The 54992-nt window shown below is 69.9% G+C and carries 61 protein-coding genes (1 of these 61 running past the window's edge); 37 read left to right on the top strand and 24 right to left on the bottom strand.

Translation table 11 applies throughout. The features are described from left to right. Nucleotides 1-121: 121 nt before the first annotated feature. Both nucS and AB0L91_RS34865 read left to right on the top strand, forming a co-directional pair. The gene (nucS, locus tag AB0L91_RS34860; protein WP_357350909.1) at nucleotides 122-865 is read left to right on the top strand and encodes an endonuclease NucS; all 744 of its coding nucleotides are present in this window, start codon (nucleotides 122-124) and stop codon (nucleotides 863-865) included. A gap of 10 nt (nucleotides 866-875) precedes the next feature. Then, complete coding sequence (locus AB0L91_RS34865; RefSeq protein ID WP_355284258.1) at nucleotides 876-1166, top strand: ATP/GTP-binding protein; 291 nt, start codon at nucleotides 876-878, stop codon at nucleotides 1164-1166. Nucleotides 1167-1265: 99 nt separating this feature from the next. Here the strand turns inward: AB0L91_RS34865 and AB0L91_RS34870 are convergent, their stop codons facing one another. Continuing rightward, complete coding sequence (locus AB0L91_RS34870) at nucleotides 1266-2273, bottom strand: hypothetical protein (RefSeq protein WP_355284256.1); 1008 nt, start codon at nucleotides 2271-2273, stop codon at nucleotides 1266-1268. Between the two features lie 86 nt (nucleotides 2274-2359). After that, nucleotides 2360-2821: a methylmalonyl-CoA epimerase gene (gene mce, locus AB0L91_RS34875; protein ID WP_355284254.1), complete on the bottom strand. Its 462-nt coding sequence runs from the start codon at nucleotides 2819-2821 to the stop codon at nucleotides 2360-2362. A 133-nt stretch (nucleotides 2822-2954) separates the two neighbouring features. Between mce and AB0L91_RS34880 the strand changes: the two genes are divergently transcribed. From AB0L91_RS34880 to AB0L91_RS34900, 5 genes are all read left to right on the top strand, one after another. Next, nucleotides 2955-4139 (top strand): acetyl-CoA C-acetyltransferase, encoded by a 1185-nt coding sequence (locus AB0L91_RS34880; RefSeq protein ID WP_365017163.1) that lies wholly within the window; start codon nucleotides 2955-2957, stop codon nucleotides 4137-4139. 94 nt (nucleotides 4140-4233) lie between these two features. After that, complete coding sequence (locus AB0L91_RS34885; RefSeq protein ID WP_357350916.1) at nucleotides 4234-4611, top strand: DUF3817 domain-containing protein; 378 nt, start codon at nucleotides 4234-4236, stop codon at nucleotides 4609-4611. Nucleotides 4612-4672: 61 nt separating this feature from the next. Continuing rightward, a complete protein-coding gene (locus AB0L91_RS34890; RefSeq protein WP_365017245.1) occupies nucleotides 4673-5536 on the top strand; it encodes a tetratricopeptide repeat protein in 864 nt (287 codons plus the stop codon). Between the two features lie 104 nt (nucleotides 5537-5640). Continuing rightward, nucleotides 5641-6726, top strand: coding sequence for a class I SAM-dependent methyltransferase (locus AB0L91_RS34895; RefSeq protein WP_365017165.1), 1086 nt, complete (start codon nucleotides 5641-5643; stop codon nucleotides 6724-6726). A 26-nt stretch (nucleotides 6727-6752) separates the two neighbouring features. Continuing rightward, a complete protein-coding gene (locus AB0L91_RS34900; protein ID WP_365017168.1) occupies nucleotides 6753-7145 on the top strand; it encodes a nitroreductase/quinone reductase family protein in 393 nt (130 codons plus the stop codon). On the opposite strand, the gene glgB is transcribed toward AB0L91_RS34900, so the two are convergent. The 6 genes from glgB to AB0L91_RS34930 form a co-directional block, all read right to left on the bottom strand. After that, on the bottom strand, nucleotides 7142-9298 hold the full coding sequence (glgB, locus tag AB0L91_RS34905; RefSeq protein ID WP_365017170.1) for a 1,4-alpha-glucan branching protein GlgB: 2157 nt from the start codon (nucleotides 9296-9298) through the stop codon (nucleotides 7142-7144). The genes AB0L91_RS34900 and glgB overlap by 4 nt on opposite strands. Next, on the bottom strand, nucleotides 9298-11298 hold the full coding sequence (locus tag AB0L91_RS34910) for an alpha-1,4-glucan--maltose-1-phosphate maltosyltransferase (RefSeq protein ID WP_365017171.1): 2001 nt from the start codon (nucleotides 11296-11298) through the stop codon (nucleotides 9298-9300). Before AB0L91_RS34910 ends, glgB begins: the two co-directional genes overlap by 1 nt. A gap of 82 nt (nucleotides 11299-11380) precedes the next feature. Then, nucleotides 11381-12025, bottom strand: coding sequence for a LysE family translocator (locus tag AB0L91_RS34915; protein ID WP_365017173.1), 645 nt, complete (start codon nucleotides 12023-12025; stop codon nucleotides 11381-11383). Between the two features lie 60 nt (nucleotides 12026-12085). Further along, on the bottom strand, nucleotides 12086-12490 hold the full coding sequence (locus AB0L91_RS34920) for a type II toxin-antitoxin system VapC family toxin (protein WP_365017175.1): 405 nt from the start codon (nucleotides 12488-12490) through the stop codon (nucleotides 12086-12088). Then, nucleotides 12487-12759: a type II toxin-antitoxin system prevent-host-death family antitoxin gene (locus tag AB0L91_RS34925; RefSeq protein WP_365017176.1), complete on the bottom strand. Its 273-nt coding sequence runs from the start codon at nucleotides 12757-12759 to the stop codon at nucleotides 12487-12489. The genes AB0L91_RS34920 and AB0L91_RS34925 overlap by 4 nt, the downstream gene beginning before the upstream one ends. A 112-nt stretch (nucleotides 12760-12871) precedes the next feature. Continuing rightward, entirely contained in the window at nucleotides 12872-13462 is a 591-nt protein-coding gene (locus AB0L91_RS34930) for a TetR/AcrR family transcriptional regulator (protein WP_365017179.1), read from the bottom strand. An 80-nt stretch (nucleotides 13463-13542) separates the two neighbouring features. Between AB0L91_RS34930 and AB0L91_RS34935 the strand changes: the two genes are divergently transcribed. The 4 genes from AB0L91_RS34935 (at nucleotide 13543) to AB0L91_RS34950 (ending at nucleotide 18543) form a co-directional block, all read left to right on the top strand. Beyond that, nucleotides 13543-13965, top strand: a complete 423-nt coding sequence (locus AB0L91_RS34935; RefSeq protein WP_365017181.1) for a VOC family protein — start codon at nucleotides 13543-13545, stop codon at nucleotides 13963-13965. 70 nt (nucleotides 13966-14035) lie between these two features. After that, on the top strand, nucleotides 14036-16606 hold the full coding sequence (glgP, locus tag AB0L91_RS34940) for an alpha-glucan family phosphorylase (RefSeq protein WP_365017182.1): 2571 nt from the start codon (nucleotides 14036-14038) through the stop codon (nucleotides 16604-16606). Between the two features lie 97 nt (nucleotides 16607-16703). After that, nucleotides 16704-18065, top strand: a complete 1362-nt coding sequence (locus tag AB0L91_RS34945) for an NCS2 family permease (RefSeq protein ID WP_355284224.1) — start codon at nucleotides 16704-16706, stop codon at nucleotides 18063-18065. A gap of 64 nt (nucleotides 18066-18129) precedes the next feature. Further along, on the top strand, nucleotides 18130-18543 hold the full coding sequence (locus AB0L91_RS34950; protein WP_365017184.1) for a hypothetical protein: 414 nt from the start codon (nucleotides 18130-18132) through the stop codon (nucleotides 18541-18543). 87 nt (nucleotides 18544-18630) lie between these two features. Here the strand turns inward: AB0L91_RS34950 and AB0L91_RS34955 are convergent, their stop codons facing one another. Then, complete coding sequence (locus tag AB0L91_RS34955) at nucleotides 18631-18870, bottom strand: hypothetical protein (protein ID WP_365017185.1); 240 nt, start codon at nucleotides 18868-18870, stop codon at nucleotides 18631-18633. 317 nt (nucleotides 18871-19187) lie between these two features. Between AB0L91_RS34955 and AB0L91_RS34960 the strand changes: the two genes are divergently transcribed. Continuing rightward, on the top strand, nucleotides 19188-20000 hold the full coding sequence (locus AB0L91_RS34960) for a hypothetical protein (protein ID WP_357350936.1): 813 nt from the start codon (nucleotides 19188-19190) through the stop codon (nucleotides 19998-20000). 3 nt (nucleotides 20001-20003) lie between these two features. Here the strand turns inward: AB0L91_RS34960 and AB0L91_RS34965 are convergent, their stop codons facing one another. The 6 genes from AB0L91_RS34965 to AB0L91_RS34990 all read right to left on the bottom strand — a co-directional run bounded on the left by AB0L91_RS34965 (nucleotide 20004) and on the right by AB0L91_RS34990 (nucleotide 27010). Beyond that, complete coding sequence (locus AB0L91_RS34965) at nucleotides 20004-21341, bottom strand: glycosyltransferase 87 family protein (protein ID WP_365017188.1); 1338 nt, start codon at nucleotides 21339-21341, stop codon at nucleotides 20004-20006. 150 nt (nucleotides 21342-21491) lie between these two features. Continuing rightward, entirely contained in the window at nucleotides 21492-22196 is a 705-nt protein-coding gene (locus AB0L91_RS34970) for a hypothetical protein (RefSeq protein ID WP_365017190.1), read from the bottom strand. A gap of 92 nt (nucleotides 22197-22288) precedes the next feature. Next, nucleotides 22289-24334 carry an ATP-dependent DNA helicase gene (locus AB0L91_RS34975; RefSeq protein WP_357350940.1) on the bottom strand — a complete coding sequence of 682 codons (2046 nt, stop codon included), beginning with the start codon at nucleotides 24332-24334 and terminating at the stop codon, nucleotides 22289-22291. Nucleotides 24335-24390: 56 nt separating this feature from the next. After that, complete coding sequence (locus AB0L91_RS34980; RefSeq protein ID WP_365017193.1) at nucleotides 24391-24927, bottom strand: hypothetical protein; 537 nt, start codon at nucleotides 24925-24927, stop codon at nucleotides 24391-24393. Between the two features lie 86 nt (nucleotides 24928-25013). After that, nucleotides 25014-25580 carry an isochorismatase family protein gene (locus AB0L91_RS34985; protein WP_365017195.1) on the bottom strand — a complete coding sequence of 189 codons (567 nt, stop codon included), beginning with the start codon at nucleotides 25578-25580 and terminating at the stop codon, nucleotides 25014-25016. A gap of 116 nt (nucleotides 25581-25696) precedes the next feature. Further along, nucleotides 25697-27010 carry a nicotinate phosphoribosyltransferase gene (locus AB0L91_RS34990; RefSeq protein WP_365017197.1) on the bottom strand — a complete coding sequence of 438 codons (1314 nt, stop codon included), beginning with the start codon at nucleotides 27008-27010 and terminating at the stop codon, nucleotides 25697-25699. Nucleotides 27011-27071: 61 nt separating this feature from the next. Between AB0L91_RS34990 and clpS the strand changes: the two genes are divergently transcribed. From clpS to rdgB, 10 genes are all read left to right on the top strand, one after another. Next, a complete protein-coding gene (gene clpS, locus AB0L91_RS34995; protein WP_355284197.1) occupies nucleotides 27072-27422 on the top strand; it encodes an ATP-dependent Clp protease adapter ClpS in 351 nt (116 codons plus the stop codon). A 13-nt stretch (nucleotides 27423-27435) separates the two neighbouring features. Next, nucleotides 27436-28005 carry a DUF2017 domain-containing protein gene (locus tag AB0L91_RS35000; RefSeq protein ID WP_365017199.1) on the top strand — a complete coding sequence of 190 codons (570 nt, stop codon included), beginning with the start codon at nucleotides 27436-27438 and terminating at the stop codon, nucleotides 28003-28005. Between the two features lie 23 nt (nucleotides 28006-28028). Further along, nucleotides 28029-29129 (top strand): P1 family peptidase, encoded by a 1101-nt coding sequence (locus AB0L91_RS35005; protein WP_365017200.1) that lies wholly within the window; start codon nucleotides 28029-28031, stop codon nucleotides 29127-29129. Nucleotides 29130-29201: 72 nt separating this feature from the next. Then, entirely contained in the window at nucleotides 29202-29621 is a 420-nt protein-coding gene (locus AB0L91_RS35010) for a M67 family metallopeptidase (protein ID WP_355284262.1), read from the top strand. A 35-nt stretch (nucleotides 29622-29656) separates the two neighbouring features. After that, nucleotides 29657-29935 carry a MoaD/ThiS family protein gene (locus AB0L91_RS35015; RefSeq protein WP_355284190.1) on the top strand — a complete coding sequence of 93 codons (279 nt, stop codon included), beginning with the start codon at nucleotides 29657-29659 and terminating at the stop codon, nucleotides 29933-29935. A 1-nt stretch (nucleotide 29936) separates the two neighbouring features. Beyond that, a complete protein-coding gene (locus tag AB0L91_RS35020) occupies nucleotides 29937-30899 on the top strand; it encodes a cysteine synthase (protein WP_355284187.1) in 963 nt (320 codons plus the stop codon). Between the two features lie 56 nt (nucleotides 30900-30955). Further along, complete coding sequence (locus AB0L91_RS35025; protein ID WP_365017203.1) at nucleotides 30956-31681, top strand: rhomboid family intramembrane serine protease; 726 nt, start codon at nucleotides 30956-30958, stop codon at nucleotides 31679-31681. A 69-nt stretch (nucleotides 31682-31750) separates the two neighbouring features. Further along, nucleotides 31751-32515: a cyclic nucleotide-degrading phosphodiesterase gene (locus AB0L91_RS35030; RefSeq protein ID WP_365017205.1), complete on the top strand. Its 765-nt coding sequence runs from the start codon at nucleotides 31751-31753 to the stop codon at nucleotides 32513-32515. A gap of 71 nt (nucleotides 32516-32586) precedes the next feature. Further along, a complete protein-coding gene (rph, locus tag AB0L91_RS35035) occupies nucleotides 32587-33351 on the top strand; it encodes a ribonuclease PH (RefSeq protein WP_218716805.1) in 765 nt (254 codons plus the stop codon). A 2-nt stretch (nucleotides 33352-33353) separates the two neighbouring features. Beyond that, nucleotides 33354-33959, top strand: a complete 606-nt coding sequence (rdgB, locus tag AB0L91_RS35040) for an RdgB/HAM1 family non-canonical purine NTP pyrophosphatase (protein ID WP_357350955.1) — start codon at nucleotides 33354-33356, stop codon at nucleotides 33957-33959. 64 nt (nucleotides 33960-34023) lie between these two features. Here the strand turns inward: rdgB and AB0L91_RS35045 are convergent, their stop codons facing one another. The 4 genes from AB0L91_RS35045 to AB0L91_RS35060 are packed head-to-tail and all read right to left on the bottom strand — an operon-like array spanning nucleotide 34024 to nucleotide 36707. Next, the gene (locus AB0L91_RS35045) at nucleotides 34024-34392 is read right to left on the bottom strand and encodes a DUF3817 domain-containing protein (protein ID WP_357350957.1); all 369 of its coding nucleotides are present in this window, start codon (nucleotides 34390-34392) and stop codon (nucleotides 34024-34026) included. Further along, entirely contained in the window at nucleotides 34389-34820 is a 432-nt protein-coding gene (locus tag AB0L91_RS35050; protein ID WP_357350959.1) for a transcriptional regulator, read from the bottom strand. The genes AB0L91_RS35045 and AB0L91_RS35050 overlap by 4 nt, the downstream gene beginning before the upstream one ends. Nucleotides 34821-34871: 51 nt before the next feature. Further along, entirely contained in the window at nucleotides 34872-35747 is an 876-nt protein-coding gene (locus AB0L91_RS35055; protein WP_357350961.1) for an oxidoreductase, read from the bottom strand. A gap of 39 nt (nucleotides 35748-35786) precedes the next feature. After that, nucleotides 35787-36707 carry a sigma-70 family RNA polymerase sigma factor gene (locus AB0L91_RS35060; RefSeq protein WP_365017208.1) on the bottom strand — a complete coding sequence of 307 codons (921 nt, stop codon included), beginning with the start codon at nucleotides 36705-36707 and terminating at the stop codon, nucleotides 35787-35789. 121 nt (nucleotides 36708-36828) lie between these two features. Here AB0L91_RS35060 and AB0L91_RS35065 point away from each other — a divergent pair, with 121 nt between their 5' ends. The 5 genes from AB0L91_RS35065 (at nucleotide 36829) to AB0L91_RS35085 (ending at nucleotide 42215) form a co-directional block, all read left to right on the top strand. After that, nucleotides 36829-37461, top strand: a complete 633-nt coding sequence (locus tag AB0L91_RS35065) for a TetR family transcriptional regulator (RefSeq protein ID WP_365017210.1) — start codon at nucleotides 36829-36831, stop codon at nucleotides 37459-37461. Nucleotides 37462-37528: 67 nt separating this feature from the next. Then, a complete protein-coding gene (locus AB0L91_RS35070) occupies nucleotides 37529-39559 on the top strand; it encodes an MDR family MFS transporter (RefSeq protein ID WP_365017212.1) in 2031 nt (676 codons plus the stop codon). Nucleotides 39560-39640: 81 nt separating this feature from the next. Next, nucleotides 39641-40282 carry a PadR family transcriptional regulator gene (locus tag AB0L91_RS35075; protein WP_357350968.1) on the top strand — a complete coding sequence of 214 codons (642 nt, stop codon included), beginning with the start codon at nucleotides 39641-39643 and terminating at the stop codon, nucleotides 40280-40282. A gap of 161 nt (nucleotides 40283-40443) precedes the next feature. Next, entirely contained in the window at nucleotides 40444-41655 is a 1212-nt protein-coding gene (locus AB0L91_RS35080; protein ID WP_365017214.1) for an NAD(P)/FAD-dependent oxidoreductase, read from the top strand. A gap of 89 nt (nucleotides 41656-41744) precedes the next feature. After that, nucleotides 41745-42215: a DUF2231 domain-containing protein gene (locus AB0L91_RS35085; RefSeq protein ID WP_357350972.1), complete on the top strand. Its 471-nt coding sequence runs from the start codon at nucleotides 41745-41747 to the stop codon at nucleotides 42213-42215. Nucleotides 42216-42240: 25 nt separating this feature from the next. On the opposite strand, the gene AB0L91_RS35090 is transcribed toward AB0L91_RS35085, so the two are convergent. Then, entirely contained in the window at nucleotides 42241-43047 is an 807-nt protein-coding gene (locus AB0L91_RS35090; RefSeq protein WP_365017216.1) for a helix-turn-helix transcriptional regulator, read from the bottom strand. Between the two features lie 132 nt (nucleotides 43048-43179). Here AB0L91_RS35090 and AB0L91_RS35095 point away from each other — a divergent pair, with 132 nt between their 5' ends. Next, complete coding sequence (locus AB0L91_RS35095) at nucleotides 43180-43605, top strand: hypothetical protein (protein ID WP_357350976.1); 426 nt, start codon at nucleotides 43180-43182, stop codon at nucleotides 43603-43605. A gap of 10 nt (nucleotides 43606-43615) precedes the next feature. Here AB0L91_RS35095 and AB0L91_RS35100 read toward each other — a convergent pair whose 3' ends face one another. From AB0L91_RS35100 to AB0L91_RS35110, 3 genes are read right to left on the bottom strand one after another with little or no spacing between them, the layout of a single operon-like run. Beyond that, nucleotides 43616-44341, bottom strand: coding sequence for a phosphatase PAP2 family protein (locus AB0L91_RS35100; protein WP_365017218.1), 726 nt, complete (start codon nucleotides 44339-44341; stop codon nucleotides 43616-43618). Nucleotides 44342-44366: 25 nt separating this feature from the next. Continuing rightward, the gene (locus tag AB0L91_RS35105) at nucleotides 44367-44591 is read right to left on the bottom strand and encodes a hypothetical protein (RefSeq protein ID WP_355284144.1); all 225 of its coding nucleotides are present in this window, start codon (nucleotides 44589-44591) and stop codon (nucleotides 44367-44369) included. 35 nt (nucleotides 44592-44626) lie between these two features. Continuing rightward, nucleotides 44627-45412: an HNH endonuclease family protein gene (locus AB0L91_RS35110; protein ID WP_357350980.1), complete on the bottom strand. Its 786-nt coding sequence runs from the start codon at nucleotides 45410-45412 to the stop codon at nucleotides 44627-44629. A gap of 201 nt (nucleotides 45413-45613) precedes the next feature. Between AB0L91_RS35110 and AB0L91_RS35115 the strand changes: the two genes are divergently transcribed. Both AB0L91_RS35115 and AB0L91_RS35120 read left to right on the top strand, forming a co-directional pair. Next, nucleotides 45614-46537 carry a haloalkane dehalogenase gene (locus AB0L91_RS35115; protein ID WP_365017220.1) on the top strand — a complete coding sequence of 308 codons (924 nt, stop codon included), beginning with the start codon at nucleotides 45614-45616 and terminating at the stop codon, nucleotides 46535-46537. Nucleotides 46538-46554: 17 nt separating this feature from the next. Next, nucleotides 46555-47388 (top strand): RNA polymerase sigma factor, encoded by an 834-nt coding sequence (locus AB0L91_RS35120; RefSeq protein WP_365017222.1) that lies wholly within the window; start codon nucleotides 46555-46557, stop codon nucleotides 47386-47388. A gap of 5 nt (nucleotides 47389-47393) precedes the next feature. Here the strand turns inward: AB0L91_RS35120 and AB0L91_RS35125 are convergent, their stop codons facing one another. Beyond that, nucleotides 47394-48050 carry a PhoU domain-containing protein gene (locus tag AB0L91_RS35125; protein WP_355284133.1) on the bottom strand — a complete coding sequence of 219 codons (657 nt, stop codon included), beginning with the start codon at nucleotides 48048-48050 and terminating at the stop codon, nucleotides 47394-47396. 104 nt (nucleotides 48051-48154) lie between these two features. Between AB0L91_RS35125 and AB0L91_RS35130 the strand changes: the two genes are divergently transcribed. The 7 genes from AB0L91_RS35130 to AB0L91_RS35160 all read left to right on the top strand — a co-directional run. Then, complete coding sequence (locus AB0L91_RS35130) at nucleotides 48155-49246, top strand: ionic transporter y4hA (RefSeq protein ID WP_357350987.1); 1092 nt, start codon at nucleotides 48155-48157, stop codon at nucleotides 49244-49246. A gap of 198 nt (nucleotides 49247-49444) precedes the next feature. Next, nucleotides 49445-50290, top strand: a complete 846-nt coding sequence (locus tag AB0L91_RS35135) for an ABC transporter permease (protein WP_355284127.1) — start codon at nucleotides 49445-49447, stop codon at nucleotides 50288-50290. Then, entirely contained in the window at nucleotides 50290-51156 is an 867-nt protein-coding gene (locus AB0L91_RS35140) for an ABC transporter permease (RefSeq protein WP_355284124.1), read from the top strand. The genes AB0L91_RS35135 and AB0L91_RS35140 overlap by 1 nt, the downstream gene beginning before the upstream one ends. 4 nt (nucleotides 51157-51160) lie before the next feature. Next, complete coding sequence (locus tag AB0L91_RS35145) at nucleotides 51161-52192, top strand: mammalian cell entry protein (protein ID WP_365017226.1); 1032 nt, start codon at nucleotides 51161-51163, stop codon at nucleotides 52190-52192. Beyond that, the gene (locus AB0L91_RS35150) at nucleotides 52192-53196 is read left to right on the top strand and encodes an MlaD family protein (protein WP_365017228.1); all 1005 of its coding nucleotides are present in this window, start codon (nucleotides 52192-52194) and stop codon (nucleotides 53194-53196) included. The genes AB0L91_RS35145 and AB0L91_RS35150 overlap by 1 nt, the downstream gene beginning before the upstream one ends. Continuing rightward, on the top strand, nucleotides 53184-54191 hold the full coding sequence (locus AB0L91_RS35155; protein WP_357350994.1) for an MlaD family protein: 1008 nt from the start codon (nucleotides 53184-53186) through the stop codon (nucleotides 54189-54191). Before AB0L91_RS35150 ends, AB0L91_RS35155 begins: the two co-directional genes overlap by 13 nt. Further along, nucleotides 54191-54992 carry the 5' portion of an MlaD family protein gene (locus AB0L91_RS35160; RefSeq protein ID WP_365017230.1) on the top strand. Its footprint extends 287 nt past the window's final position, so 802 of the gene's 1089 nt are visible here — the first part of the coding sequence; it begins with the start codon at nucleotides 54191-54193; its stop codon lies off the right edge, out of view. The genes AB0L91_RS35155 and AB0L91_RS35160 overlap by 1 nt, the downstream gene beginning before the upstream one ends.

Raw genomic sequence — 54992 nt, forward strand, 5'->3', positions numbered from 1 at the left:
TGGTACTGCACTCGACAGGGTGTGGGAGAGTAGGACACCGCCGGAACATCATTGCGAAAGGCCCTCCAGCATTGCTGGAGGGCCTTTTTGCGTTCCCGGACCCGTCACCTACAGTGCTGTGGTGCGCCTTGTCATTGCTCGTTGCCAGGTCGACTACGTCGGCCGACTGACCGCCCACCTTCCGATGGCTCGCCGGTTGCTGCTGATCAAGGCCGACGGCTCGGTGCTCGTGCACTCCGATGGTGGCTCGTACAAGCCGCTGAACTGGATGAGCCCGCCGTGCTGGCTGGAGGAACGCGATATCGCGACCCTGGTCCCCGCGGAGCTGCCCGACGGCGTGACGCCGCTGCGGGAGGGCAAGACGGCGGTGCCGGACAACATCAAGGCGCTGTGGGTGGTGACCAACAAGGCCGGCGAGGAACTGCGCATCTCCATCGAGGACATCGAGCACGATTCCTCGCACGAACTCGGCGTCGACCCCGGTCTGGTCAAGGACGGCGTGGAAGCGCATCTGCAGGAGCTGCTGGCGGAACACGTGACGAAGCTCGGTGAGGGGTACACCCTCATCCGGCGCGAGTACATGACCGCCATCGGCCCGGTGGATCTGCTGTGCCGCGACGCCGACGGCGCGACGGTGGCCGTGGAGATCAAGCGGCGCGGCGAGATCGACGGCGTCGAACAGCTCACCCGGTACCTGGAACTGCTCAATCGCGATCCGCTGCTGGCGCCGGTCGCCGGCGTGTTCGCGGCGCAGCAGATCAAGCCGCAAGCGCGGACGTTGGCCGAGGACCGGGGAATCCGCTGCCTCACGCTCGATTACGACGAGCTGCGTGGCACGGAGAGCAACGTTTTCCGCCTCTTCTAGGCTGGGAGCCATGCCGCGACGTAAACCACGCTCAGGACGACGTAGCGAGCCGGCGCCGATCGGTGACGTCTACGGGCGCACCGAGGACGGGCCGGGCGAGGAGACCTACATCGTCCGCACCGTTCCCGGTGCCAGGGCGGTCAAGACGTACCGGTGTCCCGGCTGCGACCACGAGATCGCGCCCGGGGTCGCCCATATCGTCGCCTGGGCCGCCGACGGCGGCGAGGACGACCGCAGGCACTGGCATCAGGGCTGCTGGAACGGCAGGCGCACCCGCGGCATCACCCGTCGCTGGTCCTGAGTCCCGAGAGCAACGAAAACCGAAGGCCGCCTCGAACATTCGAGGCGGCCTTCGGTTCTTCGGTTATGAGGGTGGAGCAATGTCGTCGTTGGTCCGACGTCAGTTGCTGATGTCGGCGCTCTCGCGGTCCTCGTCGACGATGTCCTCGTCGGCGTCGGCGACCTCGGGGATGGCCTTGGTCTGGCGGGAGCCCGAGACGGACTTGTTGTTGCCGTTGTTGCCGATCGACTTGCGCTCGGGGGCGCCGTCGAGCAGCTCGCTCTCGCGGTTGACCGCGGCGAGCATGGCGGGCACCGAGTCGAGCTGACCACGGATGCCGAGCAGCTGGGCCAAGACCCGGCCGCGCAGCACGCGCATCTCCTCGGCCAGTTCCTTCGCGTGCGCGATCTTGCGCTCGGAGGTCTGGGTGGCCGAGCTGATGAGACGGTTCGACTCGTCGGTCGCGTCCTTGATCCGCTGGGCGGCCTCGGCGCGGCTGGTGGCCTCGAGCTCCTCCATGGCACGAGTCAGCTTGGTGCGCCGATCGTTCATGGTGGCCTCGAAGTCCTGCTGGGTGGCCTTGCGCTTGGCCTCGGCCTCCTTGCCGAGACGTTCCACATCGGCCTGCGCGGCCTCGATGATCTTGGCGGACTCGGTGCGCGCGTTCGCGAGGGTCTGCTCGAACTCGATCTCGAGCGCCTCGCGCTTCTCCTTGGTCTCCGCGAGCAGCGACTCGTACTTGCCACGCATCTCGGTGGCCTGCTGCTCGGCGATCGACACCATCTCGGCGGCTTCGGCCTGCGCCAGCGCACGGACCTCGGACGCTTCGTCCGAGGCCAGGCGCAGCATGCGCGAGATACGGTCGGACATACCTTCGGCGGTGGTCGGCGGCACGGACAGCCGGTCGACCTCCTTGCGGAGCTCGTCGATCTCGTCCCGCGCGTCTTCCAGCTGGCTGGCGAGATTCCGGGCCTGCGCGGCGGCAGCATCCCGGTCGGTGGCGGTGACGCGGAGCTCGGCGTCGAAGCGGTCGAAGTAGTTGCGCACCTCGTCTTGCGCATAACCCTTGCGCACAACGGTGAAGGGCAGTGCAACGAAGCGATTGCGATCGGACTCAGGTGACGACATGGCACACAAAATACAGCCTCGAGCGAGCCTATGGAGACTCGACCGTGATTGTGATCTCGCCGAGATTTACCGACCGTATCCGCCTACTAGTGCGTAACATTCGGGTTCGGCTCGACGAGCTCCACCAGCACACCGCCAGCATCCTTCGGATGGATGAAATTGATGCGGGAATCGGCGGTGCCGTGACGAGGTGCTTCGTACAGCAAACGCAGTCCACGGTCGCGCAGGAAGGCCGAAACCGCCTCGATGTCGGTGACCCGGTAGGCCAGCTGCTGCAGGCCCGGCCCGCTGCGGTCGATGAACTTGGCGATCGTGGACTCCGGGGTCAGCGGGGCCAGCAACTGCAGGGCGGTCGCCCGGTCGGCCGCGGCGGGGCACGACAGCATCGCCTCGACGACGCCCTGGGCCTCGTTGACCTCGCGGTGGGTCTCGACCATGCCGAGATTGTCGGTGTACCAGGCGACGGCCGCGTCGAGGTCGGGCACGGCGATGCCCACGTGGTCGACGGCGATGACGTAGTCGGCGGGGATGATGTTCTCGTTGCTCACCCCTCGAAGCTAGCGTGTACCTGGGTGCCGGGTGTGCTCCGATACCGGTTACCGTTGAGTGCAACCCTTGACGTGCGCGGCTGACCGCCGTGTGCGTCGCGGCGAGGTTCGACTCAATGAATGCGAGGCTTTCGTGACGACTTCTGTCATCGTGTCCGGTGCGCGTACCCCGGTCGGCAGGCTCCTGGGCGGTCTGAAGGACTTCAAGGCCTCGGATCTGGCCGGTGTGGCGATCAAGGCGGCGCTGGAGAAGGGTGGTGTGGCGCCCGAGCAGGTCGACTACGTCATCCTCGGTCAGGTGCTGCAGGCCGGTGCCGGGCAGCTGCCCGCCCGCCAGGCGGCGATCGCCGCGGGCATCCCGATGGATGTGCCGTCGCTGCTGATCAACAAGGTGTGCCTGTCGGGCATCAACGCGATCGCGCTGGCCGATCAGCTGATCCGCGCCGGGGAGCACGAGATCGTCGTGGCCGGTGGCATGGAGTCGATGAGCCAGACCCCGCACCTGCTGCCCAAGAGCCGCGAGGGCCACAAGTACGGCGACACCACCCTGGTCGACCACATGGCCTACGACGGCCTGCACGACGTGATCACCGATCAGGCGATGGGTCTGCTGACCGAGGAGCGCAACGACCTGGACAAGGTCAGCCGCGAGGAGCAGGACGCGGTGGCCGCGGCCTCGCACCAGCGCGCCGCCGCCGCGTGGAAGAACGGCCTGTTCACCGATGAGGTCGTGCCGGTCGCCGTGCCGCAGCGCAAGGGCGACCCGATCTACGTCAGCGAGGACGAGGGCATCCGCGCCGACACCACCGTCGAGTCGCTGGGCAAGCTGCGTCCGGCCTTCCGCAAGGACGGCACCGTGACCGCGGGCACCGCCTCGCAGATCTCCGACGGCGCGGCCGCGGTGATCGTGATGAGCAAGGCCAAGGCGCAGGAGCTGGGGCTGGAGTGGATCGCCGAGATCGGCGCCGCCGGTCAGGTCGCCGGTCCGGACTCGACCCTGCAGGACCAGCCGGCCAACGCCATCCTCGCCGCGTGCGCGAAGGAGGGCATCACTCCGGCCGAGCTGGATCTGATCGAGATCAACGAGGCGTTCGCGGCCGTCGGCGTGTCCTCGACCAAGAAGCTGGGCTTCGATCCGGAGAAGGTCAACGTCAACGGCGGCGCCATCTCCATCGGCCACCCGCTGGGCATGTCGGGTGCGCGCATCCTGCTGCACCTGGCGCTGGAGCTGAAGCGTCGCGGTGGCGGCGTCGGCGCGGCCGCGCTGTGCGGTGGCGGCGGTCAGGGCGACGCGCTCATCATCCGCGTCCCCGCCTGATTCGTTCCGACACGATGGGCCCTCGCGCTACCGAGCGCGGGGGCCCGTTTGTGTGAGCGGTCCAACTACGTGGTGTCGTAGATCATGCTGCACAATGGCTGGTATGGGTTTCTTCGATCTGCGGTCCACCGCCAGTCGTTTCCGGTTCTTCGCGGTGCTCGAGGCGCTGTCGTGGATCGGTCTGCTGACCGGCATGGCGTTCAAGTACCTGCCCGCGGAGGGCAACGAGATCGGCGTGAAGATCTTCGGGCCGGTGCACGGCGCGATCTTCGTCCTGTTCGTGATCACCGCGCTGCTGGCCGCGCGCGAACTGAACTGGGGCTGGAAGACCACCGTGCTGGCGCTGGCGTCGAGCATTCCGCCGCTGTTCACCGTGGCCTTCGAGATCTGGGCCGTGCGCACCGGTCAGCTGGGCGAACTGAGCGCGGGCGCGACCAAGGGCTCCCCGGCAGCCGCGCCGACGGCTTCGTGACAAACTGGAAAGCGTGACTCGACCCGCTGCCCGTCGTCCTTCGCCCGCCGTCGCCGCCGCCATGTCCGGCGCGGTGGATCTGTCCGCGCTGAAGCAGCCGCCCGCCGCTCCCGGCGGCGCGCCTGCGGCCCCGGGGAACCATACGGTCACCGAGGCGGATTTCGAAGCCAAGGTCATCCGCCGCTCGATGCAGGTGCCCGTCGTGGTCGCGCTGTACTCGCAGCGCAGCCCGGGCAGCGTCGAGCTGGTCCGCACGCTGGAGCGGCTCAACGCCGACGATCGCGGCGGCTGGGACCTGGCCGCGATCGAGGCCGAAGCGAACATGAACATCGTGCAGGCGCTGCGGGTGCAGGGCATCCCCACGGTGATCGCGGTCGCGGGCGGGCAGCCGCTGGCCGATTTCGAGGGCGCCCAGCCCGAGGCGCAGGTGCGCCAGTGGCTCGACGCGGTGATGGACGCGACCGCGGGCAAGCTCGAGGGCGACCCGAACGCCGCGGGCGCGACGCCCGAGGTCGAGGACCCGCGCTTCACCGCCGCCGAGGACGCGCTCGCCGAGGGCGACATCGCCGGCGCCGAGGCGGCCTACGAGGCGATCCTGGTCGAGGAGCCCGGCAACGAGGAGGCCAAGGCCGCGCTGCGTCAGCTGCGCTTCCTGACCAGGGCCCAGCAGCTCGACCCGGCCGTGGTCGCCACCGCCGACGCCGATCCGGCGAACCTCGACGCCGCCCTCGACGCCGCCGACGTGGAACTGCTCGAGCAGCGCCCCGAGGCCGCCTTCGACCGCATCATCGCGGCCATCAAGCGCACCGCGGGCGACGACCGCACCAAGGCGCGCACCCGGCTGCTCGAGCTGTTCGAGCTGTTCGACCCGGCCGAGCCCTTCGTCGTCGCGGCCCGCCGCAAGCTCGCGACCGCGCTGTACTGACCTTCGTCCGCGGGGCCGTCCCGGCTGAACTGCCGGGGCGGCCCCGTCGTATCTCCTGGTAGACCCGCGGCACCGGGCCGCGAGCTGACTCGAGGAGATACGCCATGACCTCACTCGACCACTCGGGCGCGGTAGATCAGGCCGAGGTGGAAGCCTTCGCGGGGAAGATGGTCGCGGTGCTCGATCACGCGAGCACCGCGCTGATGATCAGCATGGGCCACCAGGTCGGCCTGTTCGACACGATGGCCGCCAACCCGGCCGCCACCAGCCCGGAACTCGCCGCGGCCGCGGGGCTGGACGAGCGCTACGTGCGCGAATGGCTCGGCGCGGTCACCACCGCGGGCATCGTGCGCTACGACCCGCCGACGGCCACCTACACGCTCCCGCCCGCGCACGCGGCCAGCCTGACCAGGGCAGCGGGACCGGACAATCTCGCCAGGGTCATGCAGTTCATCGGGCAGCTCGGTGAGGTGGAACCCAAGATCGTCGAGCGGTTCCGGATCGGTGGCGGTCTGTCCTACGACGACTACGCCCGGTTCCACGCGTTGATGGCCGAGGAGAGCGCCGAGGTGTTCGACGCCGCGCTGCTCGACGTCATCCTGCCGATGGCGCCCGGGCTGACCGATCGGCTGCTGATGGGGATCGACGTCGCCGACATCGCCTGCGGCAGCGGGCACGCGGTGAACCTGATGGCGCGGGCCTTCCCGGCCAGCCGGTTCCGCGGCTACGACTTCTCCGCCGACGCGATCGCGGCGGGGCGGGCCGAGGCGGCGGCGATGGGCCTGACCAATGTCGAGTTCGTCGAGCAGGACGTGGCGGCGCTGCACGCGCCCGGGTCCTGCGATCTGATCACCGTCTTCGACGCGATCCACGATCAGGCGCACCCGGCGCGGGTGCTGGCCAACATCGCGACGGCGTTGCGCGCCGACGGGGTGTTCCTGATGGTCGACGTGCACGCGTCGAGCGTGCTCGAGGAGAACCTGGACCTGCCGCTGGGTCCGTTCCTCTACGCGGTGTCGACGATGCACTGCATGTCGGTATCGCTGGGGCAGGGCGGCGACGGGCTCGGCACGGTGTGGGGCGAACAGCGCGCGCTGGCGATGCTCGCCGACGCCGGTTTCACCGAGGTCAGCACCAGCCACGTCGACGGTGATCCGCTCAATACCTACTACCTCGCGAGCAAGGGCTGAGCCGCCGCCGCTGCTACGGTCGGAACATGGGCTCCAAGAACGACATTCAGCACCGGATCGTGACCACGTTCCAGCGGCCGCTCAATGTGGTCGCGCGGCGGCTGCCCGGCCAGCAGCTGCTCGAGACCACCGGCCGGGTGAGCGGGCAGCCACGGACCACCCCGATCGGCGGGCGCCGGGTGGGTGACCAGTTCTGGCTGGTCTCCGAATTCGGCGAGCGCTCGCAGTATGTCCGCAACATCCTGGCCGACAACCGGGTCCGGGTGCGGCTGCGTGGGCACTGGCACAACGGCCTCGCCCACCTGGTGCCCGACGACGACCCGCGCGCCCGGCTGCGCGAGCTGCCGCGCTACAACAGCGCCGCCGTCCGCACGGTCGGGACCGACCTGCTCACGATCCGGATCGAGCTGACCGACTAGCGTTCGGCGGCCAGCCAGACCGCGCTGTTGGCCGCCATGGTGACGGTGGCCGAGGCGGGCCGGCCGTGCCAGGGGGTGTCCTCGGCGTCGACCCCGCCGAGGTTGCCGATGCCGGACCCGCCGTACTCCTGGGCGTCGGTGTTGAGGACTTCGCGCCAGATCCCGGTGTGCGGCAGGCCGATCCGGTAGTTCTCCCTGGTCGACCCGGAGAAGTTGAAGACGCAGGCGACGGCGCTGCCGTCGGCGCCCCAGCGCAGGAACGCGAAGACGTTGGCGGCGCTGTCGTCGGCCTCGATCCAGGAGTGCCCGCCGGGTGTGGTGTCCTGGCTCCACAGCGCCGGGTGCGCGGTGTAGGTGCGGTTGAGATCGCCGACCATCGTCGAGATGCCCTGGTGCAGTGGGTTGTCCAGTTCCTGCCAGTCCAGGCCGCGATCGTTGTCCCACTCGCGGAACTGGCCGAACTCCTGGCCCATGAACAGCAGTTGTTTGCCGGGGTGTGCCCACATGTAGGCCAGCAGGGCGCGCACGCCGCTCGCCTTGGCGAAGTCGTCGCCGGGCATCCTGGTCCACAGGGTGCCCTTGCCGTGCACGACCTCGTCGTGGCTGATCGGCAGCACGTAGTTCTCGCTCCACGCGTAGACCAGGGAGAACGTCATCTCGTTGTGGTGCCAGGACCGGTGGATCGGGTCGCGGCCCAGGTAGCCGAGGGTGTCGTGCATCCAGCCCATGTTCCACTTCATGGTGAAACCGAGGCCGCCGACATCGGTGCCGCGGGTGACGCCGGGCCAGGTGGTCGACTCCTCGGCGACGGTGACGACGCCGGGATACGCGCGATGCACGGTGTCGTTGAGCTCCTGGAGGAAGTCGACGGCTTCCAGGTTCTCCCTGCCGCCGTAGACATTCGGCTCCCAGCCGCCGTCGGGCCGCGAGTAGTCCAGGTAGAGCATGGAGGCCACCGCGTCCACGCGCAGGCCGTCGATGTGGAACTCCTCGATCCAGAACGCGGCGTTGGCGACCAGGAAGTTGCGCACCTCGTTGCGGCCGAAGTCGAAAACGTAGGTGCCCCAGTCGAGTTGCTCGCCCCGGCGTGGGTCGGGGTGCTCGTAGAGCGGGGTGCCGTCGAAGCGGGCCAGCGCCCATTCGTCGCGCGGGAAGTGCGCGGGCACCCAGTCGAGCAGCACGCCGATGCCCGCGTTGTGCAGGTGGTCGACGAAGTAGCGGAAGTCGTCGGGGCTGCCGAAGCGGGAGGTGGGGGCGTAGTAGGAGGTGACCTGGTAGCCCCAGGACCCGCCGAACGGGTGCTCGGCGACCGGCAGCAGTTCGATGTGGGTGAACCCGGTCGCGCGCACGTACTCGGCCAGCTGTTCGGCCAGGGCGCGATAGCCGAGGCCGGGCCGCCACGAGCCGAGGTGCACCTCGTAGACGCTCATGGGGGAGCGGACGGCGTCGGCGGCGGCCCGGCGGTCCAGCCACGCGCTGTCGGTCCACACGTGGTCGGCGCGGCTGACGACCGAGGCGGTCGCGGGCGGGACCTCGGTCGCGAAGGCCAGCGGGTCGGCGTGGTCGACGACGCGGCCGTCGGCGCCGTGCACCCGGTACTTGTAGCGCGTGCCCGGCCCGACACCGGGCACGAACACCTCCCACACCCCGGACGACCCGAGCGCGCGCATCGGCGCGGAGTTACCGCTCCAGTGATCGAAATCGCCGAAGACGGTGACGCCGCGCGCATTCGGCGCCCACACCGCGAACGAGGTGCCGTCGACATCGCCGTCGAGGGTGGTGTAGTGCCGCGGGTGCGCGCCGAGCACCTCCCACAGCCGGGTGTGGCGGCCCTCGCCGATGAGGTGCAGGTCGAACTCGCCGACGGTGGGCAGGAAGCGGTAGCCGTCGGCGGTGATCACCGTCTGGCCGCCGGGGTAGGCGGTGCGCACGCGGTAGTCGTCGACCTGCGGATACGGCAGGACGGCGGCGAACACGCCGTGCCCCAGCGACTTCAGTGGATGTTCGGTGGCGCCGACCAGGACGGTCACCGACTCGGCGTGCGGGCGCAGCACCCGGACCGCGGTGCCGTCCGGTTGCGGGTGCGCGCCGAGGACGGTGTGCGGGTCGGGGTGGGTGCCCGCCGCCAGCAGCATCAGGTCGCGGCGTTTCATCAGAACGTCCGGCGGTAGGCCAGGGGGGCGCGCGCGGCGGCGGGCACGGCGGGCAGCGCGAGGATGTGGGCGGGGGCCCGCGCCGGGTCCAACCGCACGAAGTTGTGCTGACCCCAGTGGTATTCCTCGCCGGTGACCTCGTCGAACACCACCGGATGGTCGTGCCATTCGCGGCCGATCGCGGGCAGGTCCAGCGAGATGTGGCCCTGCTCGGCGCCGTAGGGGTTGAGGTTGACGATCACCAGCACCGCGTCGCCGGAGGCCGGATCGATCTTGGAGTAGGCCAGCAGCGCGTCGTTGTCGATCTCGTGGAAGTGGATGCAGCGCAACTGCTGCAACGCGGGGTGGGCGCGGCGGATCTCGTTCAGCCTGGTCAGCCACGGTTCCAGGGACTCGCCGCGGGCCAGCGCGCCGGTGAAGTCGCGCGGGCGCAGCTCGTACTTCTCCGAGTCCAGGTATTCCTCGCTGCCCGCGCGCACGGCCTCGTGCTCGAACAGCTCGTAGCCGGAGTACACACCCCAGGTGGGGGCGAGGGTCGCGGCGAGGACCGCGCGCAGGGCGAACATGCCGGGACCGCCGTGCTGCAGGCTCTCGTGCAGGATGTCGGGGGTGTTCACGAACAGGTTCGGCCTGGCCTCGTCGGCCTTGGCCGCGAGCTCGGTGCCGAATTCGGCCAGCTCCCACTTGAAGACGCGCCAGGTGAAGTAGGTGTAGGACTGGCTGAATCCGCGTCGCGCCAGACCGTAGAGCCGGGCCGGGCGGGTGAACGCCTCGGACAGGAAGATCACGTCGGGGTCGGTGCGGCGCACCTGCGCGATCAGCCACTCCCAGAAGTCGGCGGGTTTGGTGTGCGGGTTGTCCACGCGGAAGATGGTGACGCCGAGGGCGATCCAGTGCCGGACCACCCGCAGCACCTCGGCGTAGAGGCCGTCGGGGTCGTTGTCGAAGTTGACCGGATAGATGTCCTGGTACTTCTTCGGCGGGTTCTCCGCGAAGGCGATGGTGCCGTCGGGCAGGGTGGTGAACCACTCCGGATGCGCCTGGACCCATGGGTGGTCGGGGGCGCATTGCAGGGCCAGGTCGATCGCGACCTCGAGGCCGAGATCTGTTGCGGTGGCGACGAAGTCGACGAAATCGGCCTCGGTGCCCAGCAGCGGGTTGGTGGCGTCGTGGCCGCCGTCGGCCGAGCCGATCGCCCACGGTGAGCCGACGTCACCCGGCTCGGTGGTGAGCGCGTTGTTGCGGCCCTTGCGGTTGATCTCGCCGACCGGGTGGATCGGCGGCAGGTAGACGACGTCGAAGCCCATGCCCGCGATGCGGGGGAGTTCGCGCGCTGCGGTCGCGAAGGTGCCGTGCACCGGATGGCCGTCGGCGTCGCGGCCACCGGTCGAGCGCGGGAAGAACTCGTACCAGGACCCGACCAGCGCGCGCCTGCGTTCGACCAGCACCGAATGCTGGGCGCCGCGGGTGACCATCTCGCGCAGCGGGGTCGCGCGCAGGATCTCGGCGACCTCCTCGCTGAACGCCGGGGCGACCCTGGCCGGCAGTTGCTCGTCGCCGCGCAGGGCGGTGGCGGCGGCGCGCAACCGCTCGAACTGCTTCTTGGGCACCGCCTGGGCGGCCCGCTCGAACAGGGTGGCGCCGATCTCGAGATCGTTGGCCAGGTCGAGGGCGGTCTGGCCGACCGCGAGTTTGGCCTCCACGGCCGAGCGCCAGGTCGCGATCGGATCGCTCCAGCCCTCGACCCGGAAGGTCCACACGCCGGGGGTGTGCGGGGTGAACAGGCCGTTGAACACGTCGGGCTCGTAATCGGGGGTCATCCGCAGGCGGGTGATCCGCGACGAGCCGGGCGCGCGCACCGCCAGCGTCGCCGCCACGGCGTCGTGCCCCTCGCGCCACACCACGGCGCGGACGGGAAACACCTCGCCGACGGCGGCCTTGGCCGGGCGGCCGCCGGGGATGGACGGGGCGATGTCATCTATGGCAATCCGGCCGGTCACCGCACAAACCTACTGCATTTCCGCCGACCGGGCGCTGAGCGCCGCAACCCGCGGACCAGCCGAGAACGCGGGCCGCCTCCGCTCAGCGAGCGTCCGCGGCCAGGCCTAGGCCGAGGGCGACCAAGATCGCGGCCAGGGTCCGTTCCACCCGTTGGCGGATGGCGGCGCGGCGCAGCCAGGCCCCCGCCCGATCGGCGGCCAGGACGACCGCGACGCACCAGGCGCCGTCCAGGATCACCTGGATGGTGGCCAGGATCAGCAGGGTGGGCAGCACCGGTCCTTCGGTCGGCAGGAACTGCGGCAGGATCGTGATGCCGAAGACCGCTGCCTTGGGGTTGGCGGCGATCGAGAGCAGGGACGCGCGGAAGGCGGCGGCGGGGGTGTTGCCGCCGGGGAGTTTCGCCGTCAGGGCGGCGCCGAAATCGTTGTCGGCGCCGCGGGCGTGGCGCCACGCCTGGACGCCGAGCCAGATCAGCACCGCCGCGCCGACGACGTGCATCGCCGTGTTCAGCCACCGGTTCGCGGCCAGCAGGATCGACAGCCCCGTGCCGCCGGCGAGCGTCCAGCCCAGCACGCCGATCTCGTTGCCCGCGACCGCGGCCAGCCCCGCGCGTCGGCCGTCGCGCACCGAGCGCTGCAGGAACAGCGCGGTCGCCGGGCCCGGCAGGGCGGCCAGGATCAGCGAGGCGAGCAGGAATTCGGGCAGGACATCGACCCAGTGCGGCATCGCTGCATGGTGACATGGGTTCGGCGGTGGTGGCCAGCGGTTTTGCGCTGCTCCGTCCGCTCAGACCGCGACGATCTCGAGCATTGATTCCAGGACCTTGAAGTCGGCCGAGTTGCGTGTGTACAGCGGCAGGTCATTGGCCGATGCGATCGCGGCGATGAGCAGATCCATCCGTCGCGGACGCGGGTCACGGTTGGCCGCGATCGTCAGCGCGACGAGAGTTCCGTACCGCGTCGCGGCAGCCTCGTCGAACGGCAGTGGGTCGAATTCCACGATCGCGGCGCCGAGTTGTTCCGAGCGTTCCGCGCGCGTGACCGGATTCTTCGCCATCGCGACGCCTTGATTCAGCTCGGCCAACGTGATCGCGGTGATCTCCGGCGTCTCCGGCAACCGCTGGGGATCGAGCTCGCCCAGGTCGAGATAGGTGCAGGTGTCGAGTACGCCGACAGCATGCCGGTAACTCACCGCCCACCCCACGGGTCATCGTCACCGATCCGGTCCTCCGAACCGAAGAACTCGTCCGCTTCCCGACGCATCGCCGCGTAATCCACTCGCGGCAGCGCTCGGTGGCGCGCGACCAGCTCGGCGGCAGTGCGTTGCCGCCGACGGTTCACCGGTCGAACCTCCGCGATCTCGACGCCGTTCCGCGTGACCCGGATGGTCTCGCCGGCCTCCACCGCATCCATGATCGCCGCGGAGTTGTTTCGCAATTCACGCTGGCTGATCTGCCTCATGCTCCGAAGTGTAGCGCGGTGTGCTACGCCGCGCTACGGAGGTCGTCGCCGAATCATCGCGGGTGTTCTCGGCGGTGGCGGGGATGGTGAAAGTGCTGTTCAGCGGTGGGGTTCAGGTGGTGCGAAGGCCCGCGAGGAGTTTGTCCAGGGCGGTGATGGTGTCGGGGAGTGCGCCGGGCTCGGCGGTGGTGGCGAGCCAGAGGGCGGCCTCGTTCATCGCGCCGGAGAGCAGCTGGGTGAGGGGAGCGATCGGCTGGGGCGCCAGGATGCCGGCGTCGACCAGGGCGGCCAGGGCCTCGTGCAGGTGCCGGGCCGAGTTGGCCTCGTCCAGGGCGCGCCATTCGTGCCAGCCGAGCACGGCGGGGCCGTCGATCAGCATGATCCGCTGGACCAGGGGATCGGCGCTGGCCCGGAGGAACGCGGCGCATCCGGTGGTCAGCTGGGCCCACGGATCGGGCTCGGCGTCGGCGGCCGCGGCGACCTGCTCGCCGACCTCCTGCTGCACCTCGGTAAGCACAGCGCGGAACAGCTCGGCCTTGCTGTCGAAGTGGTGGTAGAGCGCGCCCTTGGTGACCCCCGACGCCGACACGATCTCCGACAGACCAACGGCTGCATAGCCTTTCGCGGCGAACAGTCGCCTGCTCTGTGCTACCAGCACCCGCCGCGTCTCCTCGCGCTGTCGTGCCCGCGCCGTGGCTGTCATCCGCCGTCCTCCCATTGACCTACCGGTGGTATGTGAACTAGCCTACGACACATACCATCGGTATGTGAAAGGGAAAAGTCATGGCACTGAGCAGCTTCTACCCGGTTCTGGCCACCTCCCGGATCGCGGAGTCCCGCGACTTCTACACGCGCTGGTTCGGCTTCGAGGTCACCTTCGAGGCCGACTGGTACGTCAGCCTCCGCCGCCCCGCCCGCGACGCCGAGCCCGCCTACGAACTGGCCCTGCTCGATCCCACCCACCCCACCATCCCCGAGGGCTACGGCAAGCCGGTCCAGGGCCTGGTCCTGAACTTCGAGGTCGACGACGTCGACGCCGAATGGCAACGCCTGGTCGAAACCGGTGGCCTGCACCCCGAACTCGCCCTCCGCACCGAGGACTTCGGCCAGCGCCACTTCATCGTCAGCGACCCCGCGGGCGTCCTCGTCGACGTCATCACCGAGGTACCGCCAACCCCGGAGTTCGCCGCCCAGTTCACCGGGTAGAACCGGCTGGATCGCCGACGCTCGGGCTCCCGAACAGCATCCGGGCGCGACACTCGGTACTCTTTGGCGGGTGAAGGCACTTCGTCGGTTCACTGTCCGTGCCCATCTGCCGGAGCGGCTCACCGCGCTGGGCGAGTTGTCGACGAATCTGCGGTGGTCGTGGCACGGCCCGACGCAGGATCTGTTCGCCGACCTCGACCCGGAGCTGTGGCGCGCGGTCGGCCAGGACCCGGTCCGGATGCTGGGCGAGGTGCCCGCCGAGCGGCTCGACGCGCTCGCCGCCGATACCGCGTATGTCGCCCGGGTGGACGCGGCCGCCGAGGGGCTGCGCGACTATCTGGCGCGGCCGCGCTGGTTTCAGCAGCAGACCGGGACGAACGTCGCCGGGATCGCGTACTTCTCGATGGAGTTCGGTGTCACCGAGGTGCTGCCGAACTACTCGGGTGGGCTGGGCATCCTGGCCGGTGACCATCTCAAGGCTGCCTCGGACCTCGGTCTGCCGCTGATCGGCGTCGGGCTGCTGTACCGCTCCGGGTATTTCCGGCAGTCGCTGTCGGCCGACGGCTGGCAGATGGAGCACTACCCGGCGCTGGACCCGCAGGGTCTGCCGTTGCGGCTGCTCACCAGCGACGGCTCGCCGGTGCTGATCCATGTCGGCATGCCGGAGGGCCGGGTGCTGCGGGCGCGGGTGTGGATCGCCCAGGTGGGCCGGATCCCGCTGCTGCTGCTCGATTCCGATATCGCCGAGAACGATCCGGAGCTGCGCGCGGTCACCGACCGGCTCTACGGCGGCGATCAGGATCACCGGATCAAGCAGGAGATCCTGGCCGGGATCGGTGGGGTCCGCGCGGTGCGGGCCTACACCCGCGCCAACGGGCTGCCCGATCCCGATGTGTTCCATATGAACGAGGGCCACGCCGGCTTCCTCGGGGTGGAGCGGATCCGGGAATTCATCGCGGGCGGACTGGATTTCGACACCGCGCTGGCCGCGGTCCGGGCAGGCACCGTGTTCACCACGCACACCCCGGTGCCCGCGGGCATCGACCGGTTCCCGATGCCGTTGGTGCGCCGCTATTTCGGTGGCGCGCACGGTGAGTCCGAGTCCGCGCTGCTGCCGGGACTGTCCGTCGACCGGATCCTGGCGTTCGGCCGGGAATCCGATCCCTCCGTGTTCAACATGGCGCACATGGGTCTGCGCATGGCCCAGCGCGCCAACGGTGTCTCGAAGCTGCACGGCGAGGTCAGCCGGGACATGTTCGCCGGGCTGTGGCCGGGCTTCGACGCGGCCGAGGTGCCGATCGGTTCGGTCACCAACGGCGTGCACGCGCCGACCTGGGCGGCCAGGGAGTGGATCGACAAGGCGCGCGAGCTGGTCGGTCCGGAGCTGGTCGAGGAGGCGCGCGGCTGGGAGAAGCTCAGCGATGTCGATCTCGGACAGCTGTGGTCGACGCGCAACACCCTGCGCGGCGTCCTGATCGCCGAGGTGCGCCGCAGGCTGCGCGACTCGTGGCATCAGCGCGGCGCGGCCGACGCGGAACTGGGCTGGATCGACGAGGTCTTCGACCCCTCGGTGCTCACCGTCGGGTTCGCCCGGCGCGTGCCCACCTACAAGCGGCTGACCCTCATGCTGCGCGACCCCGAGCGGCTGCGCGCGCTGCTGCTCGATCCCGAGCGGCCGGTGCAGCTGGTGGTCGCGGGCAAGAGTCATCCCGCCGACGACGGCGGCAAGGCGCTGATCCAGCAGGTCGTGCGCTTCGCCGACGATCCGGCGGTGCGGCACCGCATCGTCTTCCTGCCCGACTACGACATGTCGATGGCCCGCTACCTCTACTGGGGTTGCGATGTGTGGCTGAACAATCCGCTGCGCCCGCTCGAGGCGTGCGGCACCTCCGGCATGAAGTCCGCGCTCAACGGCGGCCTCAACCTGTCCATCCGGGACGGCTGGTGGGACGAGATGTTCGACGGCGAGAACGGCTGGGCGATTCCCACCGCCGACGGCGTGCGCGACGAGCACCGCCGCGACGATCTCGAGGCCGCCGCGCTCTACGAGCTCGTCGAGCGCACGGTCGCCCCGCGCTTCTACGACCGCGACGCGGCGGGCGTGCCGGTGCGCTGGACCGAGATGGTGCGCCACACCCTGCAGACCACCAGTCCGAAGGTGCTGGCCTCGCGGATGGTTCGCGACTACGCCGAGCAGTACTACGGCCCGGCGGCCGCGGCGTTCGGCCGGGCCGCCGCCGACGGATTCGCCGGCGCGGCGCGGGTCGCCGAGTACCGCAAGCGGGTCGACGCGGCCTGGTCGTCGGTGCGGGTGGCGCAGGTCGACAGCTCCGGACTGCCCGACACCCCGGTGATCGGGGCGAAGCTGTCGCTGGAGGCGCGCGTCGAACTCGGCGGGCTGGCGCCGTCGGATGTCGTGGTGCAGGCGGTGCTCGGCCGGGTCTCGCCGGCTGACGACCTGTCCGACACCACCACCATCGAGATGACGCACACCGGGACCGACGAGGGTGTGGAGCTGTATGCCGTGCAGTCGCCGGTGCCGCTGTCGGGCGCCGTCGGCTACACCGTGCGTGTGCTGCCCCACAACGCGCTGCTCGCGTCGGATGCCGAACTGGGGCTGGTGGCCGTCGCGGGGGCGTGACCTGCGTCGTGACACGGATGCCGGGTTCTTCGATTCAGTGAACTTTCCGCTACCGTTCCTGGGCATCCTTCTTCTTTGAAATTCGGACTGGAGTGTCATGGCCAGCGATGTCGTTACCCGCGCCCGAGGGCGCATCGACGGATACTTCGGTGTCACGTCGAGCGGGTCCACCTTCCGGCGCGAGGCGATGGCGGGCACGATCACGTTCCTGGCGATGTCCTATGTGCTGGCGGTGAATCCGTCGATCCTCGGTGACGAGGGCGCCCTGGGCGACAAGGGCATTCCGATGCAGGCCGTGTTCACCGCGACGGCGGTGGCCGCGATCTTCGGCACCCTGGTCATGGGCATCTGGGCGCGGTACCCGATCGCGCTCGCGCCCGGCATGGGCCTCAACGCGTTCTTCGCGTACACGGTCGTGCTGAGCATGGGCATTCCGTGGCAGGTCGCCCTGTCGGGCACCCTGCTGTCGGGCATCATCTTCTTCATCCTGGCGATCACCAAGATCCGGGAACGAATCCTCAATGCCATTCCGCTGCAGATGAAGTTCGCGGTGGGCGCCGGCATCGGTCTGTTCGTCGCGTTCCTCGGGCTGAAGAACGCGGGCATCGTGGTCAACAGCGACGCGACCTTGGTCACGCTCGGCGACTTCACCAAGGGCACCACGTTGCTCGCCCTGTTCGGTCTGGTCGTGACGGTGGTCTTCCTGGTGATCGGCTGGCACGGCGCGGTGCTCTACGGCATCGTCGCGACCACGGTCCTGGGTATGGTCACCGGCCTGGTCGGCATCCCGGACGGGATCGCCGAGCTGCCCAAGGGCCTGGATCAGACCTTCGGCCAGGCGATCATCCATCTGCCCGACGCGTTCACCGGGCAGATGATCGTGGTGGTGCTCACCATGCTGTTCGTCGACTTCTTCGACGCCTCGGGCACCCTGATCGGTGTCGCCAACCAGGCGGGCCTGCTCAACAAGGACGGCACGCTGGCACGGGCGCGCAGCGCGATGGCCGCCGACTCGGTCGGCACGACGGCGGGCGCGATCATCGGTACCTCCACCACCACCGCCTATGTGGAATCGACCGCCGGTGTGTCGGCGGGCGGCCGGACCGGTGTCACCGCGATCACCACGGCGGGCTGGTTCGTGATCGCGATGTTCTGCTACCCGATCTTCTCGGTGATCGCCGGGTCGGCCGAGGTGACCGCGCCCGCGTTGATCGTGGTCGGCGTCTTGATGGCGCGCTCGCTGGGCGAGATCGACTGGCAGCACCTCGAATACTCCGTGCCCGCGTTCCTGACCGTGATCATGATGCCGCTGACCTATTCGATCGCCAACGGACTGGCGATGGGCATGATCTTCTACCCGGTGGTGATGGTCGCCCGGGGCCGGGTCAAGGAAGTTCATCCGGCCATGTGGGTTTTGATGGTGTTGTTCCTGGGGTACTTCTTCTTCCTCGTCGAGTAGGTGAACTCACCATAGGTGTGCCTATACTTAGGCTAGCCTAGCCAAGCTTGAAGGAGAGTTACCTATGAAGCGCTCGCTCGTTGCCGCGTCGATGGCGGTTGCCACCATCTTCGCGCCGGTCACCGCGGCTGTCGTCGCCAACGCCCCCGCCGCGATCGCCGCCCCGGCGACCCCGTCGGCCGGTGAGCTCCAGGGCAAGCTCCAGGCGGCCATGAACGGCTCCGCCGCCGAGCTCGAGTCGGGCAACGCCGGTAGCCTCATCGTCGTTCGCGACACCGTCAACCGGATCCCGGGCTACAGCTGGGACGTCTCGGGCCCGGTCACCGTCGACGGTGACACCCTCTCGGCGACCCTGAACAGCCGCCTCGGCGACTACGCCTACCCGATCCCGGTGACCTGGAAGAACATCGGCGGCACCTGGAAGCTGTCGCAGGAGTCGGAGAGCACCCTGGTCAGCTACGCGACCATGGCGTGGTGAACTGAGTCTCGCGTCACATCGCCCTGACTCCGGCCCTGCGTGCTTGCCTAGCGGTAAGCACGCAGGGCCGGATTGGCGCAGGGTGGCTCAGCCCTTGGGGACCCAGAGCCTCCACCGAGTGGTGGGCAGCAGTTCGCATTGGTAATCGCGCTGGTCGGGGTGCTGTCCGATGTAGTCGGCGGCGGCGAAGTAGCAGTCCTGCTTTGTCGGGTACTCGCCGACGATCTTCCAGTTGACGATTCGCGGATCCGCGCTTGCTGTCGATGCTGCACCTAGCATCAACGCACAACCGGCCAATGACGCAGCCAAAATGCGGGTTGCCTTCATGATTCACTCCCCTTGAACCTGAATGTGATTGCTCAACTCCTGAACAATCACCTGCCACGCTACGTCGATCTCCATGGAGTTGCAACGATGTGACTCGCTGCCTCGATTGGGTTCGCTTGGGGTAGAGGCGGTTTCGGTGACCGGTATCCGGTTGCCGCACCGCCGCTTTCGTTCCCGGCGTGCGACGTTTCGTCATCGGCCGTATGCCCGTGGTTCCACGCAGTGCCCGCGCCTGTCGCCGGTAGCGGTTACCCTCGGCGACGGCGCTTGTCGAAGCGGCGCCACGCACCGTCCGCGCATCGAAGAGGAGAGCTGCGATGAAGGCTTACGACCTGGGTTTCGGGGATTCGGCGGACAAACTGGCGGAGACGCCCGGCGGTGAGCCGCTGACGCTCGACACGCCGGTGCGCTCCGGGTGGATCGGCAGCGACGGACCCGCGATCGATCCGGCGAGCTGGCCGCGCGGGCCGGTCACCGGACTGCCGATGATGCACGCGCTCACCCTGCGACTGCCCGTCGACTATCAGCGCCGCGGGCCGAAATACCCGGCCATCGCCTTCTTCCAGGGTGAGGGGCAGTTCGCCGACGCGACCGATCCGATCGTGGCCGACGCTGCCGCCGACGATCCGGTCGCCCGCGAGCTGGTCTCGACCCGGCTGCACTCGCAGCTGCAGCTCCTGCACGACGAGATCGGCGGCGTCTTCGCGCTGGTCTGGCTGACCGAAGCGGAATTCGCCGCGGGCCCGGTCGCGCCGCCCGCCGACGTGCGCCTGCCCGGCTCGCCGGTCGCGAGCGACGAGGGCTGCAACGCCTGGGACGACGTGCACCCCACCATCGGCGTCTGGCTGGCCGAGCGCGTCGCCGACCCCAATGTCGGTATCCCGCCGGTCGAATACGTCCCGAACTCGCGCTACCAGGACCCGCTCACCGAGGACTCCGGCTGGAACCCCTGGGCCGAGCCGCTGTTCGGCCGTTCCCACCTCGGTGGCACGGCGTTCCCCGTCCAGGCGCTCCCGGAGGGCCTGACCCCGTTCTACCTGGAGATCGAGGAGGTCTCCGGGATGAACTTCGGCGGCGGCAACGCCCAGCTCGACCTGGAGTCGGGCGTTTTCGACTGGGCCTGCGGGTAGCGCTCAGTCCACCATGGCCGGGCGGTCGTCGTCGGGGTGCGCCCCGCCGGCGACGCGCGGCGGCCGGATCGCGCGGGAGAGTTCTTGCGCGGCAGGGGGATCGATGACGGTCGGCTCGATCGGCTCGGGGCGTCGGCGCGGCGGCGTCGAGCGGACCAGGCGGACGACACCGATCAGCACGATCAGGTAGACCACCACGTAGATGTTCATCATCACCTGCGCGCCCGGCCACCACGGCGGCAGCAGGAAGGTGCCGACACTGACCCAGGTGGGGGTGTAGGTGTAGGTCCACGCCGCGATGGCGAGGTACAGCGCGCCCGCCGCGACCCACCAGCGGCCGCGGGTCTGGGCGCGATGGATCAGATAGACCGTCAGCGGGACGAACCAGACCCAGTGGTGCCCCCACGAATACGGCGAGACCGCGCAGGCGGTGAGCCCGCCGAGGGTCACCGACAGCAGCGGTTCGTCGCGGCGCACCAGCTCGGCAGCGAGCCACAGGGCGAGCAGCGCGATCGGGACGGCGATCAGCAGCCACAACCAGACCGGGGCAGGCCCGTGCACGAGGTGGGCGACGGCGCCGCGCAGCGACTGATTGGCGGGGTGGACATCGGGGGCGATGCGACCGGATTGGAAGAAGGTCGAGGTCCAGTACTGGTACGAATCACTCGGCAGGACCAGGGCGGTCAGGCCGATCGTCGCGGCGAAGGTGAGTGCGGCGGTGGCCGCGGCGCGCCATTGTCGTTGCGCCAGATACTGGGCCACGAAGAACAGCGGGGTCAGCTTGATGCCCGCCGCGATGCCGACGCCGAGACCGCGCAGCCTGCTGTGCTCGGCGCGGGAGAAGTCCCACAGCACCAGCAGCATGAGCCACAGATTGATCTGCCCGTAGTAGAGCGTGGTGCGCACCGGCTCGGCGAAGACGAAGGCCAGCATGATCAGCGCGCTGACCACGGCCAGGCGCGGCGTCACCCGGTAGCCGAGCATCCGCCAGCTCTGCAGCACGCAGGCGAACAGCACGGCGAGGTTGAGGACCAGCCAGGTCGTGGTGACGGCCGACCACGGCACCAGCACCAGCGGCAGGAAGGCCAGCGCCGAGAACGGCGTGTAGGTGTAGAGGAGTCCGTAGTGCGTGGGCTCGATGTAGAGCGCCCGATCGTGCAGCACCCGCCAGCCGCCGTCGCGGTAGATGTGGACATCGAGGCCGCCGACGAGGATGCCGCCGCTGTCCATCCACGGATCCATGGTGGTGAACAGCAGAGTCACGCCGAGGACGGCGGTACCGAGTAGCAGGAGGAGCGTCGAGACCGTGCGCGGGAGCTCCGCGCGTCGAGATTTCTCCACCACTGCCGTACTACCGGCCGGCTCGCATCGTATGCACGACTAAGAACCTACCGCCCGCCCGTCGGAGTGGCGCGGTGTGGCCCGCCTTTGGTAGACGATTCCTATGAAGCCGGTCGGCCCGGTGGCGAACCGAACTCGGCAAGGCCCGCCTCACGCGGCCGGTTGCAGGACCAGCATGGTGTCGGCGCCGTGGTGGAATTCGTAACGGGTCTTGCGCAGTGCGGTGGGGACGCCCTTGTCGTGGAGTTCGGTGCGCAGCCCGGCGATGAGGTCGTCCAGTGGTGCGCCGGTGTAGTCGAGCAGGGGATAGAGCCGGGCCTCGCCCTCGGTGACGCGGGACAGTTCGAGCAGGGCGGACAGGTGGAATTCGGCATCGAGGCGGTCGGCGTAGCTGAACAGCAGGTGTGAGCTCAGCGACAGGTCGAAGGATTTGTCGGGGAACGGGAGTTCGGGCAGGCTCGCGGCGATGTAGCGGTCGGGCGCGGCGCGCAGATCGGCGGCGAAGCGCCGGGCCGCGCCGCGCCGGATGGCGGCATGGCCGTCGGGGGAGCCGTACCAGTCCCAGCGGTAGCGGTGGGCATTGGCGGCGGCCCAGGCCACGGCGCGGTCGTTCTCGGTGACGGCGTCGACGGCCAGGTCGGTGGTCGGACGGGCATAGATCGGATCGATCGCGGTGACCGTGGCCCCCAGGGCGGTGGCCTCGGCCGCGAAACTCGCTGCGCCACCGGGGCAATCGAGCACCCTGCGGCCGGTGAGATCGTCGTCGGACAGGTGAAACATCGCGCGGTACTCGGCCAAAGATCTTGCGCTGACCAGAAATTCGCCGAGTACCTCGCCATCGGCGTGGTGCTTCATCACCCAACGTTCTCACGAGTTGCGTTCGCCCGGCGGTGAATTCACGGGTGTGGTCATGTCGATTGCAAGACCGGGTGTAAAAGTCCCTCAGCTCACGCGGACGCGGTGAGCCTGCGCAGCGCCTTCGCGACCACCTCGGGGTCGGTGGTCTCCCAGTACGGCGGCAGCGAAGCGCGCAGGTAGCCGCCGTAGCGGGCGGTGGCCAGCCGCGAATCGAGGATCGCGACGACGCCGCGATCGTCGACGCTGCGCAACAGCCTGCCGGTGCCCTGGGCCAGCAGCAGCGCCGCGTGATTGGCCGCCACCGTCATGAAGCCGTTGCCGCCGCGCGATTCCACGGCGCGCTGGCGGGCGGTGAGCAGTGGGTCGTCGGGGCGGGGGAACGGAATGCGGTCCAGGATCACCAGACTCAGCGACGGGCCGGGCACGTCGACGCCCTGCCACAGGGTGAGCGTGCCGAACAGCGACGTGGCCGGGTCGTCGGCGAACTTGCGCACCAGCGCGCCCATCGAGTCGTCGCCCTGGCACAGCACCGGGGTGTCGAGCCGCTCGCGCAGTGCCTCGGTGGCGGCCTTGGCGGCGCGCATCGAGGAGAACAGGCCGAGCGTGCGCCCGCCCGCGGAGGTGATGAGCTGCTCGATCTCGTCGAGGTAGGCGGGGGCCAGGCCGTCGCGGCCCGGCGCGGGCAGGTGCTTGGCGACGTAGAGGATGCCGGACTTCGCGTGATCGAACGGCGAACCGACATCGAGCGAACTCCAGCGCACCGACTCCACGTCGGCGGGCGCGGTGGCGCCGTTGGCCAGCGCCGGGTCGACCTTGCCGCCGGACTGCGAGGGCAGGCCCCAGGTGATCGCGAGCCCGTCGAACGAGCCGCCGATCTGCAGGGTGGCCGAGGTGAGCACGACGGTCGCGGTGCCGAACAGCCTGCTGCGCAGCAGGCCGCCCACCGACAGCGGCGCCATCCGCAGGGTGCGGCGGGCGACGCCGCGGATCTCGTCGGCCGAGAGCCAGATGACATCGCGCCGCGCGGCCGGATCGGCCTCCTCGAACGCGGTCAGGGTGCGCACCGCCGCGTCGTGCACGTCGTCGATGGCGGCCACGGCCATCGTGCGGGCGGCGGCGTTGTCGGGATCGTCGGTGGCCTTCACGCTGCCCGTCGGGGCCAGGGCGGTGCGCGCGTTCCAGGCGGCGTCGCGGACCAGTGCGAGGACGGGCGCGATGCCGTCGGGCAGCTGGTCCCAGCGGCCGGGCGGCATGTCCTCGAGCGCTTCGTGGAACGCCTCGGCGGCGCCCTCGAGCCGGTCGACCTCGCGTTCGTCGATGAGCTTGGTGCAGCGGCGGGCCGCGGCGCTGATCGCGGTCGCGGCGAGTTCGGCGGTGGCGACGCCGGTGACCCGGTCGACCAGTTCGTGCGCCTCGTCGATCACCACGACGTCGTGTTCGGGCAGCACCTGGATGCCGCTGATCGCGTCGATGGCCAGCAGCGCGTGGTTGGTCACCACGACGTCGGCCTGGGCCGATTCGGCGCGCGCCTTCTCGGCGAAGCAGTCCTGGCCGAACTGGCAGCGGGTCTTGCCGAGGCATTCGCGCGAGGACACGCTGACCTGACGCCAGGCCCGGTCGCTCACGCCGGGGGCGATCTCGTCGCGGTCGCCGGTCTCGGTGTCCGACGCCCACTCGTTGAGCCGCTGCACCTCGCGGCCCAGCTTGGAGATGGCGAAGGCGTCGAACAGTTCCGCCTCGCCGCCGGTGTCCTCGGGGATCACGCTGTTGATCTTGTTCAGGCACAGATAGTTGTTGCGGCCCTTGAGGATCGCGAACTGCGGCACCCGGCCCAACGGCTTGCTCAGGGCGTCGGCCAGGCGCGGCAGATCGCGGTCGACGAGCTGACGTTGCAGGGCGATCGTCGCGGTGGAGACCACCACGGTGCGCCCGGTCCGCACCGCGTGCCGCAGGCTCGGCACCAGATAGGCCAGCGATTTACCGGTGCCGGTGCCCGCCTGCACCGCCAGGTGCTCCTTGGTGTCGATCGCGTGGTCGACCGCCGTCGCCATGGTGGTCTGGCCGGTGCGTTCCTTGCCTCCCAGGGCATGCACGGCGGTGGCGAGCAGGTCGGCGACGGGCGGCAGTTCGGGCACGCAGGCAGCTTATCCGCCCCCTCGGACAAGTCCGATCGGCCGACGGCGAGCCCTGTTCAGGACTCGCGGACGAAGTCGTCGAGGTTGGCGCGGATGTAGTCGAGGACGCGCTGTTCGAAGTCGGCGGGTTCGTTGATGTCGTAGATCTCGTCGGGGTCGTCGGCGCGGGCGCCGTCGGGGCGGCGGATCTGGCCGGGGTTGGCCAGGGTCTGGTGTTCGTCGTCGAAGAAGCGGTCGAGAGCGTCGTCGGGGGAGCTGGGGGAGGCGTCGCGGGCGGCCAGGATCGCGGCGGCGGCCAGGCGCGGCATGCCCGCGGCGCGCAAACCACGGGTGGCCCAGGGGAGTTCGCCGCGCCGGGTGCGCAGGTAGCCGCTGAAGCCGGTGTCCAGGACGCTGGTGTGCAGGCTCGACAGGGCCAGCAGGTGGGCGAAGGCGGGCGGGAGTTCGGCGAAGGCGCCGACGCCGCGACGCTGCAGGTCGTCGGTGACCGGGTTGGACCAGAAGACGATGTCGGCGGCGTCGTGGATGGAGTCGATCTCGGCCAGCGCCGTCGTCAGTCGGCCGCGCGCCTGCGCCGGGAATCGGTAGTCCATGGGGGCAGGCTAGCCGTGTCCCACCCGCTCGCCGCGAGCGGTCACGCGGCCGCCCGCACCGGGAGCCGGTTGCGCCGAGGACCGGGTCAGGCGGGGATTTCGCCCGACAACTCGACGCCTGCTTCGCGCAGCGTGGTGAGCGCGGTGGCGACCGTCGCCGGGGCGACGCCCGCGGTGAGGTCGAGCAGGATGCGGGTGTCGAACCCGGCGGCGCGGGCGTCGAGGGCGGTCGCGCGGACGCAGTGGTCGGTGGCGATTCCGACGACGTCGACCGTGTCGATCTCGCGGGCGCGCAGCCAGTCGGCCAGAGTGGTGCCGTCGGCGGCCGCGCCTTCGAAGCCGGAGTAGGCGGCCGAGTACTCGCCCTTGGAGAAGACCTCCTCGATAGAGCCGGTATCCAGGGCGGGATGGAAGTCCGCGCCGGGTGTGCCGACCCGGCAGTGCGGCGGCCAGGTGTCGACGTAGTCGGGTTCGGTGGAGAAATGTGGACCGGGATCGACGTGAAAGTCCCTGGTCGCGACCACCGCGTCGTAGTCGGCGCCCGCGACGAACTCGCTGATCGCCGCCGCCACGGCGGCACCCCCCGCGACGGCGAGCGAGCCGCCCTCGCAGAAGTCGTTCTGCACATCCACGATCACCAGACCGCGTGCCATGCCGTCCTCCACTTCTCCGCCGGTCCGAACTCGCGCGACCGGTCGTGTCACGCCGGTCTCCGACGACATCATTCTCCGCTGGCTGTGCCGGTGCGGCCACTCGGCCGCGCGGTGGCTCAGCCCAGGAAGGTCGTCGGTACCGCGGGCTCGCCCGCCGACAACTTGAGCCCCTCCCACGGCAGGCTGACCAGCCCGCGCGCGACCAGCTCCCGGCTCTGCGCCAGCGTCGCGACACCATCGACAACGGCGCCCTTGCGGACCAGCGGCACCAGCAGCTCCCTGGCCTGGAAACCGTTGGTGGCCGGTGCTTCTCCGTCGGCGGGGTAGACGATCTCCTCGACGATCGTGCCCGTCGCGCGGGCCAGCCGCACCGCCTTCTTGGTGCCACCGCGCGACTGCTTGTGACTGCTGCGTTTGGCCACCGGGATGCCGTCGACCTCGACCAGCTTGTAGACCATGCCCGCGGTCGGCGCGCCGGAGCCGGTGACCAGCGAGGTGCCGACGCCGTAGACGTCGACCGGTTCGGCGCGCAGGGCCGCGATCGCGTACTCGTCGAGATCGCCGGAGACCACGATGCGGGTGCCGGTGGCGCCGAGCCCGTCGAGCTGGTCACGCACCTGCCTGGCCAGCACGCCGAGGTCGCCGGAGTCGATCCGCACGCCGCCGAGCTCGGGACCGGCCACCTCGATCGCCGTCGCCACGCCCCTGGTGATGTCGAAGGTGTCGACGAGCAGGGTGGTGCCGACGCCGAGCGCGTCGATCTGGCTGCGGAACGCGGCCGCCTCGTGCTCGCCGTCGGCGCCGCTGTGCAGCAGGGTGAACGCGTGCGCGCTGGTGCCGGCACCCGGCACGCCGAAGCCGCGCACGGCTTCCAGGTTGGAGGTGGCGTCGAAACCGGCCAGGTAGGCGGCGCGCGAACTCGACGGCGCGGCCAGTTCGTGGGTGCGCCGCGAGCCCATCTCGATCATCCGCCTGCCCGCCGCCGCGCTCACCATGCGCGCGGCCGCCGAGGCGATCGCGCTGTCGTGATTGAGGATCGACAGGGCCAGCGTCTCCAGCAGCACACATTCGGCGAAACTGCCGCGCACGGACAGGATCGGCGAGCCGGGGAAGTACAGCTCACCCTCGGCGTAGCCGTCGATATCGCCGGTGAAGCGATATTCCCGCAACCAGTCGACGGTGGCCGGGTCGAGGAACCGGGCGACCACCTCGAGCTCGGCGGGACCGAAGCGGAAGTGGGTCAGCGCGTCGAGCAGCCGCCCGGTACCGGCCACCACGCCGTAGCGGCGACCGTGCGGCAAGCGCCTGGCGAACACCTCGAAGGTGCACTGCCGATGCGCCGAGCCGTCGGCCAGGGCGGCGGCGAGCATGGTCAGCTCGTACTGATCGGTCAGCAGCGCGGTGCTGGCGAACTCGTCACGGATCTGCACACCGGAAACTGTAGTCACCGCGGGTGTTGTTTCTGTGTGGCCGCGTCGTACCCTGGGATTTATGGCCGTGTGCAATTCCGTTCGAGCCGGCGCCGTCACCGACGCCGTGAACGCCGCACTGTCAGCGGCACAGGCGACGCCGGAAGCGGTCGAGCAGACCGAGATCCTCGAGGCCGAGGACCGACCCTGGGTCACCGTGGTCTGGGACGACCCGGTGAACCTCATGCACTACGTCACCTACATCTTCCAGAAGCTCTTCGGCTACAGCAAAGCCAAGGCGACCGAGTTGATGTTGCAGGTGCACAACGAGGGCAAGGCGGTCGTGTCCTCCGGATCACGCGACAAGATGGAGCAGGACGTCCGCCGATTGCACGCGGCGGGACTCTGGGCAACCATGCAGCGAGACGACTGAGTACCGTAACCCTGTGCGCAAGTGGAGCAGGAAGAACTCACTGAGTGGCCTGAAGCTTCGATCCGAGATGGACGAGCACGAGGCCACGGTTCTGCGCTCCCTGATCGGCGCCGTGTCCGGCTTGCTCAGCGACCGCGCGTCCGAGGCGCCCGAGGACGAACTCGCCGCGCTGACCGGCCTGCGTACCGGCAACTCCACTCCGCCCGACGATCCGCAGCTGCTGCGCCTGCTGCCCGATTTCCACCGGGCCGAGCCGGGGTCGCCCGACGCCAAGCGCGCCGACCTCAACTCCGCCCTGCGCAGCCTGCACGAGCCCGAGATCATCGACGCGAAACTGGCCGCGGGCCGGGTCGTGCTGGACAGCTGCCCCGAGGTGGGCGGCAAGATCGTGCTCACCCCCGAGCAGGCCGACGCCTGGCTGGCCGCGCTCACCGATGTCCGCCTGGCGCTGGGCACCCTGCTCGACATCGACGACGACACGCCCGAACACTTCGATCCGAGTGATCCGCGCGCGCCGCACCTGGACGTCTACCACTGGCTGACCTGGATGCAGGACTCGCTGTTGCAGGCGCTCGCGCCCTGATTTCCGCGCGTTAGGGTCGGGGCATGAGCGGCGTTCCCGGTCCACGCAACGCGATCACCGATGTGTCCGGCGTGCTGGTCGGCCATCATCAGGTCCTCGACGACGACGTCACCCTCGGCACCGGCGCGGCGACCGGCTGCACCGTGGTGCGCGTGCCCGGCGGCGCGACCGCCGCGGTGGACGTGCGCGGCGGTGGGCCCGGCACCAGGGAGACCGACCTGCTCGATCCGGGCAATACCGTCCGGCAGCTGAACGCTGTCCTGCTGGCGGGCGGCAGCGCGTACGGGCTGGCCGCCGCCGAGGGCGTGATGCGCTGGTCGGAAGAACACGGCGAGGGCATTCCGATGGACCCCACCGATCCCAGCCGGGTGGTGCCGATCGTGCCCGGCGCGGTGATCTTCGACCTGCCGGTGGGGGCGTGGCACATCCGGCCCGACGCCGACTTCGGTTTCCTGGCGGCCGAGGCGGCAGCGGGGGAGTTCGCGCGCGGTACCGCCGGTGCCGGGGTCGGGGCGCGGGCCGGGGCACTCAAGGGCGGAATCGGTTCGGCGAGTGTGGTTCTCGCCGACGGGCCGGGCGCCGGGGTCACGGTGGGCGCGGTGATCGTCGCCAATCCGGTCGGCTCGGTGGTCGATCCGCGCACCGGTCTGCCGTGGGGCGCCGGCACCGACGGGCCCGACTTCTTCGGGCTGCGGCCCGGCACCGCGGCCGAGATCGCCGCGCTCGCCGCCCTGCCGGTGAAGGGCACCGTGCTCAACACGACCATCGGCGTCGTCGCCACCGACGCCGCGCTCGATCCGATCGCCTGCCGCAGACTGGCCACCACCGCGCACGACGGCCTCGCCCGCGCGATCCGCCCGGTGCATTCCCCGCTCGACGGCGACACCCTGTTCGCGCTGTCCACCGGCACGATCGAGGTGCCGCCGATCCCGCTGCCCGGCGCGTTCCCCGGCGATCTGCTGCTGCTGGACCAGCTGTGCACGGCCGCGGCCGTGGTCGTGGAGCGGGCCGTCGTCGACGCCGTGCTCAGCGCGACCTCGATCGCCGGGATCCCGGCTTATCGCGATCTGTTTCCGCGCCGACTCCCCGCAGGTGGGGACCGGGATGCGCGCGGCGCGGAATAGCCGAATAGGGTGGGTCGTTGTCGAGGTGGTGCTCGACAGCACGCAGACAGGTTTGTGGAAAGGGTCGAGGAAGTGCTGGTGATCAGGGCCGATCTCGTGGACGCGATGGTGGCGCACGCGCGCGCCGACCACCCCGACGAGGCCTGCGGCATCATCGCCGGACCCGAGGGCGGCGACCGGCCGGAACGCTTCGTCGCCATGGTCAACGCCGAGCGCTCGCCCACGTTCTACCGTTTCGACTCCGGCGAGCAGCTGAAGGTCTGGCGCGCGATGGACGACGCCGACGAGACCCCCGTGGTGATCTACCACTCGCACACCGCCACCGAGGCCTACCCCAGCCGCACCGACATCTCCTACGCCTCCGAGCCGTTCGCGCACTACGTGCTGATCTCCACCCGCGATCCGGAGCAGCACGAACTGCGCAGCTACCGCATCGTCGACGGCGAGGTCACCGAAGAGCCCGTGCGGATCGTCGCTTCCTACGACGCCTGAACCCACCGAAACGAAGTCACACCCGAGGAGTCCCCATGCCGGTAACCGTGTCCATTCCGACCATCATGCGAGGTCTCACCGGAGGCGAGAAGCGCGTCCAGGGTGAGGGCGCGACCCTGTCGGCCCTGATCGACAACCTCGAGGCCAACCACCCCGGCCTGGCCGAGCGGCTGCTCAAGGACGGCAAGCTCAACCGCTACGTCAACATCTACGTCGACGACGAGGACGTGCGGTTCGCCGGCGGGCTCGACGCCGAGGTGCCCGCGGACGCGTCGGTCACCATCCTGCCGGCCGTCGCCGGCGGCGCGCGCTGACGTGGCCCGCTACGAATCGCTCATCGCGACCCTCGGCAACACCCCGCTCGTCGGACTGAAGACGCTGTCCCCGCAGTGGGACGGCGACGATCACGTCCGCCTCTGGGCCAAGCTCGAGGACCGCAATCCCACCGGGTCGATCAAGGACCGGCCCGCGCTGCGGATGATCGAGCAGGCCGAGGCCGACGGCAAGCTCACCCCCGGCTGCACGATCCTGGAGCCGACCAGCGGCAACACCGGGATCTCGCTGGCCATGGCGGCCAAGCTCAAGGGCTACCGGATCGTCTGCGTGATGCCGGAGAACACCTCGGTCGAGCGGCGTCAGCTGCTCACCATGTTCGGCGCCGAGATCATCGATTCGCCGGCCGCTGGTGGGTCGAACCAGGCCGTGGCCATGGCCAAGGAGATCGCCGCGCAGAATCCGGACTGGGTGATGCTCTACCAGTACGGCAACCCGGCCAACGCGCTCGCGCACTACGAGACGACCGGCCCGGAACTGCTCGCCGACCTGCCCGAGATCACGCACTTCGTCGCCGGACTCGGCACCACCGGCACCCTGATGGGCACCGGGCGATTCCTGCGCGAGAAGGTGCCCGGCATCGAGATCGTCGCCGCCGAGCCGCGCTACGGCGAGCTGGTCTACGGCCTGCGCAACATCGACGAGGGGTTCATCCCCGAGCTGTACGACGAGACGGTGCTGACCACCCGGTTCTCCGTCGGCCCGTACGACGCGGTGAAGCGCACCCGCGAGCTCGTCGGCGAGGAGGGCATCTTCGCAGGCATCTCCACCGGCGCGATCCTGCACGCCGCGCTCGGCGTAGCGAAGAAGGCGCAGAAGGCGGGCAAGCGCGCCGATATCGCGTTCGTCGTCGCCGACGGCGGCTGGAAGTACCTGTCCACCGGCGCCTACGACGGCACCCTGGACGAGGCCGAGGAACGCCTCGACGGCCAGCTCTGGGCCTGACGGCTCGGTACCCTGTGGGGAGTGGGCCCGCTGGCGGCCCGGCCTGAGCGGAGGCGATGTCGGTGAGCGGTGGCGGAGGAATCGGAGCCTCGTTCGATCCGGACCGGATCGCCGGGTTGCAGGGGCGGCCCGGCGCGGCCCCGCCCGCCCGGCGCGACGGCGTCCGGGCGTGGACGCGCGCGGCGGTCGTGATCGTCGCGTTCGTCGGGTCGCTGTACGTGATCGAGGGCGTCGACGCGGTGCTCTCGGCCGACCGGCCGAGCGGCGCGCCCGGTCAGCTCGACGCGGGCGGGATCGAGCCCCGCGAGCTCGACGGCCTCGACGGCATCCTGTGGGCACCGTTGCTGCACGGTGGCTGGGATCACCTGATGGCCAACACCCTGCCGCTGCTGATCCTCGGCTTCCTGGTGCTGCTGTCCGGGATCGGGCGTGGCATCGCGGCCACCGCGATCATCTGGGTGGTCGCCGGGGTCGGCACCTGGCTGACCGGCTCGGCGGGCAGCGTGCACGTCGGCGCGTCGTCGCTGGTGTTCGGCTGGCTGACCTACCTGATCTGCCGTGGGTGGTTCGCCCGCAATGTGGGGCAGATCGTGCTCGGCGTGGTGATCTTCGCGCTGTACGGCTCGATGCTGTGGGGCGTGCTGCCCAGCGACCCCCTAATTTCTTGGCAGGGACATCTTTTCGGGGCGGTGGGTGGAGTCCTCGCGGGCTGGGTACTCTCTGGTGATGAACGTCGACGCCGCCGTGGAGCATCGGTCGGCCGCGCAGTACCTACGCGGTAGCCGGGGATCCGGTCTGGAAAATGGGGGGATCCTGCATTGAGCACCAGCACGTCGTGGCAGCATGGGGGCATGCGCCTTACCGTCCTCGGGTGCTCGGGCAGCGTGTCCGGCCCGGACTCCCCAGCGTCGGGTTACCTGCTGACGGGTCCCGACATGAGGCCGACCGTCATCGACTTCGGTCCCGGCATCTTCGGTGCGCTGCAGAAGTACCTGAACCCGGGTGACGTGGACATCTTCCTGACCCACCTGCACGCGGATCACTGCCTCGATCTGCCCGCCCTGCTGGTGTGGCGTCGCTACCACCCGAACCCCCCTGAGGGCCTGGCGCTGGTCCGCGGTCCCTCCGACGCCGCGCTGCGCATCGGCAACGCCTCCGCCGAGATCGGTGGCGAGACCGACGACTGGTCCGACGTGATCGACTCGCAGGCGTGGGTCGAGAACGTGCCGGTGCCGTTCGGTCCCGGCCACACCGTCGAGGCCCGCCGGATGTACCACCCGCCGGAGTCCTACGGCCTGCGGATCACCGCCGCCGATGGCCGCGTCTTCGTCTACACCGGCGACACCGCGATGTGCGATGCCGTCGTCGAGCTGGCGCAGGGCGCCGACGTACTGATGGCGGAAGCCTCGTGGACCCACGATCCGGCCAATCGTCCGCCCGGCATTCACCTTTCGGGCACCGAGGCGGGCGAGATCGCGACCCGCGCGGGCGCCAAGGAACTGCTGCTCACCCACATTCCCCCGTGGACCTCCCGCGAGGACGTGATCGCCGAGGCCAAGGCCGCCTTCGCCGGACCGGTCCACGCGGTCTCGCCCGGGGAAACCTTCGACCTGTAGCACCGGCGAACCGTCGAGCTTCCGGACGACTCGCTGAATCCCGGAGCGGCGGAACGGCTAGTCTGTGTGCCGTGTCGAGACGAGCCGATGGTAGGGCGGATGACGAACTCCGCGAGGTAAGGATCACCCGTGGCTTCACCACGCACCCGGCGGGATCGGTGCTGGTCGAGTTCGGGCAGACCCGGGTGATGTGCACGGCCAGCGTCACCGAGGGCGTGCCGCCCTGGCGGCGCGACTCCGGGCTGGGCTGGCTCACCGCGGAGTACGCGATGCTGCCCGCCGCCACCCACACCCGCAGCGGCCGGGAATCGGTGAAGGGCAAGGTCGGTGGCCGGACCCAGGAGATCAGCAGGCTGATCGGGCGTTCGCTGCGGGCCTGCATCGACCTGGCCGCGCTGGGCGAGAACACCATCGCGCTGGACTGCGACGTGCTGCAGGCCGATGGCGGTACCCGCACCGCCGCCATCACCGGCGCTTACGTGGCCCTCTCGGACGCGGTGACCTACCTGGCCGCCGCGGGCAAACTGGCCGACCCGCAACCGATCTCGTGCATGATCGCCGCGGTCAGCGTCGGCGTCGTCGACGGCCGGGTGCGCCTGGATCTGCCCTACGAGGAGGATTCGCGCGCCGAGGTCGACATGAACGTGGTCGCCACCGACACCGGCACCCTGGTCGAGATCCAGGGCACCGGCGAGGGCGCGACGTTCCCGCGCTCGACCCTGGACAAGCTGCTCGATTCGGCGCTGGCCGGCTGTGAGCAGCTGTTCGCGGTGCAGAAGGAAGTACTGGCCCAGCCCTACCCGGGCGCGCTGCCCGAGCCGGCCGGTAAGAAGTAGCAATGGCCGTGCGTGTGCTGGTCGCCAGCCGGAATGCCAAGAAGCTGAAGGAACTGCGCCGGATCCTCGACGAGGCGGGCGTGGCCGGGATCGAACTGGTGAGCCTGAACGAGGTGCCGCCCTACGAGGAGGCGCCCGAGATCGGCGCCACCTTCGAGGAGAACGCCGTCGCCAAGGCGCGCGACGGGGCCGTGGCCACCGGATTGCCGTGTGTGGCCGATGATTCCGGGATCGAGGTGGACGCGCTCAACGGCATGCCCGGCGTGCTCTCGGCGCGCTGGTCGGGTCGCCACGGCGACGACACCGCCAACAACACCCTGCTGCTCGGTCAGCTCGGCGACGTGCCCGACGAGCGCCGCGGCGCGCGGTTCGTCTCCACCTGCGCGCTCGTGCTGCCCGACGGCACCGAGACCGTGGTGCGCGGCGAATGGCCGGGCACCATCGCCCGGAAGCCGATGGGCGAGGGCGGTTTCGGCTACGACCCGCTGTTCCTGCCCGAGGGCGGCACCGGCAGCGCCGCGGAACTGACCCCGGCCGAGAAGGACGCGGTCTCGCACCGCGGCCGGGCCCTCACCCAGCTCCTGCCCGCCCTGGCCGCCCTGGCCTGAGCCGAAACGACAGCGCCGCCGCCCCGGATACCGGGTGCGGCGGCGCTGTCGTCGTTTCCGGGACTCAGAGTCCGTACTGCTGCTGGACGTCCTTGGCGTTGCGGTGCTCGACGAAGAACGACAGCAGCGGGATGGTGCCCGCGATCAGGGTGCCGACGGTGCGGCCGATCGGCCAGCGCACCTTCACCGCGAGGTCGGCGGTGACGAGCAGGTAGGCGAAGTACACCCAGCCGTGCACGACGGCGATCCAGCTCGGGGTGTCGACGTCGAAGCCGTACTTGGCGATCATCTCGCCGGTGAGCAGCAGCAGCCACAGGCCGGTGACCCAGGCCAGCACCCGATAGCGCTGCAGCGCCGGGCGGATCTTGGCGGTGTCACCCGCCGGGGCGGCCTTGTCGAGCGACGGTGCGGTCGTGTTCTCGTCGGTGGTCACCCGGCGTTCCTCTCAGGGGCGTGCAGACCGGCCGAGCGGACCTGCGCATCGATGTCGCTGGCGTGCAGTCCCGCCAGGTACTGGTTGTAGGCGACCGTCTCCGGGTCGTCGGCGGGGGCCGCCCTGGGGCGTTCGGGCAGGATCCCGGCGGGGATCTCGCGCGGTGCCTCGGCCTTCGCCGCGCGCGGTGCCGTGTCCGGTTCCTCGGCCTCGCGCTCGAGGCGGACGAACCGGACGTAGGCGAACACCGCGAACGCGGCGAACAGCGGCCACTGCAGGGCGTAGCCGAGGTTCTGGCCGGTTCCGGAGGCCGATTCGAACCGCTCCCACTGCCACCAGGCCAGCGCGAGGCAGCCCAGCGCGACGACGATGACCAGCGCGATCAGGGCCGGTCGATTGTGCGCCGGGCGGGGAGATGAAGCGGACACGCGCTCCACGGTACCCGCCTACTACAGGCGGCGTAGGAGCAGGTCACCGGCTCAGAACTTGTAGGTGATCCCGGTCATCCGCTCGGATTCCTCCCACAGCCTGCGCAGCAGTTCCGGATTGCGCGAGATGGCGCTGGACGGGCACGCCTCGACCGGGCCCTGGGACTGCATCCACTTGTTGGGACCCCAGTAGACGGTGGGGTCGGCGTCGGGTTCGGTGGCGGCGAACAGGCTGGAGTGGGCGGCCTTGGCGGGCGGGTGGCCGATGAGCTTGATGAACGGCTTGCTGACCCGGTCGAGCGGGGTCTCGGTGCGGGCGAACAGGTCGGTCGCGGAGACGCCGGGGTGCACGGCGTAGGACTTCTTGGTCGAGCCCGCCTCGGTGAGCCTGCGCTGCAGTTCGCGGCCGAACATCAGGTTGGCCAGCTTGGCCTGGGCGTAGGCGAGGTTGCGCTGGTAGCGGCGGTGGTCGTAGTTGAGGTCGTCGATCCAGAGTTTCGGGGTCTGCTTGTGGGCGATGCTGGCCAGGGTGACGACGCGGTCGGTGATGCGGTCCAGCAGCAGGCCGGTGAGGGCGAAGTGGCCGAGGTGGTTGACGCCGAACTGGGTCTCGAATCCGTCGGCGGTGCGCGAGAACGGGATGTTCATCAGGCCCGCGTTGTTGATCAGGACGTCGAACTCGCCCTGCTGTTCGGCGAAGGCGCGCACGGAGGCCAGGTCGGCGAGGTCGAGCGCGGCGACGCGGACGTCACCGGGGATGGCGTCGGCGATCGGCTGGGCCTTGGCGGCGTTGCGGCAGGCCATGATCACCGTGGCGCCCTTGCCGGCCAGTACTTTGGTGGTTTCGGCACCGAGGCCGCCGTTGGCCCCGGTGATCACGAAGGTGCGGCCGGTCTGGTCCGCGATGTCAGTGGGTTTCCATGCCATGGGCCGACCTTACTCCGGAGTAAGATCGGAGGGAAGTGGTCAGCCGAGCAGCCCGGCCAGCGTACCGGCGCAGGCGGGCCTGCGGAGCTTGGTCAGCGCCTTGGCCTCGATCTGCCTGGCCCGTTCCCGGGAGAAGCCGAGCGCCGACCCCACCTCCTCCAGCGAGCGCGCCTCACCGCGATCGAGGCCGAAGCGCAGCCGGATGACGGCCGACTCGCGCTCGGTGAGGACCGCGAGGACCGCCTCGAGGTACCCGGGCAGCATCCGCTCGGCCACCACATCGGCCGGTGCGGGCGCGGTGTCGGGCAGCAGGGTGCCCAGTTCGGTGCCCTCGCCGACCGGGGCGTGCAGCGACACCGGCTCCGGCTCGTGTCGCAGCACCGCCTCGACCTGGGCGACGGTGAGCTCGGCGGCCGCGGCCAGTTCCTCGGCGGTGACCGCGCGGCCCAGCTGCTGGGTCAGCTCGCGGCGGACCCGGATCACCCGATGCAGGACGTCGGCGACGTTGGACGGCAGCCGGATCGTGCGGCCCTGATCGGTGAGCGCGCGCCCGATCGACTGGCGGATCCAGTACGTCGCGTAGGTCGAGAGCTTGAGGCCGCGCGTGTGGTCGAACTTCTCCACCGCGCGGATCAGGCCGAGGGTGCCCTCCTGGATCAGGTCGAGCAGTGCCATCCCGGTGTTGGTCGGGAATCGGCGCGCGATGGAGACGACCAGGCGCAGGTTCGCCCGCACCATCCGGTCCTTCGCGCGCAGGCCGTCGAGTTCGGTCCGGCGCAGCTGTTCGCGCCGCGCGGCGGTGAGCTCGATGCCCGCCGCGGCGTTCTCGTCGAGCTCGGTGCGCGCCGCCACGCCCGCGGCGATGCGGGCGCCGAGCGCGTACTCCTCCTCGGCGGTGAGCAGGGGAGTGCGGGCGATGGCGGTCAGGTAGTCGCGGACGGAATCGGTGGTGACGGTCAAGGAGAGCTCCGTTCGGTGCGGCGAAAGCGTGACTGGCCGGTGGGGCGACGAGCACAAACTTAGGCCGGACCTAAAAATATGTCAAGAACAATTTTGGGTCGACTTCAGTTATGCTTCGACCATGACGACGCAGCAGGGGCTCCGGGCCAGGAAGAAGCAGCAGACCAGGGAGCAGATCTCGGACCGGGCGACCGAGCTGTTCCTCGAGCGCGGCTTCGACAAGGTGACGATCGCCGATGTCGCCGCGGCCGCCGATGTCGCCAAGATGACGGTCACCAACTACTTCCCGCGCAAGGAGGACCTCGCGCTCGACCTGGGCGAGGTGTTCGTCGAGCAGTTGGCCGCCGTCGTCCGTGACCGCGCGCCGGGGCAATCGGCGCTGGCCGCGTTGCGCGCTGACTACCTGGCCGCGGTGGCCGCGCAGTCCCAGATGATCGGGTTCAGTGGCGAACCGTTCGCGCGGATGATCACCGACAGCCCGGCGCTGGTGGCGCGCCTGCGCGAGTTCCACGACGAGCGGCAGCTCGCGCTCGCGCGGGTGCTGGGCGAGGTCACCGGCGCGGCGCCCGACGACATCACCCCGCGCGTCGCCGCGGCCCAGCTGGTCGGCGTTCAGCGGGTGCTGTTCGAGGAGATCCTGCGCCGCACGCTCGACGGCCAGTCCGGCGACGAGATCGCCTCCGCCATGGCCGAATACGCGCGGATCGCGTTCGACGCGCTCGAGCCGGGACTGGGCGGGTACGCCGTCCGCTGACGTATCGGTCCGATTGCTGCCGTGTCACTGAGACACCGCGTGCGGTCGGAAAGCCCATACTGAGGCCATGTCGGATGGTGTTGCTGTAGACGAGCCCGTCGAGCCGATGAGCAAGACCAAGATCAATCTCATTTTCACGACGGTCGTGCTCGGCATGCTCATGGCCGCCCTCGACCAGACCATCGTGTCGGCGGCGCTGCCCTCGATCGTGGCCGATCTCGGCAGCGCGGGGCACATGGCCTGGGTGGTGACGGCGTATCTGCTCGCCGAGGCCGTCGCGACCGTGCTCGCGGGCAAGCTCGGCGACCTGTTCGGCCGCAAACTGCTGTTCCAGATCAGCGGCGTCATCTTCATCGCGGGCTCGGCGCTGGCGGGCATGGCGCCCGGCATGGGCGTGCTCATCCTGGCCCGTGGCATCCAGGGCGTCGGCGCCGGCGGGCTGATGGTGACCTCGATGGCGCTGATCGCCGACACCATCCCGCTGCGCGAACGCGGCAAGTATCAGGGCGCGCTCGGCGCGGTCTTCGGTATCACCACGGTGATCGGCCCGACGCTGGGCGGGCTGTTCACCGATCACGCGAGCTGGCGCTGGTGCTTCTACGTCAATGTGCCGCTGGCGATCATCATGGTGGCGATGGCGGCGCGCACGCTGCCGCATCTGCGCGCGGTCGCGCGGCCGGTGATCGACTACCTCGGCATCGGGCTGGTCGCGCTCGGCGTCTCGGCGCTGATCCTCGGTCTGGAGTTCGGCGGCAACGAATACCCGTGGGGCTCGTGGCAGATCATCGGGCTGTTCGTGCTCGCGGCCGTGCTGCTGACCGCGTTCGTGATGGTGGAGAAGCGGGCGGTGGCACCGATGCTGCCGATGCGGTTGTTCAACAGCCGGGTGTTCACGGTGTCGTCGGTGCTCAGCTTCATCGTCGGGTTCGCGATGCTCGGCTCGATGACGTATCTGCCCGCCTACCTGCAATACGTCGACGGCGCGACGGCGACGATCTCGGGGGTGCGGACGCTACCGCTGGTCGTCGGCCTGTTCGTCACCTCGGTCTTCTCCGGCCAGGTGGTCGGGCGCACCGGGCAGTACCGGTACTTTCCGATTGTCGGCATGGCGGTGATGGTCCTCGGTCTGTGGTTGATGTCGACGATGGGCCGCCAGACCAGCGTCTGGCTGGAATCGCTGTACATGCTGATCCTCGGCGCCGGGCTCGGCCTGTCCATGCAGGTGCTCACCATCGTCGTGCAGAACACCGTGCCCTACGCCGACCTCGGCACCGCCACCTCGGGCGTGACCTTCTTCCGCACGCTGGGCAGCGCGTTCGGTACCGCGGTCTTCGGCACGCTCTACAACAACCACAGCAAGACCGCGCTGGCCGAGGCGATCCAGCAGACCCCCGGCCTCACCCCGGAGGTGATCGCGAATCCGAAACTGCTGCGGGAGCTGCCGCTCGAACAGACCGCGCCGATCATCGACGCCTACGCCGAGTCGATCGACTACGTCTTCCGCTGGGTGGTCCCGGTCGCGGTGCTCGGATTCGTCGTCGCGTGGTTCCTGCCGCAGGTCCGGCTGCGCGACAGCGCCAGGCACGGCGCGGGCGATATCGGCGAGGGCTTCTCGGTGCCGGACTCCGACGACCGGGTGGTGCAGCTGGAACGCGCGGTCGCGGCGACCGTGCGCAAGGCCAGGGCGCAGAAGCCGATCATCCCCGAGCTCATCGCGGCGGCGGGCAGCTCGCTGGAACCGGACACCGCCTGGGCGCTCGGGCAGGTGTACCTGTACGACAAGCAGGGCCTGTCGCCCAGGGTGCACGGCATCGCCTTCCGGCACCGGCTGCCGGTGGAGGTGCTCTCGCCGGTGTTCCGGCAGGCCGTCGACGACGGTCTGCTGCTCGACGACGGCGGCACGCTGGCCCTGACCGAGCAGGGCACCCGCGAGGTCGACCGATTGCGGGCGGGGTGGCGGCGCTGGCTCGGCGACCGGCTCGACGACTGGAACTACCAGGACCCCGCCGACCGCGCGCTGCTCGACGAGGCGCTGTCGAACATCGCGGGCAAGCTGCTCGACCAGGGCGCCGACAGCGCCGAGGTCGCCAAGGTCTGAGCCGATTCGTCCAGTCGGCTGGACAGTCCTTGCCGCCGAATACTCGTAGACGTATATTCGTAGACGAGTAAGGAGGTGCGCATGGCCACGAAGCGCAAGGTGAACAACCTGCTGGCGCTCGCCGTGCTGTCGGTGATCGTGCAACGGCCGATGCACCGCTACGAGATCGCCGCCACCCTGCGGGCCCATGGCAAAGACAAGGACATGGACATCAAGTGGGGTTCGCTCTACACGGTCGTCCAGAACATGGCCAAGGCCGGATTCCTCGAAGTCGTCGGCAGCGAACGCGACGGCGCCCGCCCCGAACGGGTGATCTACCGGATCACCGACGCCGGTCGCGCCGAGATGGCCGACTGGACCAGGGAACTGCTCGCCTCGCCCGAGCCCGAACACCACCGGTTCACCGCCGGGCTGTCGATCCTGGCCGTGCTCCCGCCCGACGAGGTGGTCGAGCTGCTCGGGCTGCGGATCGACGCGCTCGAGCGGTCCGTCGACCGCGCGAAGGCCGAACTCGCCGGACTGGCGGGCACCCTGCCCCGGTTGTTCCTCGTCGAGACCGAATTCGGGGTGGCGATGCTGGAAGCCGAGGCGCGCTGGGCGCGCTCGCTACGCGACGAACTGCGCGACGGCACCTTCGACGGCCTCGAGATGTGGCGGCAGTGGCATGCCGACGGCATGCCCGCCGACCGGATTCCGGAATTCGGCGAAGGGGGGACCGGCTAGCTCTCGCCCAGAAAAGACCCCGGACCCGGTGGTGTGCGGCAACACCCCACCGAGTCCGAGAAACCGTCCCGACACCGTGTTCACACATACGCGCACCCGGCTACGAGGCTGGCTACCACAGGATAGCCCGGGTGACGCGGACTCAGATCTGGAGATCACTCATGTCCAACACCCGTTCCGCCTTGGTCATCGGCGGTGGCATCGCCGGACCCGTCGCCGCCACCGCCCTGCTCCGGGCAGGCATCGACGCCCACGTCTACGAGGCCTACTCCGGGCCGTCCGAGGGCATCGGCTCCGGGCTCGCCCTCGCTCCCAACGGGGTCGCGGCCCTCGACCTCATCGGCGCCGGCGATGCCGTCCGCGCGATCGCGCTGCCCGTGCGCGGCATGCGGCTGGCCGTCGGCGGCCGCGAACACGTCCTGCCGGTGCTGGCCGATCAGCCGCCGCTACAGGTCGTGGACCGCGGTGAACTGCACCGCGCGCTGCACGATCACGCGGTCGCCGCTGGCGTGCCGTTCAGCTACGACAAGCGGCTGGTGTGCGTCGACGAGCACGCCGACGGCGTGACCGCGCACTTCACCGACGGCTCCACCGCGTCGGCCGACATCCTGGTCGGCGCCGACGGCATCCGCTCCACCGTCCGCACCCTGATCGATCCGGCCGCGCCCGGACCCGACTACACGGGCATGCTCGGCTTCGGCGCGCTGGTCGACTGCGACCAGGACCTGCCCGCCGACACCATGGTGTTCGCCTTCGGCGCCAAGGCCTACTACCTGTACTGGCAGCACGCCGACGGCCGCGTCGTGTGGGGCGCGAATCTGCCCAGCGAGCAGTACTACTCGCTGACCGAGGCCCGCGCGGTCCCGGCCGAGCACTGGCTGCGCGTGCTGCGCGAGACCTACGCGCCCGACACCCCGGGTGGGGAGTTCGCGCGCCGCACGACCGCCGAGAACCTGGAGATCACCGGGGCGCTGCACATCATGCCGCCGGTGCCGCACTGGTATCGCGACCGGATGGTGCTGGTCGGTGACTCCGTGCACGCGCCGTCCAACAGCTCGGGGCAGGGCGCGTCGCTGGCCATCGAGAGCGCCGTGCAGCTGGCCCGCTGCCTGCGCGACATCGACGCGCCCACCGCGGCCTTCGCGGCCTACGAGCGGTTGCGCCGGTCCAGGGTGGAGGGCATCGCGGCGCGCGCGGCGAAGGTCAACCACAGCAAGACGCCGGGCCCGTTCGCCCGCAGGATCATGAACGCGATGATGCCGCTGATGGTCAAGACGGTGATGAACCCGGAGAAGACGATGGGCGCCGAACGCCGCTACCGCATCGACTGGGACGCCCCGGTCCAGCGGGAACTCGCCACGATCGGGTCCTGATCCGCGCTCGCCCCCGGCCGGTATTCGCCGACCGGGGGCGTACGCGCGCGCATACTGGGACGACAGACTCTGGTTGCCAGGAGACGCTCGTGTCGACGATCAACGGACTGCCCGCCCACATCCTGCTGGTGCACCTGCTCGTGGTGCTCGTCCCGCTGACCGCGCTGCTGCTGATCCTGGCGGCGCTCTGGCCCGCGGCCCGCCGCGTCCTGGTCTGGCCGACCGCGGCGCTGGCGGCGCTCACCGTGGCCCTCACCCCGGTGACGGTGAGCGCGGGGCGCTGGCTGGCGCAGCGGGTCGGCCGCACGCCCGCCATCCAGACCCACATCGATCTCGGCGGCACACTGCTGTATTTCGTGATCCCGATGCTGGTGGTCGCGGCCCTGCTCGTCGGGGTGCACCTGGCCGAGCGCGCGGGCAGACGGCTCACGCGCGGGGTGGTCGCGGTGGTGGCCGTGCTCGCGGTGGCGGCGGGGGTGGCCGCGACCGTGCAGGTCGTCCGGGTCGGTGACTCGGGCGCCCGGGCCACCTGGGGGCCGCTGGTGTCGGCGACGGGCTGACGCGGCACCCGGAAATAGCCGATTCCTATCGACCGGTGGGTCGGCGCCGCGCCGCGCGCAGGGTCAGGATGCGCGCGGACTCCGCGTCGGCGGGCAGGAACGCCTCGAGGTGGAGTTCGGCGAGGGTGACGTCGGTCGCGGTGGCGAACGAGGTGAGGGTGGTGATCAGACGCAGGTCGCCGTCGTCGGTGCGCAGGTGCAGGGGAACGGCGAAGCCGACATGGTCGGGACCCGGGGCCGCCGGGGGCAGATAGCCCGACAGTTCCGTGATCAGCGCGTCGACGACGGGATCGGGCGTGTGGGCCGCCCGGCTGCGCAGGGAGTCGATGATGTGCCTGCCCCATTCGGGCAGGTTGCGCACGCGCGGCGCGACGCCGTCCGGGTGCAGGGCCAGGCGCAGCACATTCATCGGCGCGCGCAGCAGGTGATCGGCCACGCCGTCGGTGAACAGGTCGAACGCGGTATTGGCGGTGACCAGTTCCCCGCGCGGCCGGGCGACCAGCGCCGGATACGGCAGATGCCCGTCGAGGACGGCGGTGAGCGCCTCCCGCACCGGCGCCAATTCCGGTGCGGCCAGGTCGCTTTCGGGGAACACCGGCGCGAAACCCGCCGCCAGCAGGAGATTGTTGCGATCGCGCAGGGTCAGGTCCAGCGATTCGGCCAGCCGCACCACCATCGTGCGGCCGGGCTGGGACCGGCCCTGTTCGAGGAAGCTCAGGTAGCGCTGACTCGTCTCGGCGCGAATCGCCAGGTCGAGCTGACTGACCCGGCGCAGGGTGCGCCAGTGCCGCAACTGCGGGCCGAAGGCTGTGGTGGTCAGCGCGGTCGTCATGGGTGCGAGTCAACCGCGTGCGCGCGCCCTGCGCCATTCCCGGCAGGGAATGAGACGCGTGCGCGACCGTGCGCCGCCGTCATTCCCCGCGGGGAATCGCGCGGCGCCGCAGGTCTCGCCAGAGTTGTCGCCATGAGCTACAACGACATCGCCACCCGCTACGTGGCCCTCTGGAACGAAGCCGACCCCACCGCCCGCCGCACCCTGATCGAGGACCTGTTCGCCGTCGACGGCGCGCAGTACCTGGTCGATCCGCCCGCCGAGGCCCGTGCGGCCGCGGCCGACCTCGCGATCGCGGTGCCGCCGCTCGCGGTGCACGGTCACGACGCGCTCGACCGCCGGGTCACCCGCGCCTACGAGATGTTCCTGGCCGACGGCGAATTCGTCTTCGCGGCGGCGGGCCCCGCCGTCGAACTCCCGGCGGGCACGGTCGGCGTCGCCTGGACGATGAACCGCCGCGACGACGGCACACCCCAGGGCGGCGGCTTCGACCTGCTCGCCCTCGACAGCGACGGCCGCGTGGTCACCGACCACCAGTTCATCGAGGGGTCGCGATGAGAGCCCCTTGCTACCTGCGTTCGGTCACGGCGGTGGTGACGGTGGGCTGATCGGTGGGGGACCGGTGCAGCAGGCAGAACACGGTGACGCACACGACCAGCCAGGCCAGGCCGAACAGCCAACCGGCCAGCACATCGGTGCACCAGTGCACGCCCAGATAGATCCGCGACAGCCCGACCGCGATCGGGAACAGCACCGCGACCACCGTCGCCACCCAGCGGACCCAGCGCCTGCGCACCGTCGGTATCACGGTGATCGCGGCGATGCCGACCACGACCGTCGTGCCGAGCGTGTGCCCGGACGGATAGGACAGGCTCGGTTCGGCGACCAGGCGGGTGACCTCCGGCGGCCGGTGCCTGCCGACCAGCTGTTTGATCACCACCACCAGCACCCCGGCGCCCACCGAGGTCACGGCGACCAGCGCGGCGGTCGCCCACTCGCGCCGCCAGGCGAACCAGGTGACCGTGACGGCCGCCAGGATGGTCATCGACTGGGTGTCGCCCAGATCGGTGATCACCCGGGCGATCGAGGTCAGCGGTTCGCCGCGGTGCGCGATCATCCACTCCAGCACGCGTGGATCGATCCGGATGATCCCAGCGTCGTTGTTGACCTGCCAGGTGAGCACGGCCAGCAGCACGGCGGCGGTCGCGAGCAGGGCCCCGGTCAGCGGTGGCCGTCGGCCCAGGACCGACCAGGCGAGGTCGTCGGGCGGGGGTCGGCGGGAGGCGATCGGCATAGCTACCAGATTGCCAGCTCCGGACTCATGCTTCGAAGACGACCGTGTTCCCCGTCACGTCGCGGGTACCCGCGACCTTCTTGATCGCCTTCACCAGGTCGGCGACGGTGTCCCACACGCGTGGGGGTTCGCAGTCGATGTTGCCGATGGTGTACCAGGTATCGGTACCGCGGTAGCGGACGAGGCCCTTGCCCGCGTCGTCGAGCATGACGTCGAGCTCGCCGGACACCGTCCCTTCCTCTTCGGTCATGACGGCGCTCTCGGCGGTGATCTCGATCGTCTCGCTTATTTGAACTCTCCTCGGCGGAGGCAGTCGTCGACTGCGGTGCGCAACGCGGTGTGCTCGGCGGTATCAACGGTCAGGGCGTACTTTATCTTGACCTTGACGTAATGCTCGATATAGGCACACCGGAAATTGCCGGGCGGCAGGTAGTTCGCCGGGTCCTGATCACCCTTGGACCGGTTGGCCGAGGGATCGGCGGCGACCAGGTTCATCGAGTCGTTGGCGATGCGACGGCGGGTGTCCTCGTCGCGGTCGGCGGCGCCGGACCGCCACGCCTCGGCCAGCGCCACGATGTGCTCGGCGTCGACCTTGGCCGGGTCGGTGATGAACTTGTACGGCCCGAGCTCGCCGGTCTTCTTGTCCACGAAACCGTAGTGGTCCTGCCAGCCGGCGCCCGCGGGGATCGTCAGCTCGCAGGTCTTCGGATCGAGGGTGACCTTGCCGGTCGCGTCGCGCAGCATCATCACGTCGCGGCTGGTGCACTTGGTGTACTGCGCCAGGTCGCCGCCGAAGCCGTGTTCGGGCTTGTTGGTGTCCCAGTGCGGGAACTTCTCCCTGGTGTAGCCCGTCATCGGGCCTTCCTTGGCGACAACGAGTTTGCCGACCAGATCGCCGATCTCCTTGCCCGACACCGTCGCCGCGCTCGCCGGACCAGGCCCCGGCGCGGTGGGACTCACCTTGTCCAGCATCGAGTTGGCCACGGTGAGCACGACGCCGACGATCACCGCCGCGGCCAGCGCCAGCAGCGCCTTGCCCAGCGGAGAGCTGCTGATCGATGACCATTTCATGCCCGTACCACCCACATGCCTTCGTCGAAAATGAACCGGCACAACCTAACGGCCGCGCCGGGTGTCGTATCCGATTGTCGGCTATGACGTTCGGCACACGGCACCGCAAAGGAATTGCGGCTCAATAGCGTTCGCCTATCGAGGGTGGTGACCTGCGGTGGAGCGCCGAAAACCCGGAGTGACGCACGTCACGATGAATCCGTGTCGGCGGCGGCCGGTTCCGCGCGTCCAACCGGGGGAAGGATCATTCAGCGAAAGGAACCGGCCATGCCGACCGTCGACGTCATCGACTCGTTCATCTCCTACAGCGACGCGGGTGCCGACACCCGACCCGTCGTCTTCCTGCACGGCAACCCCACCAGCTCCTACCTGTGGCGCGACGTGCTGCCGGTGGTCCGCGAGCAGGCCCGCTGCCTGGCCCCCGACCTGATCGGGATGGGCGCCTCCGGAAAACCCGAGATCGCCTACCGCCTCGACGATCACGCCCGCTACCTCGACGCGTGGTTCGACGCGCTCGACCTGACCGATCCGATCCTGGTCGGCCACGACTGGGGCGGCACCCTGGCCATGGACTTCGCCGCCCGGCATCCCGGCCGGGTCGCCGGGATCGCGGTGATCGAGACCTTCCTGCGCCCGCTGCGCTGGTCGGAACTGCCCGCCCGCTCGGCCGAGATGTTCCGGCTGTTCCGGTCGCCCGCGGGCGAACAGGCGGTGCTCGCGGAGAACAAGTTCATCGAATACAACTTGCCGACCCTGGTCCCCGCGCTCACCGAGGCCGACCTCGACGCCTACCGCGCGCCCTATCCCACCCCGGCCTCGCGGGCGCCGATGCTGGCCTGGGCCAGGGAGTTCCCGCTCGATGGCGAGCCGGCCGACGTCGTGGCCAGGGTCGACGCCTACGGCGCGTGGATGGCGGCGAGCGCGGGCGTGCCCAAGCTGCTGATGACGGTCGAACCCGCCGTCGGCCTCGGCGGTGCCGAGGTGATCGCCTGGGCGACGGCCACCTTCGCCGACGTCGAGGTCGAATCGGTGGGGCGGGGCTCGCACCACGCGCCGGAGGATCAGCCGGTGGCCATCGCGAAATCCGTTGCGGGCTGGCTGGACCGGCACGGGCTACTGGCGTGACCGGCGACAATGTCGGCATGGAGACCGACGAGGCCGCACTGGTCGCCCGCGCCGTCGCGGGCGACCGGGCGGCGCTGGGCGAGGTGATCGCGCACCTGCAGGATCCCCTGTACCGCCTGGCGCTGCGGATGACCGGCCGGCCCGCCGACGCCGAGGACGCGGTGCAGGAGATCCTGATCCGGGTGGTCACGCGGTTGTCGACCTGGCGCGGCGAGGCCGCCCTGCGCACCTGGGCCTATCGGGTCGGGGCGAACTATCTGATCTCCCAGCACCGGCGTTCGGCGGTCGAGCGCGACCAAGTGGGCCTCGACGAGTTCGGCGCGAGTCTGCTCGACGGACTGGCCACCGAGGACTATCGCGGTCCCGAAGCCACCCTGCTCGCCGAGGAGGTCCGGCTCAGCTGTACCCAGGCGGTCCTGCAATGCCTGAGCCGGGACGAGCGGATCGCCTTCGTCCTCGGTGAGGTGTTCGGCCTCTCGGTGGCCGAGGCGGCCTGGGTGCTCGACATCACCCCGGCCGCGTACCAGAAGCGCTGGGAGCGGGCCAAACAGCGGCTCGGCGCCTTCCTGCGCGGCGCGTGCGGGCTGGCGAATCCGGCGGCGCCGTGCCGGTGCGCGCGGCGGGTGACCCGCGCGGGAGAGCTCGGGCGGATCGATCCCGCGCGCCCGGTCTACACGAAACACGCGGTGCGGCCGGGTGGTCGGACCGTCGCGGAGGCGGCGGCGCAGCTGCGTGACCTGCGGGACGCGGCGGCGGTGCTGACCGCGCACCCGGATTACGCGGCGCCGCGGGAGAAGATCGCGGCCATCACCGGATTGCTCGACTCGGGCCGGTTTCCGCTGCTCGACTGAGCGGATCAGTCGGGCAGGGTGCCGGTCTCCGGCGGAATCCCGGTGTCCAGGAAGCGGATCAGCCGGGCGATGCGGGCGGCGTGGTCGACGCAGCGCTGGAACTGGCTGCCCAGCAACGCCAGATCGATCGCCGGACCGGTGCCGACGCCGATCTCCGCCGTGGTCAGCACCGTGCGCAGCTGCCCGCAGCGTGTCTCCATGGTGGCGGCCGCGGTGCCGTCGTCCTCGGTGAAACGGCCGGTCGCGACCGACGCGCTCACCCGCGCAACGCTTTCCGCGGCGAGCATGCCCATCGCCACCAGCTCGGCGACGACCGGCTCCGGCGCGACGGCGCGCGGATGCGCGCGGTACACGTACTGCCCCGCGGTCTCGGTGCGCCTGCCGATCCGCGAGAGTTCCCCGGCGATCTGAATCGCGGTCACCACGTGTCGTAGGTCGCGGGCGACCGGCGCCTGCAACGCGAGCAGGGCCATGGTGCGGCTCTCGCAGGCGGCGAACATCTGCTGGAGCTGCTCGTCGAGCGCGAAAACCTCGTAGGCGGCGGTCAGGTCGGCGCCTGCCAGCGCCTCGGTGACTCGCTCGGTCGCATCATGGGCCAAGCGCGACATCAGGGTGAGATCGTTGGACAGAGCAACGAGCTCGAGGGTGAACTGGGTCCGCACGGGCTGAATTGTTCCCCATCGAGGCGGTCCCGGGGAATCCATCGGCGGATCTTTCGCGGCCGCGTATCCCGGCGCACTCCGGCGCGGCTGGAACGATGGAGGCCATGATTGCCGCGTTGACGACCAGATGGACCCTCTTAGTCCCGATACTCGCCGCGCTCGTACTCGCCGTCACCTGGGGGCGCGACGTGCCTGGACTCGTGGTGGCGGTGGTCAGCGCCGCGCTGGTCGGCGCGGTACTGGCCGCGGTCTATCACGCGGAGGTGGTCGCGCATCGGGTCGGCGAGCCGTTCGGCTCGCTCGTGCTGGCCGTGGCCGTCACCGTGATCGAGGTGGCGCTGATCGTGACGATGATGATCTCCGGTGGCGACAAGGCGGCCTCGCTGGCCCGCGATACCGTCTTCGCCGCGGTGATGATCACCTGTAACGGCATCTTCGGCCTGGTCCTGCTCGTCGGCGCGCTGCGCAGGCGGGTCGCGGTGTTCAACTCCGAGGGCACCGGCGCCGCGCTGGCCACCGTCGCCACCCTGGCGACGCTGAGCCTGGTGCTGCCGACCTTCACCACCAGCAAGCCGGGCCCGGAGTTCTCGCCCGCGCAGCTGGCCTTCGCCGCCGTCGCCTCGCTGGCGCTGTATCTGCTGTTCGTGATGGTGCAGACGGTGCGCCACCCCGACGACTTCCTCCCGGTGGAGGACGGCGGCGCGGTCGACGACGCCGATATCCACGACCACTCGCCGTCCAATCGGGCGGCGCTGATCAGTCTGGGCATGCTGGTGCTCGCGCTGGTCTGCGTGGTCGGCCTGGCCAAGGTGGTCTCGCCCGCGCTGGAGGCGGGCGTGGCCTCGGCCGGGCTGCCGCAGTCGGCGGTCGGCGTGGTGATCGCGATGCTGGTGCTGCTACCGGAGACGCTGGCCGCGGTCAACTCCGCGCGCCGCAACCAGGTGCAGATCGGCCTGAACCTGGCGCTCGGCTCGGCCATGGCCAGCATCGGCCTCACCATTCCGGTGATCGCCCTGGCGACGATCTGGCTGAGCGGGCCGCTGGTGCTCGGCCTCGGCGCCACCCAGATGGTGTTGCTCGCGCTGACCGTCGTGGTGAGCACGCTGACCATCGTTCCCGGCCGCGCGACCCTCCTGCACAGTGGCGTTCACCTGGCGTTGTTCGCCGCTTTTGTGTTCCTGGCCGCAAGTCCGTAGCTGAGGTGTTGCGAATCACAGGGGGTGGTGATCTGTCATTGAAACCGCGAAAAAGCGACGAGGGTCACCACCCCGAAATTTTGTTGTGACGCAGAGTACCGGCTAGCTTGCTGGAGTTGGCACCGACGCCGAAGCCAGAGAGTGCGGTATGAAAATCACCATGCTCCGCGCTTCGCGAGCGGGCCGGGGGCATCGCTGATGTCCACCGATCTGCATTCCGCGAAGCCGGATTCCGCCACCCAGATCGTCCGCAAGAACTTCACCGACACGGTCGTGTCGTCGTTGCGGACCTTCGGGCGCGCGGTCGACCTCGCGCAGGAGTCGGTCACCGGCACCGTCGCCGATATCGCCCGCGGACATTTCCAGTGGCGCGAGACCCTCGTCCAGGCCTGGCGGCTGATCACGGTCACCGCGATCCCCGCGATCCTGATGGCCATTCCGTTCGGCGTGATCGTCTCGATCCAGGTCGGCAACCTGATCCACAGCCTGGGCGCCGACTCCATGCTCGGCGCGACCGGCGGTCTCGGCGTCATCAAGCAGGGCGCGCCCATCGCCACCGGCTTCCTGCTCGGCGGCGCGGGCGCGGCCGCGATCGCCGCCGATCTCGGCGCGCGCACCATCCGCGAGGAGATCGACGCGCTCAACACCATGGGCATCAGCCCGGTGCACCGGCTCGTCATCCCGCGCATGATGGCGATGCTCATCGTCGCGCCGATGCTCAACGTGCTGATCATCTTCGTCGGCGTGCTCGCCGGGTACGCGGTCGCCGTCGGCGGCCAGGGCGTGACCCCGGGCAGCTACTGGTCGACCTTCGGTTCCTTCGCCACCGCCGGTGACGTGTGGGTGTCGCTGCTCAAGGCGCTGATCTTCGGCTTCCTGGTCGTCGTCATCTCCTGCCAGCGCGGGCTCGAGGCCAAGGGCGGTCCGCGCGGTGTCGCCGACGCGGTGAACGCGGCCGTGGTGCTCTCGGTGGTCTCGATCGCGATCGTGAACCTGCTGGCCACCCAGATCAGCGCCATGTTCCTGCCGACGAAGTTGGCGTGATGGCTGCCTCCTCCTATATCCCCACCTCCCTGCACTGGCTGCGCAAGCCGGCCCGGCTCGGCAAGCGGATCGGCTCGGCGGGCGAGTCGCTCGGCTTCGTCGCGGTGTTCGTCTGGCAGGTGCTGTCCTCGGTGCCGCTGACGCTGCGCCGCTACCGGGACGAGACGCTGCGCGCGGTCACCGACATGACCTGGGGTCGCGGGTCGATCATCGTCGGCGGCGGCACCGTCCCGATGATGATCGTGCTCGGCCTGGTGATGGGCGCCTCGGTCGGCGTCGAATCCTTCGCCTCGCTCGACATGCTCGGCATGGGCCCGGTGACCGGCGTGATCTCGGCCTACGCCACCACCCGCGAGCTGGCCCCGATCGCGGCGGCCATCGGCTTCGCCGCCCAGGCGGGCTGCCGGATCACCGCCGAGATCGGCTCGATGCGCATCTCCGAGGAGATCGACGCGATCGAGGCGCTTGGCCTGCGCTCGGTGCCGTTCGTGGTGACCACCCGCGTCATCGCGGGCGCGATCGCCATCGTGCCGACCTTCCTGATCGCGCTGATCCTGTCCTACGGCGCCTGCCGCGGCCTGCTCACGATGGTCTACGGCCAGTCGGCCGGCGTCTACGACCACTACTTCTTCCAGTTCATCTCCGGGTTCGACATGATCGCCGCCGTCATCAAGGTGGCCGTGTTCGGCACGGTGGTGATCCTGGTGCACAGCTACTTCGGGTTCTTCGCCACCGGCGGCCCCGAGGGCGTCGGCATCGCCTCCGGTCGCGCGGTGCGCGCCAGCTCGGTGGCCATCGTCGCCATCGACATGGTGCTGTCGATCGTGCTCTGGGGCTTCAACTCGGCGATCAGTTTTACGGGGTGAGCTAGTGCCTAACTACGGAATGCCCGGCGTCGCCGCCGATCGGCGCACCGCGCGGCTGACCGGCGCGATCATCCTCGGCCTCATCGCCGCGGTCGTGCTCGCCACGGTCTGCTACCGCACGCTGAAGACCGAAGACGGCCTGCGGATCGCGCTGCACACCGAACACCTCGGTGACGGCATCGGCGCGGGCAGCCAGGTCCGCATCGACGGCGTCACCATCGGCGAGGTCGCCGAGGTGACCCCCGGCGAGCGCGGCACCCAGCGGATCTCGCTGCTGCTCGACGCCGACCGCCTGCACGGCATCGACGACAGTCTCGCCGTCGACTACGCCCCGACCAACCTGTTCGGCATCGCCGAGCTGGAACTGCGCCGCGGCACCGGCGGCGCGCCGCTGCGCGCGGGCACGGTGCTCGACCTGACCGGGGCCAACTCCGGCCGGGTCTACGACGCGACGATGAGCGCGATCCTGCGCAGCCTCTCGCAGGTCGGCATGACGGTGACCAGCCCGCAGATGGCCACGGTCATCTCCCAGCTGGCCGCCGACTTCAAGGCCTTCACCCCGCTGGTCCAGGCGCTGATCACGATGGCGAAGACCATCGCCGACAACCAGGACGTGTCGCCTTCGGAGCTGTTCGGCAAGCTCGGCCCCGCCTTCGACGGCGGTGGCCAGTTCGCCGGCGCCACCATGCAGGTGATCGACAGGCTCAGCGACATCAAGGTGACCCAGGTCGACAAGGACCGCTACGACATCGGCGTCGGCGTGATCGGCGGCAGCATCCTGCCCGCCCTGACCACCACGCTGACCACCGCGGGCGGCCACTTCGCCGAGACCACCGACATGCTCGCGCCGATGCTGTTCGCGCTGGCCCAGATGTCGCCGAACGCGCGGCAGACCGGCGCCGACCTGCAGGCCCTGCTGACCAACCTGCGCGGCGCCATGCCCGACGGCCCGAACGGCCCGGTGCTCAACCTCGACGTCGAGCTCAGCGGCGTGCCCGCCATCGCGGTGCCGCTGTTCGGAAAGGCCGGTGCGTGATGAAGATTCGCGGTGTCGCACTGCGACTCGGCGTGTTCTCGCTGGTCATGCTGGCCGTGCTCGGACTCGTCTTCACCCTCATCAAGCGCCCGGTCTCCGGTGACACCGAGGCTCACGACGCGCTGTTCACCGACGCCAACGGCCTCAAGGTCGGCAACGACGTGCGGATGTTCGGCGTGCAGGTCGGCAAGATCGAGAAGATCAGCCTCGAGGGCGACAAGGCCAAGGTCGGACTGACGGTCAAGACCGACACCCCGATCTACGACAACAGCAAGCTGGCCATCCGCTACCAGAACCTGACCGGCCAGCGCTACATCGACCTGCAGCAGGCCCCCAACCCGGGCAAGCGGATCGCCGCCGACGCCCGGATCGGCGCGCACATGACCGTCCCGTCGTTCGACGTGACCAGCCTGTTCAGCGGCCTGAAGCCGGTGCTGGCGACGCTGTCGCCGGAGGCGATCAACCAGTTCACCGCCAGCATGCTCGCCGTCATCGAGGGTGACGGCAGCGGCCTCGGGCCCGCGCTGACCGCGATCGACCAGCTCGCGAGCTACGCCGAGGATCGCCAGCAGGTCATCGACACCCTGATCCGCAACCTGTCGACGCTGGGCGACCGGCACGGCGGCCGCGTCGGCTACCTGCTGCCGCTGCTGGCCCGGCTCACCGACATCTTCGAGGCGATGCAGCGCAATATCGGCGGTGTCGCGCAGTTCGCGGCCACCGCGCCGTCGGTGCTCGCCCCGGTCGACCGGCTGCTGGCCTCGCTCGGCCTGGTCGAGGGCGGCAGCGCCGAGGTCGACGCGATGATCCGCGGCCTGTTCCCCGACCCGCAGGAGGCGGTCGCGGTCTTCGGGCGGCTGCCCGGGCTGCTCGCCACGGTCGACGCGTCGCTGTCCCGCGATTTCGCCGACTTCACGCCGCACTGCAGCAACGGCGCCGCCCAGGTGCCCGCGCCGCTGCAGGTGCTGATCGCCGGACAGAAGGTGACGGTATGCAACGCCTGAAGTTCTTCTCCGGTGATCGGCCGATCCTGGACGAGGCGGGCAAGCGCGCCCGCGAACTGCGGATGGGCATCATCGGCCTGAGCCTGGTGGTGCTGTTCATGATCGGCGCCGCGGTGATCTACGTGGTGCCGCTGGGCAAGCACACCTACACCGCCGAGCTGAGCGAGGCGCAGTCCGTGCGCGAGGGCGACGACGTGCGTCTGGCCGGCATCTCGGTCGGCAGCGTGGTCTCGCTCGAACTGCGGCCGGACAAGGTGCTGATGGAGTTCACCGTCGACTCCGACGTCTTCGTCGGCGATCAGACCTCCCTCGACGTGCGCATGCTGACCGTCGTCGGCGGTCACTACGTCGCGCTCTACCCGGCCGGTTCGCGACCGCTGGGTGAGCAGCCGATTCCCGCCGATCGAATCCGCCTGCCCTACAGCCTGATCGAGACGTTCCAGGACGCCACCACGCCGCTGGCCGCCGTCGACGGTGACACCGTGCGCAAGAACCTGGCCGCCGCGAACACCGCGATCGCGGCCTCCCCGGAGGCGCTGCGCTCGACCCTCGACACCGTCGGCAAGTACGTCGACATGCTCGACCGGCAGCGCTCGCAGGTGTCGAAGTCGATCGCGATCCTCGACGAGTACATCTCCATGTACGACGGCGCCAAGTCCGACCTGGGCAGGCTGATGGACAACGTGAACCTGCTCGAGGATGTGCTGCTGAGCAAGAAGGCCGAACTGGCCGAGGCGGTCCGGCTGTTGGTCTCGGTGGTGAATCGGCTCGCCGGGCTCGCGCCCAGCTGGGATTCCACGCTGAAACCGCAGGCCAAGGCGCTGGCCGACGCGCTGCCGCGCCTGCAGCAGCTCGAAGGAGGGTTCGAGCCGGTCCTGGGGACCGTGCACGACCTGCAGACCAAGCTGGCGCAGCTGGTGACCCCGGACGCGGGCGTCGTGGTCGACCAGTCCGGCGCGCGCGTCTGCGTGCCGCTGCCGGGGAAGGCGTGCTGATGCTGAAACGACTGCTCGGATCCCAGGCGTTCATGTCGATCGCCGGGGTCGGCGTGCTGGCGGTGCTGGTGATCGCCGGTTACTTCGTCACCTTCGATCCGCTGAAGAAGACCGAATCCTATTGCGCGCTCATGCCCGACGCGATCGGGCTCTACCCGGGCAACCACGTCACGATGCGCGGCATCGACGTCGGCGAGGTGACCGCGGTGCGCAACGAGGGCGCCAAGGTGCGCGTCGAGTTCGAGGTCGACGCCGACCATCCGGTCTACGCCGACGCTTCCGCGACCACCGTCGCGTATTCCGTTGCCGCCGACCGCAATCTGGCCGTGCTGTCCAGCGGCAAGGACACCACGAAGTTCACCGGTGGCTGCATCACCAAGACGCTGACGCCCAAGTCCATCACCGAGACGCTGACCGCGCTGGCGAGCCTGTCCGAAGAGCTCTCCGGCGTCGAGGCCGGGCAGCCGAGCGCGCTCGTGGACGGGCTGTCCTCACTGGACCGCGCGACCGAGGGCGTCGGCCCGACGGTCAACGAACTGGTGCACAAGCTCGGCTCGGCGATGAACAAGCCCGACGCCGACATCGGCCACCTGGCCGGTCTGTTCGACGCGTTCGCCTCGGTCTCGAACCGGGTCGCCGCCAACTGGGGTGACCTGCAATCGATGCTGGTCCGGCTGGCGCCGCTGCTCAACCAGGCCTCCGACGACCTGCTCGGCCCCGCGACCACGCTGTTCGACGGCCTGCGCGAGCTGCTGCCGATGCTCAACGATGTCACCACCATCCTCGGTGACCCGCTGATCG

Source organism: Nocardia sp. NPDC051833 (assembly GCF_040681225.1).
Taxonomy (GTDB): domain Bacteria; phylum Actinomycetota; class Actinomycetes; order Mycobacteriales; family Mycobacteriaceae; genus Nocardia.

Excerpts from the sequence above, each read along its gene's own strand:
- AB0L91_RS34865 (WP_355284258.1), top strand. The coding sequence starts at position 876 with ATGCCGCGACGTAAACCACGCTCAGGACGACGTAGCGAGCCGGCGCCG.
- AB0L91_RS34870 (WP_355284256.1), bottom strand. The coding sequence starts at position 2,273 with ATGTCGTCACCTGAGTCCGATCGCAATCGCTTCGTTGCACTGCCCTTC.
- AB0L91_RS34885 (WP_357350916.1), top strand. The coding sequence starts at position 4,234 with ATGGCTGGTATGGGTTTCTTCGATCTGCGGTCCACCGCCAGTCGTTTC.
- AB0L91_RS34890 (WP_365017245.1), top strand. The coding sequence starts at position 4,673 with ATGTCCGGCGCGGTGGATCTGTCCGCGCTGAAGCAGCCGCCCGCCGCT.
- AB0L91_RS34895 (WP_365017165.1), top strand. The coding sequence starts at position 5,641 with ATGACCTCACTCGACCACTCGGGCGCGGTAGATCAGGCCGAGGTGGAA.
- AB0L91_RS34900 (WP_365017168.1), top strand. The coding sequence starts at position 6,753 with ATGGGCTCCAAGAACGACATTCAGCACCGGATCGTGACCACGTTCCAG.
- glgB (WP_365017170.1), bottom strand. The coding sequence starts at position 9,298 with ATGAAACGCCGCGACCTGATGCTGCTGGCGGCGGGCACCCACCCCGAC.
- AB0L91_RS34915 (WP_365017173.1), bottom strand. The coding sequence starts at position 12,025 with ATGCCGCACTGGGTCGATGTCCTGCCCGAATTCCTGCTCGCCTCGCTG.
- AB0L91_RS34925 (WP_365017176.1), bottom strand. The coding sequence starts at position 12,759 with ATGAGGCAGATCAGCCAGCGTGAATTGCGAAACAACTCCGCGGCGATC.
- AB0L91_RS34930 (WP_365017179.1), bottom strand. The coding sequence starts at position 13,462 with ATGACAGCCACGGCGCGGGCACGACAGCGCGAGGAGACGCGGCGGGTG.
- AB0L91_RS34935 (WP_365017181.1), top strand. The coding sequence starts at position 13,543 with ATGGCACTGAGCAGCTTCTACCCGGTTCTGGCCACCTCCCGGATCGCG.
- AB0L91_RS34945 (WP_355284224.1), top strand. The coding sequence starts at position 16,704 with ATGGCCAGCGATGTCGTTACCCGCGCCCGAGGGCGCATCGACGGATAC.
- AB0L91_RS34950 (WP_365017184.1), top strand. The coding sequence starts at position 18,130 with ATGAAGCGCTCGCTCGTTGCCGCGTCGATGGCGGTTGCCACCATCTTC.
- AB0L91_RS34955 (WP_365017185.1), bottom strand. The coding sequence starts at position 18,870 with ATGAAGGCAACCCGCATTTTGGCTGCGTCATTGGCCGGTTGTGCGTTG.
- AB0L91_RS34960 (WP_357350936.1), top strand. The coding sequence starts at position 19,188 with ATGAAGGCTTACGACCTGGGTTTCGGGGATTCGGCGGACAAACTGGCG.
- AB0L91_RS34970 (WP_365017190.1), bottom strand. The coding sequence starts at position 22,196 with ATGAAGCACCACGCCGATGGCGAGGTACTCGGCGAATTTCTGGTCAGC.
- AB0L91_RS34980 (WP_365017193.1), bottom strand. The coding sequence starts at position 24,927 with ATGGACTACCGATTCCCGGCGCAGGCGCGCGGCCGACTGACGACGGCG.
- AB0L91_RS34985 (WP_365017195.1), bottom strand. The coding sequence starts at position 25,580 with ATGGCACGCGGTCTGGTGATCGTGGATGTGCAGAACGACTTCTGCGAG.
- clpS (WP_355284197.1), top strand. The coding sequence starts at position 27,072 with ATGGCCGTGTGCAATTCCGTTCGAGCCGGCGCCGTCACCGACGCCGTG.
- AB0L91_RS35005 (WP_365017200.1), top strand. The coding sequence starts at position 28,029 with ATGAGCGGCGTTCCCGGTCCACGCAACGCGATCACCGATGTGTCCGGC.
- AB0L91_RS35015 (WP_355284190.1), top strand. The coding sequence starts at position 29,657 with ATGCCGGTAACCGTGTCCATTCCGACCATCATGCGAGGTCTCACCGGA.
- AB0L91_RS35025 (WP_365017203.1), top strand. The coding sequence starts at position 30,956 with ATGTCGGTGAGCGGTGGCGGAGGAATCGGAGCCTCGTTCGATCCGGAC.
- AB0L91_RS35030 (WP_365017205.1), top strand. The coding sequence starts at position 31,751 with ATGCGCCTTACCGTCCTCGGGTGCTCGGGCAGCGTGTCCGGCCCGGAC.
- rdgB (WP_357350955.1), top strand. The coding sequence starts at position 33,354 with ATGGCCGTGCGTGTGCTGGTCGCCAGCCGGAATGCCAAGAAGCTGAAG.
- AB0L91_RS35055 (WP_357350961.1), bottom strand. The coding sequence starts at position 35,747 with ATGGCATGGAAACCCACTGACATCGCGGACCAGACCGGCCGCACCTTC.
- AB0L91_RS35065 (WP_365017210.1), top strand. The coding sequence starts at position 36,829 with ATGACGACGCAGCAGGGGCTCCGGGCCAGGAAGAAGCAGCAGACCAGG.
- AB0L91_RS35070 (WP_365017212.1), top strand. The coding sequence starts at position 37,529 with ATGTCGGATGGTGTTGCTGTAGACGAGCCCGTCGAGCCGATGAGCAAG.
- AB0L91_RS35075 (WP_357350968.1), top strand. The coding sequence starts at position 39,641 with ATGGCCACGAAGCGCAAGGTGAACAACCTGCTGGCGCTCGCCGTGCTG.
- AB0L91_RS35080 (WP_365017214.1), top strand. The coding sequence starts at position 40,444 with ATGTCCAACACCCGTTCCGCCTTGGTCATCGGCGGTGGCATCGCCGGA.
- AB0L91_RS35090 (WP_365017216.1), bottom strand. The coding sequence starts at position 43,047 with ATGACGACCGCGCTGACCACCACAGCCTTCGGCCCGCAGTTGCGGCAC.
- AB0L91_RS35095 (WP_357350976.1), top strand. The coding sequence starts at position 43,180 with ATGAGCTACAACGACATCGCCACCCGCTACGTGGCCCTCTGGAACGAA.
- AB0L91_RS35100 (WP_365017218.1), bottom strand. The coding sequence starts at position 44,341 with ATGCCGATCGCCTCCCGCCGACCCCCGCCCGACGACCTCGCCTGGTCG.
- AB0L91_RS35105 (WP_355284144.1), bottom strand. The coding sequence starts at position 44,591 with ATGACCGAAGAGGAAGGGACGGTGTCCGGCGAGCTCGACGTCATGCTC.
- AB0L91_RS35110 (WP_357350980.1), bottom strand. The coding sequence starts at position 45,412 with ATGAAATGGTCATCGATCAGCAGCTCTCCGCTGGGCAAGGCGCTGCTG.
- AB0L91_RS35120 (WP_365017222.1), top strand. The coding sequence starts at position 46,555 with ATGGAGACCGACGAGGCCGCACTGGTCGCCCGCGCCGTCGCGGGCGAC.
- AB0L91_RS35130 (WP_357350987.1), top strand. The coding sequence starts at position 48,155 with ATGATTGCCGCGTTGACGACCAGATGGACCCTCTTAGTCCCGATACTC.
- AB0L91_RS35135 (WP_355284127.1), top strand. The coding sequence starts at position 49,445 with ATGTCCACCGATCTGCATTCCGCGAAGCCGGATTCCGCCACCCAGATC.
- AB0L91_RS35140 (WP_355284124.1), top strand. The coding sequence starts at position 50,290 with ATGGCTGCCTCCTCCTATATCCCCACCTCCCTGCACTGGCTGCGCAAG.
- AB0L91_RS35150 (WP_365017228.1), top strand. The coding sequence starts at position 52,192 with ATGAAGATTCGCGGTGTCGCACTGCGACTCGGCGTGTTCTCGCTGGTC.
- AB0L91_RS35155 (WP_357350994.1), top strand. The coding sequence starts at position 53,184 with ATGCAACGCCTGAAGTTCTTCTCCGGTGATCGGCCGATCCTGGACGAG.